Below are 54,548 nucleotides of genomic sequence, written 5' to 3' on the forward strand. Positions count from 1 at the left end.
TCAAGGGGGACCTCCCCGTACCTTGTTGCGATCAGTACGGGGGATCCTCTCGTTTGTGAGGTCCCTGACAACAGGGTCGGGCGGCCTTCTTTGCCAATCCGATAAACGGAGAGCCGATTCTGCTCTACGGACGGCTACGGTCGAGGAGTGAGGGACGCCAGGCTCTCGTCGAGCAGCCGCCGCAGCCGCAGGGCGTCCGGCGCCACCGCCGTCACCAGCGCGGCGGGCCCGGCGAGCGGCACCACCGAGGCCCCCTCCCCCAGCATCCTGGCCGTCACCGGCTCGGCGGCGAACTCCGGTCGCACCACGATCAGTTGACCGACCGCGCGATGTCCCGCCAGCACCGCCGGCCCGTCCCAGCCGCCCGGCGCGCCGGGACCGCAGGCCAGCTCCTGGTCGAGCACGGCCCGCCCGGCGACCCGCACGGTCAGACGGCTCGTGAGCCGCCCGGGTTCCTCTCCGGCCCGCCCGAGCACCTGCTCCTCACGCAGTACGAGCCGGGCCGTGGCGGCGAGCTCGACGCGGGTGCCCACATACAGGTCGCTGCCCCGGGCGGAGATCAACTGCTCGGGCAGCCAGTTCAGTTCGGCCTGGTCGGCGACCTCGATCCGCACGTCGTAGCGGGCGTCGCCCTTCGCCTGGCCGGGCAGTGCGATGGTGGCGGCGGCCGATCCGACGGACAGCCGCGCTCCCTCTTCCACCCGGGCCTGAACGGTGAAGTGGTCCCCGCCGAGCGGTCCGCTCATCGCACCGACCAGCATGACCCGCGCCTCGGAGCCGGTGGCCCGGGTGCGCCGCAGCGCCAGGGGCCCGTCGCTCTCCAGCACGGGCAGCGATGTTCCGCCCCGCCCGTCGTCACGGGCGACGATCCGCGCGAGGGACCGCACCCCGGCGCCGGCGCGCCCGCTCATGCCGTCCACGCGGCGAGCCGCGCACGCACCCACGCGGCGACGTCCGCCACCCCGGCCTCGCTCCGCAACGACTGGAAGACGACCGGCAGTTCGGCACGCTGTGCCTTGGCGTCGGCGGCCATCCGGGCCAGGTCGGAGCCGACGTACGGGGCGAGGTCGGTCTTGTTGACGACGAGCAGATCGGCGGTGGTCACGCCCGGTCCTCCCTTGCGCGGGATGTCGTCGCCCCCGGCCACGTCGATGACGAAGATCTGCGCGTCGACGAGCCCCTTGGAGAAGGTCGCGGTGAGGTTGTCCCCGCCGGACTCCACGAGGACCAGGTCCAGCGGCCCGATCGCGTCCTCCAGGTCCTCCACCGCCTCCAGGTTCGCGGAGATGTCGTCCCGGATCGCGGTGTGCGGGCAGGCCCCCGTCTCCACGGCGGTGATCCGCTCGGGCGGCAGCACGGCCTCACGGAGCAGGAACTCGGCGTCCTCGCGCGTGTAGATGTCGTTGGTGACGACGGCGAGCGACAGCTCGTCCCGCAGCGCCCGGCAGAGCGCGGCGACGGTGGCGGTCTTCCCGGACCCCACGGGGCCGCCGAGCCCGATGCGCAGGGCACGGCGGCGGCCGTCGGGGCGCAGGGCGTCGGCGCTGACGGCGGCGGGGCCCTGGTGGGTGTGGTCGAGGTGCATGGGAGCGACTCCTCCGTTGGTGTCCGACTGATGCGGGTGGGTGCTGAAGGGCCCGGTGGCCGTCTAGGAGGCGAACAGCCGCACGGCCCACCCCGCGTGGGCCTCAGCCCCGATCTCCAGCAGTGGCGCCGACCCCGCCGGCAACGCGTCGACTCCCTCGTCGACGACCCGGCGCGCCGCCTCCACCGCCCGGTCCACGACCTGGTCGACCTCCGGCGCCAGCCGGGCCAGGACGCCCGTCGCGTCGAACGGGTCCAGACTCAGCAGCCGCACCGTCGCCGACGCGGGCCCGCTCACGCTCTCGTACGCCGCGCAGTACGCCGCGTCCACCGGGCCCAGTCCCGCCGCCCGGGCGGCCAGCCCCAGCACCACCGGCTGGTGCGCGCCCTTGGGGAACTTCCTCCCGAGCGCGTCCAGTTCGGCGGACGGCCAGGTCGCCCGCGCGGCCCGCAGCAACTGCCGCCCCAGCTTCCGGGCGGCGGACCGCAGCGCGGGCGACGGCGTCCGCGCGTCCGCGGCACGGTCCAGCGCGACGGGATCGATCCCGAGCGCCGCGGCCGCGGACAGCCCCGCCGCCACCAGCCCCGCCGTGTGCAACCGGCCACGGCAGAACTCGCCCAGGCTCGCCGCCCCGCTGATCCGCCGGGCCTTGACCGCCGCCTCGGCACCCCCGGAGTGCGCGTGCCCTCCGGCGGGGAACCGCCCGTCGGCCAGGACGAGAAGCGCTGCTCGCGACATCAGACCACCCTCAGAACAGGAAGTACCGCTGAGCCATGGGCAGTTCGGCCGCCGGTGCCGCCTCGACCAGCTCCCCGTCGATGTGCACGGCGAAGCTGTCGGGGTCGACCCGCACCTCGGGCCGCGCGTCGTTCTCCCGCATGTCGGCCTTGGTGACCCCACGCGTCGACTCGATCGCCACGAACCGCTTCCCGAGCCCCAGCCGTTCCGGCAGCCCGGCCTCCACGGCCAGGGGCGCCACGAAGTTGACGGAGTTGGAGGCGGGCGCCCGTCCGATGGCCCCGTACATCGGCCGCGGCAGGATCGGCTGCGGCGTGGGGATCGAGGCGTTCGCGTCGCCCATTTGCGCGTACGCGATCTGCCCGCCCTTGATGACGAGCTGCGGCTTCACACCGAAGAACGCCGGCTCCCACAGCACCAGGTCGGCCAGCTTGCCGCTCTCCACCGATCCGATCTCACGGGCCAGGCCCTGGGCGAGCGCGGGGTTGATCGTGTACTTGGCGACATAGCGACGTACTCGGTGATTGTCGGCCCGTCCGTCGCCGGGCAGTGCGCCCCGCCGTCGCTTCATCACATGCGCGGTCTGCCAGGTCCGCATGACGACCTCTCCGACGCGCCCCATGGCCTGGGAGTCGGAGGAGATGATCGAGATCGCGCCCAGGTCGTGCAGCACGTCCTCCGCCCCGATCGTGGAGGGCCGGATCCGGGACTCGGCGAAGGCCAGGTCCTCCGGCACCGCGGGGTTGAGGTGGTGGCACACCATCAGCATGTCGAGGTGTTCCTCGGCGGTGTTGACGGTGAACGGCCGGGTGGGGTTCGTGGAGCTCGGCAGCACGTACGACTCGGAGACCACGGTCATGATGTCCGGCGCGTGACCGCCGCCCGCGCCCTCGGTGTGGTACGCGTGGATGCCGCGCCCGGCGATGGCCGCGAGGGTGTCGCCGACGAACCCGGCCTCGTTGAGGGTGTCCGTGTGAATGGCGACCTGGATGCCCGTCCGCTCGGCGACGGTCAGCGCGGCGTCGATGACGGCCGGTGTGGAGCCCCAGTCCTCGTGCAGCTTCAGGCCGAGCGCGCCGCCCCGGATCTGCGACAGCATCGCCTCGTGGGAGACGGTGTTGCCCTTGCCGAGCAGTCCGATGTTGAGCGGGTGAGCCTCCATCGCCTCCAGCATCCGTGCGAGATGCCAGGGGCCGGGCGTCACCGTGGTGGCCTTGGAGCCCTCGGCCGGCCCCGTGCCGCCGCCGACGAGGGTCGTGATGCCGGAGGAGAGCGCCTCGTCGGCGATCTGCGGGCAGATGAAGTGGACGTGCGCGTCGATCGCGCCCGCCGTGAGGATCCGCCCGTTGCCGGCGATGATCTCGGTCTCGGGGCCGATGACCAGGTCCGGGTGGACGCCGTCCATGGTGTCGGGGTTGCCGGCCTTGCCGATGCCGGTGATCCGGCCGTCGCGGATGCCGATGTCGGCCTTGACGATCCCCCAGTGGTCGATGATCACCGCGCCGGTGATGACGGTGTCGGGGGTCCCTTCCGCACGCGTGGCACGCGCCTGTCCCATGGACTCGCGGATGACCTTGCCGCCGCCGAACACCGCCTCGTCACCGGCGAGGCCGGGACCGCCGGAACGGTCCTCCTCGATCTCGACCAGCAGGTCGGTGTCGGCGAGGCGGATCCGGTCGCCGGTCGTCGGGCCGAACAGGTCCGCGTACGCGGCGCGCGAGATCTCAGGCATCGAGGGCACCTCCGGTCTCCCCGCGCAGACCGGGAACCACACGGGCGCCGGCCAGCGGGACGAGTTCGACGTCGACGGGGATCCCGGGCTCGAAGCGCACGGCCGTGCCGGCGGCGACGTTCAGCCGCTTGCCGCGCGCGGCGGAGCGGTCGAACTCCAGGCCCGGGTTGGCCTCGGCGAAGTGGTAATGGGAACCGACCTGCACGGGCCGGTCGGCGGCGTTGAGGACGGTGAGACGGGTGACCTCGCTGCCCTCGTTGTAGACGATCGGGTCCTCGGCGAACAGGATCTCTCCGGGAATCACGGCTGCCTCCCCGTCAGACGATCGGCTCGTGGACGGTGACGAGCTTGGTGCCGTCCGGGAAGGTGGCCTCCACCTGCACGTCGTGGATCATCTCCGGGATGCCTTCCATGACGTCGTCCCTGCTCAGGATCGTGCGTCCCGAGGCCATGAGTTCCGCGACGGTCCGGCCGTCCCGCGCGCCTTCGAGGATGTGCGAGGTGATGAGCGCGACCGCCTCGGGGTGATTCAGCTTCAGGCCACGGGCGCGGCGCTTCTCGGCCACGTCGGCCGCCACGTGGATCAGCAGTCGTTCTTGCTCGTGCGGGGTCAGTTGCACGTCCCACCTCACAGTCCTCGCTCCGGGCCGTGCGGGGCCCGGCTGCCGCAGCCACGGGGCAAACTGCCAGGTGGCGTGGATCGGCAGGCTAATTGGACCGCGTTTCGGGCACGTTAACCGCGCTGTGATCCACCGGTCGCGGTGCCCTCGTCCCGCATGCCCGTCAGCGCCCGCAGCCCGTCCCGGAGGACCTCGACCGGGGCGGGCCCGAACAGGGACTGCTGTGCGATGAACCCGAGCACGGCGGCGATCATCGTGCGGGCCACGTGGTCCGGCGCCACATCCGCCCGCATCATCCCGGCCTCCTGGTAGCCCTCGACGATCCTCCCCCAGGCCGCGCGGACCGAGCCGTAGCCCTCCCGCAGGAGGGCCGCCAGTTCCTCGTTGCGCAGTGTCTCCGTCCACACCTGGATGACGAGCCGCGGGAACGCCGGCCGGCCGTCGACGACCAGGGATTCGCGGGCGGCGAGAGTCGAGCCGAGGACGGAGGCGACGAGTTCGTCCGGGGGTGGGGGTGGGCTCAGCCGCGCCGCCTCCTCGAAGGCCGCGCGGACCGAACCGAGCACTTCGGCGACGATCGCGCCGATCAGTTCCTCCTTGCCGCTGAAGTAGCGGTACACCGCCCCCGCCGACAGGTCGACCTCCTTCAGGACGTCCTGCATGGACGTGGCGTGGAAGCCGTTGCGGGCGAAGCAGAGCGCGGCGCCGTCGAGGATCTGGCGGCGGCGGGCGTCGAGATGTTCCTGGGACACGCGGGCCATGGTCCACAACGTAAAACGAATATTCATTCTTGACAAGACGCCGTGAGCGGAGCACGGTGACGACAGAGCAAAACGAACGATCCTTCTTTTTAGCGTCAGGGTTCTTTCCGCTCCCTCCAGGAGACCGTCATGCCTTCCCGCAACCGCCGCGTGATCGCGGTCGTCGTCCTCGTGCCCGTTCTGGCCGCCATCGCCCTGTGGGCCTTCGCCTGGCCGGCCTCCCGCATATCGCCCCGCGACCTCCCGCTGGGCGTGGCCGGACCGCCCGCCGCGGTGACCCAGGTGGAGCGGCAACTGGAGCGGCACGAGGGCGCCTTCGAGATCCACCGCTACGCCGACGAAGCCGCAGCCCGGGACGCCATCGAGGACCGGAGCGTGTACGGCGCGGTCGTGGTCACGCCACAGGGACCCGAACTGCTCACCGCGTCCGCGGCCGGACCGGCCGTCGCCCAGTTCCTCCAGCAGGCCATGGCGCAACAGGCCGCCGCCGGGGACCCGCAGATCAGGACGGTCGATGTCGTGCCCACCCCGGCCGGTGATCCGCGTGGCGCGGTGCTGAACGCCGCCGTACTACCGCTCGCCCTGGCCGGCATCGCGGCGGGCGCGGTGGTCACACTGCTGGGGCTGCGCGGCATCCGGGCCGTGCTCGCGCTGCTCGGCGCCTCGGCCCTGGTGGGCGTGGCCGCGGCCGGGATCGCGCACAGCTGGCTCGGGGCGCTCGGCGGCGACTGGTGGGCGGAGGCGGCGGTGCTCGCTCTGTCCACGCTGGCCGTCGGCGGTGCCGTCGCCGGACTCGCCGCCCTGGTCGGCCCCGCCGGCACGGGCATCGCGGCCGCCACGGTGATGCTGCTGGGCAACCCCTTCTCCGGCGCCACCTCGGCCCCGCAGATGCTGCCGGAGCCGGCCGGCGCGATCGGCCAGTGGCTGCCGCCGGGCGCGGGGACGACTGTGCTGCGCTCGGTGTCGTACTTCGACGGGGCGGCGGCGACCGGACCCGCCCTGACCCTGACCTGGTGGGCGGCGCTGGGCCTGTGTGCCGTGCTGTTCGGCAACGCGCTCCGGGCACGGAAGGCGGGCGGTGACCCCGCGGCCGACCGACGGGAACTCTCAGCCGTCGGCTGACCGCCACACCGGCGCGTGCGAGCGACCCCCGGAAAGCGGCCGTGTGTCCCCGCCACAGCGGACGGGGACGCACGGTTCTCGCCTGTACGGACTAGGCCGGACCGGCCCTGCGGTGCTCCGCCGCGATGCCGAACCGCTGGGGTTCGCCAGGGGCGGACGCGACCTCGCGGACGGTGGAGACCGCGCTGACCACCTGCTCCTCCGCGGACTCGGCGAGCTCCTGGGTCCCTTCGAGTCGCCGCAGGTCATCGGCCGAGACGAGGGCGACGAGGGGCTTGCCGTGCCGCGTGACGACGACGCGTTCGCCGCCGTACACCACGCGGTTGATCAGGTCGGCGAGCTCAGCCCTGGCTTGCGTCACCGGAATCTCGTAGGCCATGACCCCATCATAACGTGACGTACGTCCTGTACATTTTTTACAGAGGCAGCTGCCGCCGGAGACAGCTGCGCCGCGAGGAGGGGTTCGCCATGACCCGACCGTCCGCCCGTCACGCGCTGCCCGAGTTCACCGAACGGACGGGGTCCGGGCAACGGACGATGGACCCGTACTCGAAGCTCATGGAAGAGCGGATCGTCTTCCTCGGGGCGCCCGTGGACGAGACCTCGGCGAACGACGTGATGGCCCAGTTCATGCACCTGGAGCACCAGGCCCCGGACCGCGACATCTCGCTCTACATCAACTCTCCCGGCGGCACCTTCCACGCCATGGCGGCGATCTACGACACGATGCAGTACGTCTCCTGCGACGTGGAGACGATCTGTCTGGGCCGGTCCGGCGCAGCCTCCTCGGTGCTGCTGGCGGGAGGCACGCCCGGCAAGCGATTCACCCTCCCCGACGCCCGCCTGGTGATCCATCAGCCCGCACTGCCCGAGCCGGTCCGGGGGCAGGCGAGCGATCTGGCCATCCAGGCGGACGAGTTGACGCGCACACGGCTCCGAACGGAGGAGCTGCTCGCCCGGCACACGGGCCGCAGCCGGGAGCAGATCGGCAGGGACATCGAGCGGGAGAGGATTCTCACCGCTCGGGAGGCGGTGGAGTACGGCCTGGTGGACGGGATCATTCCGCACCGCAAGGCCACCCCGGTCCCGCCGGCCGGACGGTGAGGTGAGGCCCCGATGCTCCCGCCCGAACTGCCGCCGCTGCCGGCCCTGACGCGGGCCGAGGCGGAACTGATCGACCGTTACCTCGAGGTCGTCGACCTGCTGGGCCGCATCAACCCGGCGCAGGACGGCGACACCTACCGCGGACTGCGTGCCGCCCAGGCCCTGGTCGGCAAGGCGGCCGCGCTGCGCGACGCGCTGGCCCTCATGCATCAGCGGGGCGAGACGGAGCTGCACGCCGGCACCCTGGCCCGTGCGCTGCGGGTGCTGGACGGCGAGCGGCGCACGGCCCGGCTCACCCTGCCCCCGGAGTCCGTCAGTTGACGCGGAGTCGTCGCCCCGGACGCCCGATCCGACCGTGGACCGTCCGGACCTGAGTCGAAACGGACCAAATGACGTACCCCTGTTCGGAGTAGGCGGGAGACCAGTTTTGGGGCCGTCCCGGTTGCGCAACGCGCGTAGCCACGGGACGGAATGGGGCATTCCGTCGCTGGTCCGGCGGTCCGCGAACCCGTGGACAGTGGCGCGAACGCACACGTGTCCACCCGAACGGGTGAGTGGTGAGTAACAACACAAATACGCGGTTCCGTTGGGAAATCCGGACAGTGATGAGCCAAGATCCCTGTCTGACGACAAGCCCCCGCCGCTGTGGCGGGGCGATCCGGGCGGACGCCGAGTCCTGCCGCCGCCCGGATGACCGGTCGACAGAAGTGGATCGGCAGGAGTGGAGGACCCAAGCACGACGGGTCGCCGGGACGGTCACGCCATGACCGAGCCCGAGCAGCCCTTGGGGTGAAGCCGCGTCAGCGGCCGGGCAACTTCGCCAGCCCGAATCCGACAGGTCATCCTTCACAGGCGGCTGACGAAGGGTTGCGCATGACTGCGCTCAATCGTGTCCCGTCGCTCATGGTTCGGGCCGGCACGGCCTCGGCTCTCACCATCGCCGCGGTGGGCGGCTCGATCGTGGCCCCCGGGTTCTCCTCGGAGGCCGCGGCAGCCACGCCGGCGACCAAGGCGCTCCAGATAGCGGCCTCGAAGAAGGGTGCGCCCTACAAGTACGGGGCCACGGGTCCGCACCGGTTCGACTGCTCCGGGCTCACGCTCTACTCGTTCAAGAAGGCCGGCAAGAAGCTCCCCCGCACGGCTGCCCAGCAGTACAACAAGACCCGCCACATCTCCAGCAAGAACCGCAAGGCCGGAGACCTGGTGTTCTTCCACTCGGGCAGCAACGTGTACCACGTCGGTATCTACGCGGGTAAGAACAAGCTCTGGCACTCCCCGAAGAGCGGGGACGTGGTGCGGCTCCAGAAGATCTGGACCAAGAGCGTCTGGTACGGGCGCGTGAAGTGATCCGCCCGGCGTGCGGCGGCGTCCTGACGCGCCGCCGCACGCCGGAGCGTGACACGGGCTTGTGTGGATACCCGTCGCTCCATGGCCGAGCACCGTCCCTGCACCGCGCGCAACGAGACTCCGCTGCAACGTGCCGACCGCAACTTCGTCGAGCTGCTCCAGGAACTGCGCGTCACCCAGACGGGCGTGCAGATCCTCTTCGCCTTCCTGTTGTCGCTCGCCTTCACCTCGCGCTTCGGGGACCTCGACACGGTCCAGCGCGTCACCTACGTCATCACCCTGCTGCTGGCGGTCCTCGCCGCCGCGCTCTTCACCGCGCCGGCCGCGCTGCACCGCTCCCTCTTCCAGCAGGGCGCCAAGCCCCGCATCGTGCAGGTCTCCTCGCGCCTGGCCACCACCGGCCTGTGTGTGCTGGTGTTCGCGTTCAGCGGTTCCGTGCTGCTGGTGGTCGATGTGACCACGGGCCGGACCGGCGGTGTCGCCGCGGGCGTCGCGACCTTCCTGGTCTGTGCCGGCCTGTGGGGGCTGCTCCCGCGGCTGGTGCGGCGCGCGGGTCTGCGTTCGGAGACGGACGGCACGGCGGGGACGACCGAGGGGAAGCCGGCCGGGGACGACGTCAGGATTCCCGCACCGCTGCGGCGCACCGTCAGGCAGCCGTCAGGGCTTCGGGGAGCGGCAGCGCACCGGGAGGCGTCGGCGCGGCACAGGTGAGGGCCGTCGCGGGCTCCGGTGCGTCGTGAGGCACGGGGAGCGGCGTCGCAGCCGCGCGCGGCCCGCAGAGGGCGGCGTATGCCTCGCAGGCGGCCAGGAGGGGGCGGCGTGGCTCGTGGGTGGCCCGGATGCCGCTCGCGCGGGCCCGGGTGCGCTCAGGGCACCCGCCGGGGAGGTCTTACGGTTCTGCTCCGAGCGGTCACGGCTCCTGCCGGACCACCGTGGTCACCGGCTGCACCGGAACGGCCCACGGGAGCTCGATCGAGATGGTCTTGCCGCCTTCACGGGTGGGGCGGATACGGAGCCGGCCGCCGCACTCGGCGGTCAGCCAGCGGATGATGACCAGTCCGCGGCCGTTGTCCTGCTGGACGGCGGCGGGCAGACGTCTGGGGAAGCGCGGGTGGCTGTCCGTGACACCGATACGCAGCCGCTCGTCGCGATCGAGCTCCAGGTCCACGGTGAACGTCGGTGACTGGCCGAAGGTGTGCTGGACGGCGTTGGTGGCGAGTTCGGAGACGATGAGCCGGACGGTGTCGGACACTTCCGTGTCCGCCGGCAGGCCCCACTCCGCCAGCGTGCCCACCACGTAGGTGCGCGCCGCGGAGACCGAGGCGGGATCGCTCGGCAGAGTGACGGATGCTTCCAAATGGTCTGCCATGGCGACGTCGTCCCTTTCCCACGGGACCGCAGTCCGACACGGAGCGGATGGTTCGAGTACGGTCCCGGACTGGTGCTTCGTCGCCAGACTGCCACCAGAACGCCCCCGAAGGACGGCGATCCACCAAGATATGCATATATCTGTCGCTCAAAGCGGTGAACTCTGCGACGCGAGACCGTATTTGGGTGGCTCGGAAGGAGTAAGGAGGAGCCCATGCAGCACGGTCCCGCGGTGCGCCGCCGGAAACTGGGCGCCGAACTGCGTGCGCTGCGCACCTCGGCGGGGCTCACGAGCGGTGAGGCGGCCAAGCTGGTGGGCTGGCACCAGTCCAAGGTCAGCCGGATCGAGACGGGCACCAGCGGGGTGAAACCGGCCGATGTGCGGTTACTCCTCGACGCCTACGCCGTGGCGGACTCCCAACTGCGCGAGCTGCTCATGGTGTTGGCGGGGTCCGACGAGAGCGGTGGACGTCATCACTGGTGGCACGCCTACCGCGGGGTGCTGCCGCCGACCTACCGGGACTTCATCAGCCTGGAGTCGCAGGCCGGCGTGATGCGCACGCTGGAGACCACGGTCGTCCCGGGCCTGCTCCAGACACCCGAGTACGCCCGCGCGGTGACGAAGGCCGCGGTGGAGGGGCTTCCTGAGGACCGGCTCGACACGCTGGTCGAGGTGCGGCTGGCCCGGCAGGACGTGCTGCGCGCGGATCCCCCGCTGGAACTGAGCGCCGTCCTGGACGAGGCGGTGCTGCGCCGGGAGGTGGGCGGACCCGGGGTCATGGCCCGCCAGCTGGAACGACTGGTCGAGGCCGCCCGGCTCCCCCAAGTGCGGCTCCAGGTGCTGCCGTTCGCCGCCGGGGCGCACATCGGCGTCACCGGCCCTTTCGTTATCTTCTCATTTTCGAGCACTTCTGATCTGGATGTGGTTGTTCTCGACCACTTGACGAGTAGCCTCTACCTCGAACGGAAAGAAGACCTCCAGGCCTACACGGAGGCCTTCAACGCCCTTCAGATCCACGCCCTTTCGCCCGAGGACTCGTTGGATTTCATCGCCGGGACAGCCGCCGGCGCGTAAGGAGGCACCATGCGTGCACTGCCTCGTCACGTCCCCTCAAGCATCGAACTGCACGGTGTGCGGTGGTTGCGCAGCAGCTACAGCACCGGCGCGAACAACTGCGTCGAGACCGCGTGTCCGGATGCCCCGCCCTGGGCCGGACTGCTCGCCGTGCGCGACTCCAAGGACCCGGCCGGACCCGCGCTGCTCTTCTCTCCGGGGAGCTGGGCGGCGTTCGCGGCCGGGGTGGACCGCATGTAGCCGCGTTCGGTCAGACCGACATCGTGCGACACACGGCCGTGTCACGCCGACTCATGGTCGTGTCTCGCCGATCAGCCGTACAGCGCGTGCGATCTGCTGACCGGTCAGGTCAGCGCGGGCGGTCAGCCTGAGCCGTGAGATGCCGTCGGGCACGGAGGGAGGACGGAAACAGCCCACGGCCAGGCCCGCCGCGCGGCACTCCGCCGCCCAGTTCACCGCGTCCTCGGCAGAGGGCGCGCGCACCGAGACCACCGCGGCGTCCGGACGTACCGCTTCCAGTCCCGCGGCGGTCAGGCGTGCGTGCAGTTCGCCCGCCACCGCGCGGGCCCGTGCGGCCCGTTCCGGCTCGCGGCGCAGCAGCCGGAGGGCCGACAGGGCCGCCCCCGCCGCGGCGGGGGCGAGTCCGGTGTCGAAGATGAACGTCCGGGCCGCGTTGACCAGGTGGTCGACGACCCGGGCGGGGCCGAGGACGGCTCCGCCCTGGCTGCCGAGCGACTTGGACAGCGTGACCGTCGCGACGACGTCGTCGGCGCCCGCGAGTCCCGCCGCGTACGGGGCGCCCCGGCCGCCGTCGCCCAGGACGCCCAGGCCGTGGGCGTCGTCGACGACCAGCCCGGCGCCGCGCTCCCGGCAGGCCTCGGCCAGCGCGGTGAGGGGGGCGGCGTCGCCGTCGACCGAGAACACCGTGTCGGACACGGCGATCGCCGTGCCCTCGTGTGCCGACAGTGCCTTGCGCACGGCGTCGGGCTCGGCGTGCGCCACGACCTGGGTGGTGCCGCGGGCCAGCCGGCAGCCGTCGATGAGCGAGGCGTGGTTGCCCGCGTCGGAGACGATCAGGGAGCCGTGCGGGGCCAGCGCGGTGACGGCGGCGAGGTTGGCGGCGTAGCCGGAGGAGAAGACGAGGGCCGCCTCAAAACCGCAGAAGTCGGCCAGTTCCCGCTCGAGCTCCGTGTGCAGTTCGGTCGTGCCGGTGACGAGCCGGGAGCCGGTCGAGCCGCCGCCCCAGGTCCGCGCGGCCCGGGCCGCGCCCTCGGTGATCTCGGGGTGACGGGCCAGCCCCAGGTAGTCGTTGCTCGCCAGGTCGAGGAGCGGCGAAGCGGCCGGACGGGGGCGCAGAGTCCGTACGAGTCCGGCGCGGCGGCGCCGCAGGGCCTGCTCGTCGATCCAGCCGAACGCCATGGGTGGTCCTCCGGGGAATTTGTAGGCAGTGCACAGACACTAGCGGGACGACCAGCAGGTCAGTGTGTGGCAATACCCACACCTCGAAGCGACTCTGTTGTACGAAGTCTCCTTGGCCCCGGGCACCTTCGTAGGACAGGATCGGCTTCCATGGACCTGCTGAACACGCTGGTGGACAAGGGGCTTCGGCGCGAGCTGCCGACCCGCGACGAGGCACTGGCCGTCCTCGCGACGTCCGACGACGACCTCCTCGATGTGGTGGCCGCGGCCGGAAAGGTGCGGCGGCACTGGTTCGGCCGACGGGTGAAACTGAACTATCTCGTCAACCTCAAGTCCGGCCTGTGCCCCGAGGACTGCTCGTACTGTTCGCAGCGGCTCGGCTCGACGGCCGGGATCCTGAAGTACACCTGGCTGAAGCCCGACCAGGCGTCCGACGCGGCGGCGGCCGGCGTGGCCGGAGGGGCCAAGCGGGTGTGCCTGGTGGCCAGCGGGCGCGGCCCGACCGACCGGGACGTGGACCGGGTCTCCGAGACGATCAGGACGATCAAGGAGAACAACGAGGGCGTCGAGGTGTGCGCCTGCCTCGGTCTGCTCTCCGACGGCCAGGCGGAGCGGCTGCGCGAGGCGGGCGCCGACGCCTACAACCACAACCTGAACACGTCCGAGGCGACGTACGGGGAGATCACCACCACGCACACGTACGAGGACCGTGTCGACACCGTGCACAAGGCGCACGCGGCCGGTCTGTCCGCCTGCTCCGGGCTGATCGCCGGCATGGGCGAGACGGACGAGGACCTCGTGGACGTCGTCTTCTCGCTGCGTGAGCTGGACCCGGACTCGGTTCCGGTCAACTTCCTGATCCCGTTCGAGGGCACTCCGCTCGGCAAGGAGTGGAACCTGACCCCGCAGCGATGCCTGCGGATCCTGGCGATGACGCGGTTCGTCTGCCCGGACGTCGAGGTGCGGATCGCCGGTGGACGGGAGGTCCATCTGCGCACGATGCAGCCGCTCGCCCTGCACCTGGCCAACTCGATCTTCCTCGGTGACTACCTCACCAGTGAGGGCCAGGCCGGCAAGGCCGACCTGGAGATGATCGCGGACGCCGGGTTCGAGGTGGAGGGCACCGACCAGGTGACGCTTCCCGAGCACCGGGCCGGAGGCTGCCACGACGGCGGCGGAGTCTGTGGTTCCGGCGGCGGGGCGTGCGGCTCCGGCGAAGAACCGCAGGTCGCCGACTCCCGTACCGGTGCCGAACCCCGGACCGACCTGGTCGCCGTGCGCCGCCGGGGCGCCGGGACCGACCTCGCGCCCAATGCCTGAGCGCACGGTCGCCGAGCTGCTGGAGCTCGACCGGCGGCACGTGTGGCATCCGTACGGCCCGATGCCCGGACGGCAGGAACCGCTCGTCGTGGAGTCGGCGAGCGGGGTGCGGCTGCGGCTCGCCGACGGCTCGGGAGAGCTGGTCGACGGGATGTCGTCCTGGTGGTCGGCGATCCACGGCTACAACCACCCGGTGCTCAACGAGGCCGCGCGCGAGCAGCTGGGACGGATGAGTCATGTGATGTTCGGGGGGCTCACCCACGAGCCCGCCGTGCGGCTGGCGAAGCTCCTTGTCGACATGTCGCCCGACGGCCTGGAGCACGTCTTCCTCGCCGACTCCGGGTCGGTGTCGGTCGAGGTCGCGGTCAAGATGTGCCTGCAGTACTGGCGTTCGCTGGGCCGCCCCGGCAAGCAGCGGCTGCTGACGTGGCGCGGCGGCTACCACGGCGACACCTGGCAGCCCATGTCGGTGTGCGATCCGGACGGCGGGATGCACGACCTGTGGACCGGGGTGCTGCCCCGCCAGGTGTTCGCCGACCCGCCCCCCGTGGAGTACGAGGAGGCGTACGCCGAGCACCTGCGGTCGCTGATCGAGCGGCACGCCGGTGAACTGGCCGCGGTGGTCGTCGAGCCGGTCGTGCAGGGCGCGGGCGGGATGCGGTTCCACTCCCCGGCGTACCTGCGGGTGCTGCGCGAGGCGTGCGACGCGCACGACGTGCTGCTGGTCTTCGACGAGATCGCGACCGGTTTCGGCCGTACGGGCGCGATGTTCGCGGCGGAACACGCGGACGTGACGCCCGACGTGATGTGCGTGGGCAAGGCCCTGACCGGCGGGTACCTGACGATGGCGGCGGCGCTGTGCACCGCGCGGGTGGCCGACGGCATCTCGCGGGGCGAGGTGCCGGTGCTCGCGCACGGCCCCACCTTCATGGGCAACCCGCTGGCGGCCGCCGTGGCCTGCGCCTCGATCGAGCTGCTGCTCGGGCAGGACTGGACCGCGGAGGTCAAGCGGATCGAGGCGGGGCTGCGGGACGGACTCTCGGCCGCCTCGGACCTGCCGGGGGTGAAGGACGTCCGGGTCCTCGGCGCGATCGGGGTCGTACAACTGGATCACGCCGTGGACATGCGGGCGGCGACCGAGGCGGCCGTGCGCGAGGGCGTGTGGCTGCGGCCGTTCCGCGATCTGATCTACACCATGCCGCCGTACGTGACGGGCGACGCGGACCTGGCGCGGATCGCGCGGGCCGTGTGCGCGGCGGCGCGGGAGGGATGACATGCCGGTACTGGTGATCACGGGCACGGGCACGGAGGTCGGCAAGACGGTCGTGACCGCCGCCGTCGCCGCGACGGCGCTGGCGGCCGGCCGGTCGGTGGCCGTGCTCAAGGCCGCCCAGACGGGCGTACAGCCGGACGAGCCGGGCGACGCCGCCGAGGTGGCGCGCCTGGCGGGGCCGGTGACGACGGCCGAACTCGCCCGGTATCCCGAGCCGTTGGCCCCGGCCACCGCCGCACGCCGGGCGGGCCGGGCGCCGGTGCATCCGCACGAGGTCGCGGAGGCCGCCGCCAAGCTGGCCACCGAGCACGACCTGGTGCTGGTCGAGGGGGCCGGCGGACTGCTCGTACGGTTCGACGCGGCCGGCGGGACCCTGGCGGACGCCGCCCGGCTGCTGTCGGCGCCGGTGCTGGTCGTGGCGCCGGCGGGCCTCGGCACCTTGAACACGACGGAGCTGACGGCGCGTGAGCTGCGCTCCCGGGGGCTGGACCTGGCCGGGATCGTGATCGGGAGCTGGCCGACCGCCCCGGACCTCGCCGCGCGCTGCAATCTCGCGGACCTGCCGGACGTGGCCGGAGCGCCGCTGCTGGGCTCCGTTCCGGCGGGGTCGGCCGCCCTCTCCCCCACCGCCTTCCGGGCGGCCGCGCCGCACTGGCTGGCCCCCCGGCTGGACGGCTCGTGGGACGCGGAGGCGTTCCGGGTACGGGAGGCACCCGAGGCGTGGTGAGGGTCCGGACGGGCACGCGGTGAAACCGGCCCGGACATGATCGCGTGTTGATCTGCGTACGTGATCGCCTCCGAAGGGACCACCTTGCACACGAACGGATCACGCCCGTCCCGCCGCACGGCTCTCGCACTCGGCACGGCCGCCGCTCTCTCGCTGGGCGGCGGCACGGCCCACGCCTCACCCGGTACCGGTGGTGTCACCGCGCGGCTGCGGGAACTGGAACGGGAGCACACCGCCCGGCTGGGCGTGTACGCCCGTAACCTGCGCACGGGCCGGACGGTGGTGTACCGGGCCGACGAACGCTTCCCGATGGCCTCGGTGTTCAAGACCCTGGCCGCCGCGGCCGTCCTGCGCGACCTCGACCGCGACGGCGAGTTCCTGGCGCGGCGCGTCCGCTACACCCGGGACTACGTCACGAAGTCCGGATACTCCCCGATCACCGAGAAGCACGTCGCGACCGGCATGACCGTCGGCGAACTGTGCGACGCCACCATCCGCTTCAGCGACAACACCGCGGGCAACCTGCTCCTGAAGGAGCTGGGCGGGCCGACGGCCGTCACGCGCTTCTGCCGCTCGATCGGTGACCGGGTCACCCGGCTCGACCGGTGGGAGCCCGAGCTCAACTCGGCGGAGCCGTGGCGCGTGACCGACACGACCTCCCCGCGTGCCGTCGGCACGACCTACGCCCGGCTCGTGCTCGGCACCGCGCTGGAGCCCCGGGACCGGGCACGGCTCACCGACTGGCTGCTGCGCAACACCACCAGCACCGAGAAGTTCCGCAAGGCCCTGCCCGCCGACTGGCTGGTCGCCGACAAGACCGGCGGCGGGCGGTACGGCACCAACAACGACGTGGGCGTCGTCTGGCCGCCGGACGGCCCGCCGATCGTGCTGTCCGTCCTGACCACCCAGCCGGAGGAGGACGCCGTGGCCGACAACCCGCTGGTGGCCAGGACGGCCGCGCTGCTGGCGGCGGAGCTCGCCTAGCGTGACCGTCGGCGGCAGGTCGTCGTGGGATGCCTGGCTGGTGAGCGGCGCGGCCGGTGTCGCCGCCGCGCGGGCGCTGCACTCCGCCGTACCCAACGGGGTCGGGCGGCTGGGAAGCCTGCTGGAGACGTTCCTGCCGTGGCTCGGGGTGGCCGTGCCCGTGCTCGGCTGCCTCGCCCTGCCCAAGCGGTCGCGGGCGGGGCTTCTCGCCTGCCTGGTGCCCCTGGCCGTGTGGCTCCCGGCCCGGGCCCGGGCCCGTACGACCTGACCGTCGTCCAGCACAACGTGGCCGACGGCAACGCCGACCCCTCCGGCACCGCACGGGCGCTGCTCGCGACCCGTGCGGGGCTGGAGGCCGTGCAGGAACCCACACCCGCCGCGCGACCCGTGTACCAGGACGTCCTGGGCGCCTCGCACCCGCACCGGGCCGTCCACGGCACGGTCGGACGTGCGGCCCGCGGACATCCGGCCCGAGGGCTTCCCGGCGAGCCGGCAGCGAGGTCTGCAGGCCACGGTGTCCGCGCCGGGCGGCGAGATCGTGGTGTACGTGGTCCATCTGCCGTCCGTCCGGCTCGGTGCGACCGGCCTCACCTCCGCGGCCCGCGACGAGAGCGCGGCCCTGCTAGGAACCCTTGCCGCCGACGACCCGGCCGGCCGGCTGCTGCTGGTGGGCGACCTCAACGGCACGGTGCGGGACCGCGGCCTCGGCCCGCTCACCTCCCGGCCGCACGCCCAGCCCTCAGGGTTCGCGTTCAGCCGGCCGGCCGCCCTGCCGGTGGTGAGGATCGGCCAGGGGCTGGGGAGAGGTGTCGCGGGTGTCGGCGCTGGAGGCGACCGGAAGCGACCACCGTCCGGTGCTCGGCCGCGTACGCCCGCGGTAGGCGGCAGGGGTGCGCCGGGCTCGTCGCGGGGAGAATCGCGGTAAGACCGGCATCGTCAGGGAGGTCCCCATGCCGCTCCGCTCCGGCAAGGTGCCACGGGACGCCGTGCACCATCCGCTGTTCGCCCGCTGCTACGCCCGGGCCAGTGTGGCCGCCGAGACCCGGATGGGCATGGGCCCGATGCGCGGGAGACTGCTCGGCGGGCTGTCCGGGCGGGTGATCGAGATCGGCGCGGGCAACGGACTGAACTTCGCCCACTACCCGGGCACCGTCGCGGAGGTCGTGGCCATCGAACCGGAGCGGCGGTTGCGGCAGCTGGCCGTGGAGGCCGCGCTGCGCGCCGAGGTGCCGGTGGACGTGGCGCCGGGCGTGGCCGAGGCGCTGCCGGTCAAGAGCGAGGGCTTCGACGCCGCCGTGGTGTCGCTGGTGCTGTGCAGCGTGCGGGACGTGCCCCGGGCGCTCGGGGAGCTGCGGCGGGTGCTGCGGCCGGGCGGCGAGGTGCGGTTCTTCGAGCACGGCCGGGGTGGTGGCCGGGCGATGACCTTCACCCAGCACGCGCTGGACCGGACGGTGTGGCCGGTGCTGAGCGGGGGCTGCCATGTGGCGCGGGAGCCGGTGCGGGCGCTGCGGGACGCCGGGTTCGAACTCGGCCCCTACCGGCGGGTGCTGATGCCGGCGGAGGGGCCGGCGCTGCCCACCTCGTACTGCGTGCTCGGGACGGCGTGGCGCCCGGTCAGCGGGTGATCACGACCCGCGGGTGATCACAGGCTCCCTGGGCGCAGCTCCTGCCCGATGTCCCGTACGGACGCCTCGCCGCTCTTGACCAGCCGGGCGAGGTCGCGGACCCGCTCGGGTGAGGTGACTACCTCGGCGCCGCCGGCGACGAGATACGCGTAGGCGACGGCGGCGGCGAACAGGGCGTCCAAGCGTCCAGCGCGGGGACGTGGAGGAGGAGCTGGAGCAGGGCGGCGGCGCGGGCGTGCGGGCTGTCGTAGACGGGACGGCGGACAAGGCGGCCCCGGCAGGGGCGGAGTCCGACCCGCGGAGGATACCGAGTGTGGGCCGGGTCACATTACGCTCGGGCAGGACCAGGAGGTCCTGACGTCCACCCAGAGGAGGCGGCCTTGTCCACACCTGCTGCGGAGCACGCTCCCGGCCTCGCGCCGGCTGACGGGATCGCGGCCCGCGCCCGCGGTCTGACCAAGGCGTACGGCTCGGGCGAGACGGCCGTGCTCGCGCTCGACTCGGTGGACGTGGACGTCGTCCGGGGCCGGTTCACCGCGGTCATGGGACCCTCGGGCTCCGGGAAGTCCACGCTGATGCACTGTCTGGCGGGGCTCGACACCGTCTCGGCCGGTCAGGTGTGGCTGGGCGACACGGAGATCACGGGGCTGCGGGAACGCGAGCTGACGCGGCTGCGCCGCGACCGGATCGGGTTCATGTTCCAGTCGTTCAACCTCATCCCGACCCTGAACGCGCTGGAGAACATCACCCTGCCCATGGACATCGCGGGCCGCAAGCCCGACGAGAAGTGGCTGGACCAGGTGATCGACACCCTCGGGCTGAGGGACCGGCTCGGGCACCGGCCGTCGCAGCTCTCCGGCGGGCAGCAGCAACGCGTGGCCTGCGCGCGGGCCCTGGCCTCCCGGCCCGAGCTGATCTTCGCGGACGAGCCGACCGGCAACCTGGACTCGCGCGCCGGCCTGGAGGTGCTCGCCTTCCTGCGCGAGGCGGTGGACCGGCTCGGGCAGACCGTCGTCATGGTCACCCACGACCCGGGCGCCGCCGCCCACTCCGACCTGGTGCTCTTCCTCGGGGACGGCCGGCTCGTCGACGAGATGCGGCGCCCGACGGCGGAGGCGGTCCTGGAGCGGATGAAGAGGTTCGACGTGATCCGCACCCGGTACGAGGACGCCCCGGCGTCGTCCGAGGAGAACTGAGCCCGTGCTCAAGGCGACCCTGAGGAGCTTCCTGGCGCACAAGGGGCGGCTGCTGCTCTCGGCGCTCGCCGTCCTGCTGTCCGTCGCGTTCGTCGCGGGGAGCCTGATCTTCTCGGACACCGTCAGCCGCACCTTCGACCGGCTGTTCGCCTCCACGGCGGCCGATGTGACGGTCAGTCCGAAGGAGGGCCTCGACGAGGCGGTGCCCTCCGGCCGGACGGCCACGCTGCCGGCCGCGCTCGCCGAACGGGTCCGGCAGGTGGACGGGGTCGCGGCGGCCCGCGCCGACGTGGAGGTGAGCGGCCTCACGGTCGTCGACGAGGAGAACCGGCCGGTGGGCCCGACCACCGGGGCGCCGACGCGCGGCAACGCCTGGAACCCGAACGAGCGCAGTCCCGTGAAGCTGACCTCGGGCCACGCCCCGCGCGGTCCCGCCCAGGCGCTGCTGGACTCCGAGACCGCCGGCCGCAGGGACGTGCGCATCGGCGACCGCCTCACCGTCATCGCGCCCCCGGGATCGTTCGAGGTCCGGGTGGTCGGCATCGTCACGTTCACGACCACCAACCCCGGCTCCGCACTGATCTACTTCGACACCCCCACCGCGCAGACCAGGCTCCTCGGCCGGCCGGGCACGGCCACCGCCATCTCGGTCGACGCGGCGGAGGGCATCGGCGACGACCGGCTCAAGCAGCGGGTGGCGGGCGCGCTCGGAGCGCACACCTACGACTTCCGGACGGCCGGCGAGCAGGCCGAGTCGGATGTCGAGCAGCTGGGCGGGTTCCTCGACGTCATCAAGTACGTGATGCTCGGCTTCGCCGGGATCGCCGTGCTGGTGGGCGTGTTCCTGATCGTCAACACCTTCTCCATGCTGATCGCCCAGCGCACCCGGGAGCTGGGGCTGCTGCGCGCGCTCGGCGCCGACCGGCGCCAGGTCCGGCGCTCGGTGCTCACCGAGGCCCTGCTGCTCGGCCTGGTCGGCTCCACGCTGGGGCTGGCCGCGGGCATCGGGCTCGCCGCCGGGCTGATCGCGCTGATGGGCCTGCTCGGCATGAACATCGACGCCGACGAGATGGAGATCCGCTGGGTGACACCGGTGGCGGCGTACGTCGTCGGGCTCGGCGTCACCTTCGTCGCCGCGTACCTCCCGGCGCGGCGGGCCGCGGGTGTCTCACCGATGGCCGCGCTCTCGGACGCCGAGGTCGCCGGGGTGGGCCGCCCGCTGCGGATGCGCGCCGTGGCGGGCGGGATCGTCGGTACGGCCGGTGCGGCGGCGCTGGTGGGCTGCGCGCTGGCCGAGCGGACGGCGTCGTCGGCGTCCCTGCTGGGGCTCGGCGTGGTGCTCACCCTGATCGCGACCGTGATCGCCGGGCCGCTGCTGGTGCGCCCGGTGATCCGGGTGCTCGGCGCGGCCTTTCCCGCGCTGTTCGGGTCGATCGGCCGGATGAGCCAGCGCAACGCCCTGCGCAATCCCCGCCGCACCGGCGCCACCGCCGCCGCCCTGATGGTGGGAATCGCCCTGGTCGGCGGCATGTCGGTGGCCAGCGAGTCGATGACCGCGTCGTTCGACCGGCAGATCGACAGGACGCTGGGCGCCGACTTCGTCATCCAGAACACCAACTTCCAGCCGTTCCCGCGGGAGGTCACCGACAAGGTGCGCGGCACCGGCGGCGTGGGCCTGGTGGTGCGCGGGCGGTTCACGCCCGTCGCGGTGCGGCTCCCGGACGGCGGCCGCGTGGAGACGACCGCCGCGGGCTACGATCCCCGGCTCGACGACGTCGCCAACATCACCTACGCGCGGGGAGACTCCGCGGCCGCGCTGGCGAACGGGCACATGGCCATGGACCGGGACTTCGCGCGCGACCACGGCGTGCGGGTGGGCAGCACCGTCCCGGTGGAGTTCCAGGGCGGGCGCTCGGCCGGCCTGACGGTCGGCGCGCTCACCGACCAGGACTCCGCCGAGGGGTTCGGCACCCAGGGCGGGCTGTACTTCGGGCTGGGCACCCTGGAGCGGTACGCGCCGGGCGGGCAGGACTCCGCGCTGTACGTCAACGCCTCGGGCGGTACGAGCGACGGCGACCTGCGCGCGCAGCTGGAGAAGACCCTGGACCCGTATCCGCAGGTGCAGGTGCGGGACCTGGCCGACTACAAGCAGCTGGTCCACGACCAGATCGCCGTCCTGCTGTACCTCGTGTACGCGCTGCTGGGGCTGGCGATCATCATCGCGGTGCTGGGCGTGGTCAACACCCTGGCGCTGTCGGTCGTCGAACGCACCCGGGAGATCGGACTGCTGCGGGCGATCGGGCTGGCCCGGCGTCAGCTGCGGCGGATGATCCGGCTGGAATCGGTGGTGATCGCCGTGTTCGGGGCGGTCCTCGGGCTCGTGCTGGGACTGGTGTGGGGTGTGTGCACGCAGCAGGTACTGGCCCTCCAGGGCATGACGGCCCTGGCGATCCCGTGGCTGACGATCGTGCTGGTGGTGGTCGGCTCGGCGGTGGTCGGGGTCGTGGCGGCGCTGCTGCCGGCGCTGCGCGCATCGCGCATGAACGTGCTGGCGGCCATCGCGCACGAGTGACGTCCGAATGGTGAAACGGTCTGACGCGGGCCGGCGCGAGTGGTGTGATCATGAGATGACCGACGTACACATCCGGGCCGCGACGCCCGAGGACCTCGACACCGTCCTGGCCTTCTGGAAGGTGGCCGCCGAGGGGACGAGCATCAGTGACGACCGCGGGGGCGTGGAGCGGCTGGTCGCACGCGACCCCGAGGCGCTGATCCTCGCGGAACGCGGCGGCGAGCCGGTGGGCACGGTGATCGCCGGGTTCGACGGCTGGCGCTGTCATCTGTACCGGCTGGCCGTGCACCCGGACCACCGCCGCCAGGGCATCGCGTCCGCGCTGCTCGCCGCCGCGGAGGAGCGGTTCGTGCGGCTCGGCGGGCGCCGCGCGGACGCGATGGTGCTCACCCGCAACGAGACCGCGCACCGGGCGTGGGGCGCCGCCGGGTACGGGCCCGAGGAGCAGTGGCGGCGCTGGGTGAAGCCGCTCACCGACCAGGCGCCGCCCCCGGCCTCGTGATCGGCCGAGGAAGGACTTTGCCCATCCTTTACCCTTGAATGGCCACTCGGTCTGCATGAAAGGTTGTGAGCGTCCGCCCATGGGCGAGCCTCCCCGTGCGCGACACCGCGCGTTCCGCCCCTTCCTGGAGAACCATGGAACGGGGGTGAACCGATGACCGAAGTGCTCCTCCTCCTGGCGGCGATCCTGCTCTCGCTCGCCTGCGGCGCGTTCGTGGCGGCCGAGTTCTCGCTCACCACGGTCGAGCGCGCCGAGCTGGAGCGGGCCGTCGAGCGCGGCGATCGGGGTGCGCAGGGCGCGCTGAAGGCCGTACGGAATCTGACGTTCCAGCTCTCCGGCGCGCAGCTCGGGATCACGGTCACGAACCTGGTGGTCGGCATGCTCGCCGAGCCGTCGATCGCCGCCCTGATCGCCGGGCCGCTGGAGGACCTCGGCCTCTCGCGTTCGGCGTCGCACAGCGTCGCGCTGGTGCTGGGCACGGCGGCGTCGACGGTGTTCCTGATGGTCGTCGGCGAGCTGGTGCCCAAGAACTGGGCGATCTCCTCGCCGCTGGCGGTCGCCAAGACCGTGGGCAACGCGCAGCGTTGGTTCAGCGCCGCGTTCCGGCCCTTCATCACGCATCTCAACAACACGGCGAACCGGGTCGTGCGGCGGATCGGCGTCGAGCCCGCCGAGGAGCTCGCCTCGGCGCGCGGGCCCCAGGAGCTGGCGGCCCTCGCCCGCCACTCCGCCAAGGAGGGGGCCCTGGAGGCCGACACCGCCGAGCTGTTCGTGCGGACCCTGAACCTCGCCGACCTGACCGCGGAGAACGTGATGACGCCCCGGGTGCAGGTCGTCGCACTGGAGGTGCAGGCGACCCTGGAGGACGTGGCGAACGCGACCCGCGCGACCGGCCTGTCCCGGTTCCCCGTCTACCGCGGGACGCTCGACTCGGTCGTCGGGACGGCGCACGTCAAGGACGTGCTGGCGGTGCCGGCCGCGCGCCGCACCCGGATCTACGTCTCCGAGCTGATGCGCGAGCCGCTGCTGGTCCCGGAGACACTCACCGTCGACCGGCTCCTGGACCGGCTCTCCGGCAAGCGCACGATGGCCGTCGTGATCGACGAGTACGGCGGCACGGCGGGCGTGGCCACGCTGGAGGACATCGTCGAGGAAGTCGTCGGCGAGGTGCGCGACGAACACGACCCGCACGAGACCCCGGACCTGGCCCCGGCCGGCACGGACGAGGCCGGACACCCGCTGTACTCGGCCGATGGCTCGTCGCGCGTGGACCACCTGGAACGCGTCGGGCTGCGGGCCCCGGAGGGTCCCTACGAGACGCTCGCCGGGCTGGTGGCCACGGTGCTCGGCCGGATACCGGCCGCCGGTGACACCCTCGAGGTGGCCGGCTGGCACCTGGAGGTCCTCGACGCCACGGGACGCCGGGCCGCCCGGGTCCGGTTGCGCGCGCCCCACGACGACCGGAAGCCCGACGAGAAGGGGGTGGAGCTGTGACCGCCGTCCAGCTGCTGATCGGACTGGCGACGCTGGTCGTCAACGCCTTCTTCGTCGGCGCCGAGTTCGCCCTGATCTCGGTGCGCCGCAGCCAGATCGAGCCCCATGTCGACCGGGGCGACCGGCGTGCGAAGAGCGTGCTGTGGGGCCTGGAGCACGTGTCCGCTCTGATGGCGGCGGCCCAGCTCGGCATCACCCTGTGCACGCTGGTCCTGGGCGTCGTGGCCGAACCGGCGATCGCGCATCTGCTGGAGCCGGTGTTCCACGCGGTGGGCGTGCCCGAGGGAGCGGGTCACGCGGTGTCCTTCGTGATCGCGCTGGCCCTGGCGACGTATCTGCACATGCTGCTCGGCGAGATGGTGCCGAAGAACATCGCGCTGGCCGAGCCGGTGCGCAGCGCGCTGGCGCTCGGACCGCCCCTGGTGGCGCTGTCCCGGGCGCTGCGCCCGGTGATCTTCACCGTGAACGCCTTCGCCAACGTGCTGCTGAAGCTGCTGCGCGTGGAGGCCCGGGAGGAGGTCTCCGCCTCCTACTCGGACGCGGAGATCGCGCAGATCGTGAAGGACTCCAGCGAGGCCGGCCTGATCGACGAGCGGGCCCAGGAGCGGCTGCGCGACGCGCTGGAGCTCGGCCGCCGTCCGGTGCGGGACGTGGTGCTGCCGCTGGAGCGCGTGGTGTACGCGAGCGTCGGCGTCACTCCGGAGGAGCTGGAGCGGCTGTCGGCGGAGTCCGGGTTCTCCCGCTTCCCGGTGGTGGACGACGGGCGGCGGATCGTGGGCTATCTCCATGTGAAGGACGCCCTGGAGGCCGTCGGGCGTGACGTGCCGTTCCGGCTGCGCGACATGCGGCCCATCGCGCGCGTGGTGGAGCGCACACCGCTGGACGACGTCCTGACGGCGATGCGGGGCAGCCGTACGCACCTCGCCGCCGTCGCCGGGGCGGACGGGCGGATGGCCGGGCTGGTGACCATGGAGGACGTGCTGCGGGAGCTGTTCGGCCAGCGGGCGTGAAACGGGTGGCCTCCGGAGCCCGCCACCCGGGCCCGGAGGCCGACCGACTGCTGGGTATGTGCACGGGATACCATTTCCGTCGCCATGCAGACGAACCCCACCTACAGCAGCCTGGTCGCGGTCGGCGACTCCTTCACCGAGGGCATGTCGGACCTGATGCCCGACGGCACCTACCGGGGCTGGGCCGACCTGCTCGCCGCACGGATGGCGGCCCGCACACCCGGCTTCCGGTACGCCAACCTCGCCGTGCGCGGCAAGCTGATCCGGCAGATCGTCGACGAGCAGGTCGACGTCGCGGCGGCCATGGGCGCCGACGTGATCACCCTGGTCGGCGGGCTCAACGACACGCTGCGGCCCAAGTGCGACATGGGCCGGGTGCGCGGGCTCCTGGAGGAGGCCGTGGAGAAACTGGCCCCCGCGTGCCGGCAGCTGGTCCTGATGCGCAGCCCGGGCCGGCAGGGCCCCGTCCTGGAGCGGTTCCGGCCGCGCATGGAGGAGCTGTTCGCCTGCGTCGACGAGCTGGCCGCCCGGCACGGCGCGATCGTCGTCGACCTGTACGGCGCTCCGTCCCTGAGCGACCCGCGGATGTGGGACGTGGACCGGCTGCACCTGACGTCCGAGGGCCACCGCCGGGTCGCGGAGGCGGTGTGGCAGACGCTGGGCTACGACCCCGAGGACGCCGAGTGGCACGCGCCGATGCCCGCGACGCTGCCGCCCGGCTGGGTCATGCGGCGCGTGGCGGACGCGCGCTTCGCCCGGCAGCACCTGCTGCCCTGGATAGGCCGCCGCCTGACGGGCCGCTCCTCGGGTGACGGCATGCCCCCGAAGCGGCCGGAGCTGCTGCCGTACGAGGACTTGGTGTAGCCGCAGGTGGAGAGGGCCGCGGCCCTCTCGTAGGTTCCGACAAGGACACCCGCGGCGCTGGCCTGCACGAATCGCCAGTAGAATCCGTGCACGTGACTTCCGCTCCCGCCAAGCCCCGCATCCCGAACGTCCTCGCCGGACGCTACGCCTCCGCCGAGCTCGCCACGCTCTGGTCGCCCGAGCAGAAGGTGAAGCTGGAGCGGCAGCTCTGGCTCGCCGTGCTGCGGGCCCAGAAGGACCTCGGGATCGAGGTGCCGGACGCGGCGCTCGCCGATTACGAGCGGGTCCTCGACACCGTCGACCTGGCCTCCGTCGCCGAGCGCGAGAAGGTCACCCGGCACGACGTGAAGGCACGGATCGAGGAGTTCAACGACCTCGCCGGGCACGAGCAGGTGCACAAGGGCATGACCTCCCGCGACCTCACCGAGAACGTGGAGCAGCTGCAGATCCGCCTCTCGCTGGAGCTGGTCCGCGACCGCACGGTCGCCGTCCTGGCCCGGCTCGGCAAGCTGGCCGGGGAGTACGGCGAGCTGGTCATGGCCGGCCGCTCCCACAACGTCGCCGCGCAGGCCACCACCCTCGGCAAGCGCTTCGCCACCGCCGCCGACGAGTTGCTCGTCGCCTACGGCCGCGTCGAGGAGCTGCTGGGCCGCTACCCGCTGCGCGGCATCAAGGGCCCGGTCGGCACCGCGCAGGACATGCTGGACCTGCTGGGCGGGGACGCCGCGAAGCTCGCGGACCTGGAGCAGCGGATCGCCACGCACCTGGGCTTCTCGCAGGCCTTCACCTCGGTCGGCCAGGTCTACCCGCGGTCGCTGGACTACGAGGTCGTGACGACGCTGGTGCAGCTGGCGTCGGCCCCGTCGTCGCTGGCGAAGACGATCCGGCTGATGGCCGGGCACGAGCTGGTCACCGAGGGCTTCAAGCCCGGCCAGGTCGGCTCCTCGGCGATGCCGCACAAGATGAACACCCGCTCCTGCGAGCGCGTCAACGGCCTGATGGTGATCCTGCGCGGCTACGCCTCGATGACCGGTGAGCTGGCGGGCGACCAGTGGAACGAGGGCGACGTGTCCTGCTCGGTGGTGCGCCGGGTCGCGCTGCCGGACGCGTTCTTCGCGCTGGACGGTCTGCTGGAGACGTTCCTGACGGTGCTCGACGAGTTCGGCGCGTTCCCGGCGGTCGTCGCCCGGGAGCTGGACCGCTACCTGCCGTTCCTCGCCACCACCAAGGTGCTGATGGGTGCCGTGCGCGCGGGCGTCGGCCGGGAGCTCGCGCACGAGGCGATCAAGGAGAACGCCGTCGCCTCCGCGCTCGCCATGCGCGAGCAGGGCGCCGAGCGCAACGAACTGCTCGACAAGCTGGCCGCCGACGCGCGCATCCCGCTGGACCGCGACCAGCTCGACGCGCTGATGGCCGACAAGCTGTCCTTCACCGGAGCCGCGGGCGACCAGGTCGCCGCCGTGGTCGCCCGGGTCGAGGAGATCGTGAAGCAGCACCCCCAGGCCGCGGGCTACACGCCCGGGGCGATCCTCTGACGCGCCGGCCGGGTAGCCGACGGTGCCGCGTTTCACGCCCGAGGAGCTTCAGGCCGCCCGCGACCGCGTCGTGCCCGACGTGGTCGCGGAGGGCCTGCGTGTCCTGTTCTGCGGCATCAACCCCGGTCTGATGACGGCCGCGACGGGTCATCACTTCGCCCGCCCCGGCAACCGCTTCTGGCCGGCGCTGCACCGGTCCGGGTTCACGCCGCGGCTGCTGAAGCCGTCGGAGCAGCAGGAGTTGGTGTCGTACGGGCTCGGCATCACCAACGTCGTGGCGCGGGCCTCGGCCCGGGCCGACGAGCTGAGCGCCGAGGAGTACCGGGAGGGCGGGCGGCTGCTCGCGACGAAGGTGGAACGGCTGCGGCCGCGCTGGCTGGCCGTCGTGGGGGTGACCGCGTACCGCGCCGCGTTCGACGACCGCAAGGCGCGGGTGGGGCCGCAGTCGCGGACGATCGGCGACACGCGCGTGTGGGTGTTGCCCAATCCGAGCGGGCTGAACGCGCACTGGACGCTGGAGACGATGGCGGAGGAGTTCGGACGGCTGCGGGAGGCCGCCCAGGACTGATCCGCTACGGCGGGTCCGTCTCCGTGATCAGGGCCAGCAGCTGCACCTCCCGTGAGGGGTCCCGGTCCCCGACCGCCACGGCGACCCAGCGGCCCGTGCCCTCCACCTCCCACAGGTGGGCCACGCTCGCCCGCGCGCTCAACTCGGCCCAGGGGCGGGGTACCTCCTCCCCCTCCGTGCGCAGCAGGACCGTCTGCAGGTTGTACGGGTCGGTGTCGCCCCAGCGGGAGGCGAGGAGCTCGTAGACGGCGTCCCGGTCCTTCTCGTACTGGTCCATCGTCACCGCGCGGGCCGCCGGGTCGCCGTCCGTCGCGGCTTCCAGCACCGCGATGTGGTGGCCGGGTCCCGAGACACCGACGTCCGACGGGCCGTGCTCCGCCGGAAAGGGGCGGTAGCACAGCTCGTCGATGAGGGCGATGTGCCGTGCGAGCTTCATGGCTCCAGTAAACCCGCCTCCACTGACACTTGGCGGGGCATCATCCGGCCCGCCGTCAGGCGTCCCTGCGCCGCAGGCTCCAGGCCCCGGCCAGCAGGGCGGCGGCCGTCCACAGCGCGGTCACCGCGAGCCCCGACCACGGCCCGAGGGTGCCGTCGTAGGTCTCCCTGAGGACGAGCTGCCCCGCCCTGTCGGGCAGGAAGTCGACCACGGTGCCCGTCGCGTCACCGATCACGAAGGACACGACGAGGATGAACGGCACCAGCAGGGAGAGGGTGGCCACGCCGCTGCGCAGCAGGGCGGCGATACCGGCGGCGAACAGGGCCATCAGCATGAGGTAGACACCGCAGCCCACGACACCGCGCGCCTGCTCACCGGCGCTGAGCCCGTCGGCCGCCGGGCCGAGGCCCGCCCGCGCCACGAGGAGGGCGGCGAGGGCCGTCACCAGCCCCACGAGGAGCGCCGGTACGGCGATGACGGCCGCCTTGGCCGCGAACCACCGGCCACGCCGCGGCACCGCGGCCAGGGACAGCCGGAGTGCCCCCGGGCGGAACTCCGACGCCACGGCCATGGCGCCGAAGGAAACGGCCGCGATCTGGCCCGGGATGACACCGGACAGTGCCGTGAACAGCGGATCGAACCCCGGGTCCGAGGCGTCGGAGACTCCGGCGAGCGCGGAGAACGCCGTGGTCGCGGCGAACAGGGCCAGCAGGGCGCCCGGCAGCGAGCGCAACGTGCGGATCTTCAGCCACTCGGAGCGGAGTACGGGTGCGAGTTCCATGGTCAGGCCTCCTGTGGCTGTGCGGCGAACTCGGTCTCGGCACCGGTGAGGTCGAAATAGGCCTGCTCCAACGTGCGTTCCTCGGCGGCCAGTTCCAGGACCGGCACGCCCGCGGCCGAGGCGATGCGGCCGATGTCGTCCACGCGCGCGTCGGGCACGGTCCAGTGCCCGTCCGCCTGTTCCTCGGCGGTGTGGCCGTGCCGGGCGAGGGCCGACCGGAGGGTGACGGGATCACTCGTGCGGATCCGTACGCGGGGCTGTACGCGCGCGTGGATGAAGTCCCGCATCGGGGTGTCGGCGAGGAGCCGGCCCCGGCCGAGCACGACGAGGTGGTCGGCGAAGGACGCGGTCTCGTTCATCAGATGGCTGGAGACCAGGACCGTGCGGCCCTCCCCCGCGAGCCGGCGCAGCAACGTCCGGATCCAGACGATGCCTTCGGGGTCGAGCCCGTTGGACGGCTCGTCCAGGATGACCACCTCGGGGTCACCCAGCAGGGCGGCGGCGATGCCGAGCCGCTGGCGCATGCCCAGGGAGTAGGTCCGCACGCGGCGCCGGGCCACCTGGGCCAGACCCGTCTCCTCCAGCACCTGGTCGACCCGCCGGTCCGGGATGCGGTTGCTCGCGGCCAGGACGCGCAGATGGTCGCGGGCGCGGCGGGAGCCGTGCGCGGCCTGCGCGTCGAGCAGGGCACCCACGTGGCGCAGGGGTTCGTGGAGCTCCGGGTAGGGCCGGCCGCCGATCACGGCGGAACCGGCGGTCGGCCGGTCGAGGCCGAGCACGAGCCGCATGGTGGTGGACTTCCCGGCGCCGTTCGGGCCGAGGAAGCCGGTGACGCGGCCGGGCCGCACGCGGAAGGTGAGCCGGTCCACGGCTCGCCGGCCGCCGAACTCCTTGGTGAGGTCTTGGACGTCGATGCTGGTCATGGCAGCAGCGTGGCCGTCGGACCCGGGTGCGGTCCTCCCCCGGCGGTGGAGATCGTCTCCCCCGTGCGGGGGAGGCTCGCCGTCGGTGCGGGCTGGCACGATGACGCCATGGTCCGCATGCTGCGCCCCTTCACCCGGGCGGTGACGTACACGCGGTGGCTGCATCTCTCCATGGCCATCGTGTGGCCGGCCCTGTGGCTGTTCATCGACGAGGCGTGGTGGACCGTGGGCACGGCGACCGTGCTGCTCGGCCTCGCGGGACTCGTCCCGGCGATGCGGGTCGTGGAAGGGCTGCAGGCCCGGCTGCTGCTGACCGGCCACCGCGACGGCGGCGAGAGCTCCGAGATCGTCGTCGTCCCCTCCGCCACCTGGGGCGACCGGGGGCGGATGGTGGTGTGGCTGGAGGCGCGGCTGTTCCTCGGCGCCCTGGTGTCCCATCTCTGCGTCCAGCTGTTCCTCCTCACGCTGGACCTGGTGTCGACGTCGTTCAGCGCTGAGCGCGCCGGCGGGGCCTGGGTGCACGTCGAGGGCCCCCATCGGTGGCACGCCCTGCTGGCGCCCCTGCCCCTGGTCCTGGCGGCCGCGGTCGTGGTCGGTTCGGGGCACCTCATCACCCGCATCGCCCTGCGCCTGCTCGGTCCCTCCCCCGCCGAGCGGCTCGCCGCACTGGAGGTGCGCACCGAACAGCTCCTGGAACGCACCCGTATCGCCCGTGAGTTGCACGACTCCATCGGACACGCCCTCACCGTCGCCGTCGTGCAGGCGGGGGCCGCCCGGGCGGCGGGCGATCCGGCCTTCACCGATCGCGCCCTGAGTGCCATCGAGGAGACCGGGCGGGCCGCCCTGGAGGACCTGGAGCGGGTGCTCGGCGTGCTGCGCGAGTCGGAGAAGCCGGTGAGCGGCAGACCGACCCTCGCCGACGCCGACCGCCTGCTGGAGTCGGCCCGGGCCTCGGGGGCGAAGGTCGACGCCGAGGTGACCGGCCCGGTGGAGAGCGTGCCCGGGCCGGTGTCCCGGGAGGGCTACCGGATCCTCCAGGAGGCGCTGACCAATGTGCTGCGGCACGCGGGGGCGGTCCCGGTCCGCGTCCGGGTGCACGTCGGGGACGGCACCGTCGTCCTCGCGATACGCAATCCGCTGCCGGCCGGGATGTCCGGCTCCGGGCGCGGCAGTGGCCTGCGCGGGATACGGGAGCGCGCGGCTCTGCTCGGCGGGCGGGCCCGGACCGGACCGGACGAAGGTGACTGGCAGGTCCATGCCGAGTTGCCGCTGAGTTGATCTACGCTGGTCCGATGCCGGTCACCGTACTCCTCGTCGACGACGAACCCCTCGTGCGCGCGGGTCTGCGGGCCGTGCTGGAGGCACAGCCCGACATCGAGGTCGTCGGGGAGGCCGCCGACGGTGCCGCGGTGATCCCGCTCGTGCGGCGGCTGCGGCCGGACGTGGTCGCCATGGACGTCCGGATGCCGCTGCTGGACGGCATCGAGGCCACCCGGGCGCTGCTGCGGACGGTCGACGAGCCGCCCCGGATCCTCGTGGTGACGACCTTCGAGAACGACGAGTACGTGTACGAGGCGCTGCGGGCGGGAGCCGACGGGTTCCTGCTGAAGCGTGCCCGGCCCGCCGAGATCGTGCACGCGGTGCGGTTGATCGCCGAGGGCGAGTCGCTGCTGTTCCCGGCCTCGGTGCGGCAGCTCGCCGCCGAGTACGGCGACACCGGGGGGAACCGTGCGGCCCGGGCCCTGCTGGAGCGGGCGCAGCTCACCGAGCGCGAGGCCGAGGTGTTGCGGCTGATGGCGCGGGGCCTGTCGAACGCGGAGATCGCCGCCCGGCTGATCGTGGGGACCGAGACCGTGAAGTCGCATGTCAGCTCGGTGCTGGCGAAATTGGGGGCGCGTGATCGCACCCAGGCGGTGATCGCGGCGTACGAGTCGGGCTTCGTGGCGCCGGGCTGATCGCGAGAGCCGGCGCCCGCCCCTCGCCGGGGTGTGCCGTACCGAAGTACGATCCGGCCAACACGCGCACGACCTGGGAGGACGGACGGTGGGGCGGCTGACCGGCGGGGACCCCTCGCTGCTGCGACGGATCAACTCCGCGGTGGTGCTGCACGCGTTGCGTGCCACGGACTGCGCGACGCTGACCGAGATCACCCGGGTGACGGGGCTGTCCCGGCCGACCGTCGAGGGCGTCGTCGAGGGGCTCGTCGAGGCCGGGCTCGTCGTCGAGAAGGCGGCCGAGGAGGGCGCTGCCCGGCGGCAGGGGCGTCCGGCGCGGCGGTTCCGCTTCCGAGCGGAGGCCGGGCATCTGCTGGGGCTGGAGATCGGGGCGCACCGGGTGGCCGCGCTGCTGTCCGACCTGGACGGCCGGGTGATCGGCGCCCAGGCCAAGGAGGTCTCCGAGACGGCGGGGGCCGACGAGCGGCTGGAGCGGCTGCGCGGGGCCGTCGCGGAGCTGCTGCGGCGGGCCGGGGTCGCACGCGGCTCGCTGCGGGCCGTGGGCGTGGCGACGCCCGGGATCGTCGAGGCCGACGGCACGGTGCGGCTGGGCACGGCGCTGCCGGGATGGACGGGGCTGCGGCTGGGCGAGCGGCTGAGCCGGTCGTTCAAGTGCCCGGTGCTGGTCGAGAACGACGCCAACGCCGCGGCCGTCGCCGAGCACTGGAAGGGCGCCGCCACCGAGTCGGACGACGTGGTGTTCGTGCTGGCGGGGCTCAGCCCGGGCGCCGGTTCGCTGATCGGGGGCCGGCTGCACCGGGGCTACGGCGGAGCGGCCGGCGAGATCGGCGCGCTGCATCTGCTGGGCCGGGGCGTGACGCCCGAGACGCTCCTGTCGACCACGGACGAGCCCCTGCACCCGCTCGACGAGCAGGCCGTCGCCGAGGTCTTCGCGCAGGCCCGGGGTGGTGACCAGCGGGCCCGCGCGGCCGTCGACCGCTTCATCCAGCGCCTGGTCCACGACGTGGCGGCCCTCGTCCTCGCCCTGGACCCGGAGCTGGTCGTCATCGGCGGCTGGGCGGCGGGCCTGGACGGCGTCCTGCCACCCCTGCGCCGGGAACTCGCCCGCTACTGCCTGCGCCCCCCGGAGGTGACCCTCTCCGGCCTGGGAGACGCGGCCGTGGCGACGGGCGCCCTGCGCCTGGCCCTGGACCACGTGGAGGAACAGCTCTTCACGGTCGAACGTCGCTGAGCGACAACGCCCCCAGGAGCGCGGGGAACTGGCGACGAGCCACGACGGCCCGGCAGCCCCCACGCGCCGCGCCCCACGGCGCCAGGGTCAGGACGCCTGCTTCTGCAGCCCGGCGCGGATCTCCACACCCCCCGAGTCACCGAAGGTGAGTCGGCACATGTCAGCGCGGTACGTCGCCACCGACAACGCGGCCGTCCGCCCCCCGGCGACGAACCGCGTGGTCACCACCAGGACGGGCGCACCGGGCAGGCGGTCCAGCTCCTTCGCCTCGTCGGCGCCGGCGGAGCCGAGCTCCACCGCGTTCTCCTGCCGCTCCAGCTCCAGCCGCTGCAGCTCGCGCAGCACCGCACGCGCGCGAGCCGCTGCGGACGGAGCGTCGATGCCGGAGAGGTCGGGTACCGAGGACTGCGGGATGTAGAGCAGTTCCGCGGCCACGGGCCGGCCGTGCGAGACGCGGGAGCGGCGCACGACGTGCACGGGCTCCTCCCCGCCGGTCTCCAGCGCCTCGGCGACGGCCGCGGGCGGCACCGCCGCCGTGCAGTCGACGGGCTGCCAGGCGTCCTCGGGGCCGCCCGGCCAGGTGTGCGGGCCGGTGCCGAGCGAGACGCCCATGCGGGGCGGCGCGACGGTCGTCCCGACACCGCGGCGGCGCTGGAGCCTGCCTTCGAGTTCGAGCTGCTCCAGGGCCTGGCGGAGCGTGGCGCGGGCGACGCCGAAGCGGGCGGCGAGGTCGCGCTCGTTGGGAAGGATCTCCCCCACCGAGAACTCCGAGTCGAGGGCTTGGCTGAGCACCGTCTTGAGATGCCAGTACTTCGGTTCCTGCACCGATTCCAGCTGCGTGGTCCCCACCCTGTCCTCCGCGATCGCCGTGGTCGGCGGCGTTTCAGCGCCCTTGTTTATTAAAGGTTGTTGCACTTCTCTGCGACCATAGGACGGCCCTGATCCTTGGTCAAGACCAATGGTCGGGAACGTTCACGGCCCGTGGGCGGAGGCCTCGGCGGGCTCGGTCCCGCCGGTCACGCGGCGGCCAGTGACCGCAGCTTGTCGGGGTTGCGGATGATGTAGACGGCCTGGACACGGCCGTCGGCGACGTCGACCTGGAAGACGGAGTCGGGCCTGCCGCCGGACAGGACGAGGACGGCCGGGCCGCCGTTGAGCTCCAGGAAACGGACGGAGAAGTCCGGGACGCCCTTGCGCGCCGCGCCGACGAGGAAGCGGCCCACCTTGTCGGCGGTCCGCAGGACCCGCAGCGGCGCCCGCGACTTGCCGCCGCTGTCGCCGACGAGCCGGACCTCCGGGGCGAGCAGCGCCATCAGGCCTTCGAGGTCGCCGTCGGCGGCGGCGGCGAGGAACCGCTCGGTGAGGTCGCGGCGCTGGGCGGGGTCGACCTCGTAGCGCGGGCGCCGCTCCTCGACGTGCTTGCGGGCCCGCCCGGCCAGCTGGCGCACCGCCGGTTCGCCGCGGTCGAGCATGGCGGCGATGTCGGCGTAGGGGAAGCCGAAGGCCTCGCGCAGGACGAACACGGCCCGCTCCAGCGGTGACAGCGACTCCAGTACGACGAGGACGGCGAGGGAGACGGAGTCGGCGAGCACGGCCCGCTCGGCGGTGTCCGGAACGGTGTCGCCGAAGTCGGTGACGTAGGGCTCGGGCAGCCAGGGGCCGACGTACGTCTCGCCGCGGGCCTTGATCTGGCGCAGCCGGTCGATGGCGAGCCGGGTGGTGATCCGCACGAGGTAGCCGCGTGGTTCGCGCACGTCGTCACGAGCGGCGCCGGACCAGCGCAGCCAGGCTTCCTGGACCACGTCCTCAGCGTCGGCCACGCGCCCCAGCATGCGGTAGGCGACGCCGAGCAGGACGGGACGGTGCGTTTCGAAGACGTCGGTCGCGGTCTCGGTGGTCACGGCTCCATCCCAGCCCACCGCTGCGGCCCTGTCCAGGCGGAACCGTCTTTTCCCGGACAGACTGGCCGATAGGACGCCGGTGAACGGCGGCACGGCTGCGGAGGTGGCGATGCGGTACGCGGTGCTGGGCACGGGACAGGTCGGGCGCACGCTCGGCGGACGGCTGGTGGAGCTGGGCCACGAGGTGTGGCTGGGCTCGCGCACGAGGGACAACACGGCCGCCGTGGGGTGGGCCGCCGCCGCGGGGGCCGGTGCGGGCGCGGGGACGTTCGCGCAGGCGGCGGAGTTCGGGGAGGTCGTGGTGAACGCGGTCGGAGGGCGGGTGGCGCTCGCCGCGCTGGAGGCGGCCGGGGCGGACAACGTCGGCGGGAAGGTCCTCGTGGACGTGTCCAATCCGCTGGCGTTCGAGGAGGGTGAGCTGCGGCTGTCCCCCGTCGGGTCGGACAGCGTGGGTGAGCAGATCCAGCGGGCGTTCCCGCGGGCGCGCGTGGTGAAGACGCTCAACACGGTCAACTGCAAGGTGATGGTGGAGCCGGACCGTGTGCCGGGCGAGCACAACGTCTTCGTCTGCGGGGACGACCCGGGCGCCAAGGAACAGGTGACGGCCCTGCTCGGGGAGTTCGGCTGGCCGGCCGGCCGCGTGCTCGACCTGGGGGGCATCCGGGCGGCCCGCGCCGTGGAGATGTGGCTGCCCCTGTGGGCCGGCCTGTTCCAGTCGTTCGGGCACGGCGACTTCAACCTGGAGGTGCGCCGGTCCCGCTGAGCGGCCGGCGGGAGTGATGTGGCGACACCATGGGGCTACCCGCGGGTAGCAATTGCTGACAAGCTGTCTACGGCGTCCGTCAGCGAGTACAGCCGAGGAGCACCCATGTCCGCCACCGTCTCCTTCAAAGTCGCCTCCGCGCAGGGCGAGCAGAGCGTGACCCTGTCCTACACGCGCCGGGGCAGCGGCGAGCCGCTCCTCCTGCTGCACGGCATCGGTCACCACCGTCAGGTGTGGGACCCGGTGATCCCCGCGCTGGCGGCCGAGCGCGATGTGATCGCCGTGGACCTGCCCGGCTGCGGCGAGTCGCCGGCGCTGCCGGAGGGCATGGCGCACGATCTGCCCACGATGAGCGCGGTCCTCACGGCGCTGTGCGAAGCGCTGGAGATCGAACGGCCGCACGTGGCCGGAAACTCGCTGGGCGGCCTGCTGGCCCTGGACCTGGCCCGGACGCGACTCGTCCGCTCGGTCACCGCCCTGTCCCCCGCCGGGTTCTGGAACGCGGCGGAGCGCCGCTACGCCTTCACGGTGCTGATGACGATGCGGCAGATCGCCCGGCGGATGCCGCCGCCGCTGGTCGAGCGGCTGGCCCGACCGGCCCTCGGCCGCACCCTGCTGACGAGCACCATCTACGCCCGCCCGGGCCGCCGCTCGCCCGAGGCCGTGGTCGCCGAGACGCTCGCGCTGGCCCGGGCCCAGGGGTTCTCCGAGACACTGCGCTCCGGCCGTACCGTGCAGTTCACCGACGACATCGTGGGCACGCCGGTCACCGTGGCGTGGGGCAACCGGGACCGGTTGCTCATCCCCCGCCAGGGCGTGCGCGCCAAGGGCGTCATCCCCGGGGCCCGGCTGGTGCGGCTGCCCGGCTGCGGCCACGTCCCGATGAACGACGACCCGGCGCTGGTGGCCCGGGTGGTGCTCGACGGCAGCCGCTGACCCCGCACCGGGAGGCGGCGGAGCCCTTAAGGTCTCCCCTCATGAGGCCAACGCAGAGCGACCCGGGCGAAGGTGCCGCGTCCGCCGCCTGGGAACTGCTGCTCCCCGCCGCGTCGGCACCGGCACGCACGCGAGGCCGTTCCCTGCAGGCGGCGCTGCGTGAGGCGGTCCGCTCGGGCCGGCTCGCGCCGGGCACCCGGCTGCCGTCGAGCCGGGACCTCGCGGCGGACCTCGGGGTGTCGCGCGGGCTGGTCACGGAGGCGTACGAGCAGCTGACGGCGGAGGGGTATCTGCGCAGCGGCCGGGGCGCCGGGACGTGGGTGGGCGCGGCCGTCCGGGGCGCGCAGCCGCGGGCGCACGACCTCGCTCCCCGGTCGCCCGGCTCCCGTGCGGGCTTCGTGCCCGGGACACCGGACCTGGCGCTGTTCCCGCGCGCGGCGTGGGCCGCCGCGCACCGCAGTGTGCTGGCGGAACTGCCGCACCAGGAGCTGGGCTACCCCGATCCGCGCGGGCTGCCGCGGTTGCGCACCGCGCTGGCCGAACTGCTTGCCCGGCGGCGGGGCGTGGTGGCCGACCCGGAACGGATCGTGATCGTCTCGGGGGTGGCCCAGGCGACGACCCTGCTCGGTTCCGCGCTGCACGCGCGCGGGGTGCGCGCGGTCGGCGTGGAGAACCCGGGCAGTCCCCAGCACGACGCGCTGTACGGCGCGGCCGGGGTCAGCGCCGTACCGCTGCCGGTGGACGAGGAGGGGATCGCCCCGGGGCCGCTGCGGGCGTCGGGCGTACGGGCCGTGGTGACCACTCCGGCCCACCAGTTCCCCACCGGCATCGCCTACTCGGCCCGGCGTCGCGCCGGGTTGCTGGACTGGGCGCGGTCCGTGGACGGCATCGTGCTGGAGGACGACTACGACGGCGACTTCCGCTACGACCGTGCTCCCGTAGGCGCGCTCCAGGGCCTCGACCCGGACCACGTGGCCTACACGGGCTCGGTCAGCAAGTCCCTCGCCCCGGGCCTGCGGCTGGGCTGGCTGCTGGTGCCGGAGTCCTGGGCGCAGGAGATCGTCGAGCGCAAGCGCACCATGGACCTCGGCCACCCGGCCCTCGACCAGGCGCTGTTCGCCCGCTTCCTGGAACGCGGCGACTACGACCGCCAGTTGCGCCGCTGCCAGCGTGCCTACCGCGAGCGGCGTGACGCGCTGGTCGCCGCCCTGGACGCGCACTTCCCCGGATCGCGGGTGTCCGGGATCGCCGCGGGCCTGCATGTGATCGCCACGCTGCCGGAACGGTACGGACCCGAGGAGCGCTTTCTCGCGCGTGTGGCGGAGGCGGGGGTGGCGGTACGCCCGCTGTCGGCGTACGCCCACACGCGGACCGAACCGGAGGGTGCCGAGGAGGTTCGGCTCGTCCTGGGTTACGCCCATGTGCCGCCCGCCAGGATCGCCGAGGGCGTACGCCTGATGGCTGAGGCCGCGACCGGGTGATCCGGCCGGTTCGCCGGTTCCCTCACCCTGCGGTCAGTTGTTCACTTGGGGTTCGTGTGTGCGCTGCGGCGTGCCAGTAGGTGTGGCTCTGCACACTTGGCCGGATCGAGTCCCTGGAGGCACATCCATGTCACACCGTCCGTTGCCCGGGCGCCGTAGCGTCCTGCGTGGCTCCCTCGCCGCGTCGGCGGCCCTGTCCCTGCCCACCGCTCTCGGCGCGGCACCCGCGTTCGCGCGCTCCGGGCGCCCGACGGCGGGGTGGGGTGTGCAGGCGGGAGACGTGACCTGCGACTCCGGGCTGGTGTGGGTGCGCTCCGACCGGCCGGCCCGGATGATCGTCGAGACGTCGGCGACCGAGTCGTTCCGCAACCCCCGCAGATGGCACGGCCCGCTGCTGGGTCCGGGCACCGACTTCACCGGCACGACCCGGCTGCGCGGCCTGCCGTCCGGCGAGCAGATCCACTACCGCGTGCTGCTCGCCGACCCGGACGACCCGCGCCGCACCGGCGAGCCGGTCACCGGCACCTTCCGCACGGCGTCGGCCAAGCGCCGCGACGGCGTGCGGTTCGTCTGGTCCGGCGACCTGGCCGGGCAGGGCTGGGGCATCAACCCGGAGTTCGGCGGCTACACGATCTACAACGCGATGGCCGCCCTCGACCCGGACTTCTTCCTGTGCAGCGGCGACAACATCTACGCCGACGGACCGATCACCGAGGCCGTGGCCCTGCCCGACGGCCGGACCTGGCGGAACATCACCACCGAGGAGAAGGCCAAGGTCGCCGAGACGCTCGGGGAGTTCCGCGGCAACTTCCGGTACAACCTGCTCGACGAGAACCTGCGGGCCTTCAACGCCCGGGTCCCGTCCATCGTCCAGTGGGACGACCACGAGGTCACCAACAACTGGTACCCGGGCGAGATCCTCACCGACGCCCGGTACACGGAGAAGCGCGTCGACGTGCTGGCCGCCCGTGCCCGCCAGGCCTTCTCGGAGTACTTCCCGATCTCCACGCTGCGCCGCCCCGACGGCCGTGTGTACCGCGTGCAGCACCACGGTCCGCTGCTGGACGTCTTCGTCCTGGACATGCGCACCCACCGCAACGCCAACTCGCCGGACGACCAGCCGGTGGACCCGCAGGGCATCCTCGGCCGCGAGCAGCTGGAGTGGCTCAAGCGCGAGCTGTCCCGCTCCCGGGCCGTGTGGAAGGTGATCGCGTCCGACATGCCGATCGGCCTGGTCGTCCCGGACGCGCCGAACATCGAGGCCGTCGCGCAGGGCGACCCCGGCAAGCCGCTCGGCCGCGAGCTGCAGTTCGCCGAACTGCTGCGGTTCGTCAAGCACCGGCGGATCACGGGCACGGTGTGGCTGACCGCCGATGTGCATCACACTTCGGCGCAGCACTACCAGCCGTCGCAGGCCGCCTTCAGCGACTTCGAGCCGTTCTGGGAGTTCGTCTCGGGTCCGCTCAACGCCGGCGCCTTCCCGGCGAACGCGCTGGACGCGACCTTCGGCCCGGACCGCGTGTTCGTGAAGGCACCGACGACCGCCAATGTCTCGCCCGCCGGCGGCTTCCAGTTCTTCGGCGAGGTGGACATCGACGGCCACAGCGGTGAGCTGACGGTCCGTCTGCGGGAGCAGGACGGCACGGTGTTGTTCACGCAGGTGCTCCAGCCGGGCCGGGTCGGCCAGTAGGCACGGAACGCAACGTTTGAAGCGTCGACAAAGGGGGGAAACTCGGCCCTTTACCCGCCAGTCACAAAGCGTTCTCGATCACGCAACACCGTTCCTTCACAGTGGGTGCATGACGCGAGAAGTGACTCAAGTGCCGCACCACGACGCCGACTGCCGCCCCGCCACACCGTGGCAGCGGATCACCGAGACGTTCCGGACCTGGCGAACACGACGCCACGAACACGCACCGCCGACGCGTGATACCGGGTCCCCGGCACCGGAGCCGGTGCCGGGGGCGAACACCCTGTGGCGGATGCGGACCACGGTTCAGGACGAACCGGGGTCTCTGGCGACCCTCTGCGCGGCCCTGGCCGGGCAGCGCGTCGACATCCTGAGCCTCCAGACGCACCCGCTGGCCGAGGGCACGGTCGACGAGTTCCTGCTGCGAGGCCCGGCCGGTCTGCCGGCGGCCGGGATCACCGCGGCCGTCGAGTCGGCCGGTGGCGCCGACACCTGGATCGAACGGGCCGACGCCCACGACCTGGTGGACGCGCCGACGCGCATCCTCGGGCTGGCCGCCCGCACGGCCCTGGACGCGGCGGAACTTCCGCTCGCCCTGCGGCAGTTGCTGGGCCGGTGCACGATCCGTTCCCAGCCCGCTCCGGCCGGCGCCGGCCGGGAGCCGGGCGGCCTTCCGGTGGAGGGGGCCCTCGACGACACGGTGATGCGGCTGCGCGCCCCCGAAGGCGGAGTGATCATCGTGGAGCGGCCGTACCTGCCGTTCACACCGACCGAGTTCGCCCGGGCCAGGGCCCTGGTGGAACTGGACGCCCGGCTCGGGCCGCGTCTCCCGCACGGCCGGGACGAGCTCACGCTCGCCGAGGGCAGCGACATCACCGTGCGGCGCGCCGACACACGCGACCTCGAAGCGGCCAGGGCGATGCACGAGCGGTGCTCCCCGCACACGCTGAAGCTGCGCTACCACGGGCCCGTGCGGGACGCCGACCGGTACCTCAACCACCTGCTCGGTCCGCGGCACGGCCGCACCCTCGCCGTGCAGACGGCCTCCGGACGGATCGTCGGGCTCGGTCACCTCCTGTGGGACGGGGACGAGACGGAGGTCGCGCTGCTCGTCGAGGACGCGTGGCAGCGGCGGGGCATCGGGGCGCAGCTGCTGGGGCGGCTGGTCGGGATGGCCGCCGAGGCCGGCTGCTCGAGTGTGTACGCCGTGACGCAGGCGTCCAACACGGGGATGGTGGCCGCGATGCGCGGCCTCGGGCTGCCTCTCGACTACCAGGTCGAGGAGGGGACGCTGGTCATCACGGCGCGGCTGGGTGAGGTCGTCGCGTCGGGCGCGGAGGGTCTGGGAAGCACCTCCGCGCCGTAGACGTCGTCGTCAGAGGGCGGGGGCGGGGGCGTTGCGGCTCGTCGCGCGGTTCCTCGCGCCCTCAGGGGGGCCGGAGAGGGCCTGGTCGAGATCCGACCACAGGTCCTCCACGTCCTCCAGGCCCACCGACATGCGCAGCAGGCGGTCGCTCACCCCCGCTTCCCTGCGGTCGTCCGCGTCGACGATGCGGTGGCTGATGGAGGCCGGGTGCTGGATGAGGGTGTCCACGCTGCCGAGGCTCACCGCCGGGGTGATCAGGCGGACGCCGGCGATGACCTCGTGCGGGTCGTCGTGCACCTCGAAGGCGACCATGGCGCCGCCGATGCGCGGGTAGTGCACCCGGGCGACCCGCGGGTCGGCGGCCAGGCGGCGGGCCAGTTCGGCGGCGGTGGCGGAGGCCGCCCGGACCCGGACGGGCAGGGTGGACAGGCCGCGCAGCAGCAGATACCCGGCCAGCGGGTGCAGGACGCCGCCCGTGGCGAAACGCACCTGGCGCAGCCGGCCGGCGAACTCCTCGTCACAGGCGACGACACCCGCGAGCACGTCTCCGTGCCCGCCGAGGTACTTGGTGGCGCTGTGCAGGATCAGCCGGGCGCCCTGCTCCGCGGGGCGCTGCAGAACGGGTGTGGCGAAGGTGTTGTCCACGAGCAGCGGCACCGAGCCGCAGGCGTGGGCGACGGCCCGCAGGTCGACCTCGGCGAGGGTGGGGTTGGCCGGGGACTCGACCAGGACCAGACCGGTGTCCGGGCGCAGCGCGTCCGCGACCCCGGCCGGGTCGGTCCAGGTCACCTCCGAGCCGAGCAGCCCGGCGGTCAGCAGATGGTCGCTGCATCCGTAGAGGGGACGGACGGCGACGACATGGCGCAGGCCCATCGAGCCACGGACGAGGAGGACGGCGCTCAGCGCCGCCATGCCGCTGGCGAACGCCACGGCCGCCTCGGTGCCCTCCAGGCGGGCCAGCGCCGTCTCGAAGCGGGCGACGGTCGGGTTGCCCAGCCGTCCGTAGACGGGCGGGCCGTCGGGCACGGCGCCGGTGGTCGCGAAGGCGTCGATGCGGGCCGCCTCGCCACGGCTGTCGTAGGACGGGTAGGTGGTGGACAGGTCGATCGGCGGGGCGTGCAGCCCCTGCCGGGCGAGGTCGTCCCGCCCGGCGTGCACGGCCTCGGTGGCGAGGGCTCGCGGTGCGGTGCGTACGTCGTCGTGGGCGCGCGTACTCGTTGTGTCCATGTCCATGGTGGGCAAGGGTGAACATCGGCCGGGCCGTCGGCGCGATGTCCCGTGCTACGTTCGGCGCATGGCTGAATCCGTCGTACTGGATCCGGTGGATCTCCATCTGTTGCGGCTGTTGCAGAACGACGCCCGGGCGACGTACCGGGATCTCGCCGCACAGGTCGGGGTGGCACCGTCGACCTGTCTGGACCGGGTGACGCGGCTGCGCCGCTCGGGCGTGATCCTCGGTCACCGGCTGGAGCTGGATCCGGCCAAGCTGGGGCGGGGCCTGGAAGCCCTGCTGTCGGTGCAGGTCAGACCGCACCGGCGGGAGCTGGTGGGGCCGTTCGTGGAGCGGATCCGGGCCCTGCCGGAGTCACGGACGGTCTTCCATCTGACCGGGCCCGACGACTATCTCGTGCACGTCGCGGTCGCCGACATGGCCGATCTCCAGCGGCTGGTGCTGGACGAGTTCACCTCGCGTCGGGAAGTGGCACGGGTGGAGACCCGGCTGATCTTCCAGCAGTGGGAGTGCGGGCCGCTGCTGCCGCCTTCGCCCTCGGCTCAATCCGCGTGACGTGTGCGGTCCGTCGTACGAGGATGGCCGCATGTCTGAGATCAAGAGCCCGCTGCCCCGTGAGGTCGCCGACGCGTACGTCGACGAGCTCGTCGCCCTCGATCCGATCACCGGTACGTTCCTCGGCGACAAGGAGAGTTCGAGCAGGTTGCCCGACACCTCGCCCGCGGGTCAGGAGGCGCTCGCGGAGCTGGCACGCCGGACGCTGGCCCGGCTGGACGAGGCCGAGCGGCTGCCCGGCGCGGACAGTGACATCGAACGACGTTGCGCGCGGCTGCTGCGCGAGCGGCTCAGCGCCGAACTCGCGGTGCACGAGGCCGACGAGAGCCTGCGTTCCGTCAGCAACCTGAGCTCCATCGCCCATGCGGTGCGGCAGGTGTTCACCGTGACGCCGGCGCAGTCGGAGGAGGACTGGGCGGCGATCGCCGAGCGGCTGCGCGCGGTCCCGGACGCGCTGGAGGGATACCGCCGTTCCCTCGCGCTCGGCCTGGAGCGGAAGCTGTACGGCGGGCCCCGCGCCACCGCCACCTTCGTGGGGCAGCTCGGCGAGTGGGCCGACGCCGACGGCGAGGGCCACGGCTGGTTCGAGCAGTACGCCGCCGCCGGCCCCGAGTCCCTGCGCTCGGAGCTGGACACCGCCGCCCGCTCGGCCACCGAGGCCGTCGTGCGCCTGCGCGACTGGATGCGGGACGTGTACGCGCCGGCGATCGAGGGCGCGCCGGACGTGGTGGGCCGGGAGCGGTACGCGCGCTGGGTGCGCTACTTCAACGGCACCGACCTCGACCTGGACGAGGCGTACGCCTACGGCTGGTCCGAGTACCACCGCCTCCTCGGCGAGATGAGGAGCGAGGCCGAGAAGATCCTGCCGGGCGCGGGCACGCCGTGGGAGGCGCTGGCCCACCTCGACGCGCAGGGCACGCACATCGAGGGCGTCGACGAGGTCCGCGACTGGCTCCAGAGCCTCATGGACGAGGCGATGGACGCGCTCGACGGCACCCACTTCGACCTCGCCGAGCGGGTGCGCCGGGTGGAGTCGCGCATCGCCCCTCCGGGCAGCGCCGCCGCCCCCTACTACACGCCGCCCTCGGACGACTTCTCGCGCCCGGGCTGCACCTGGCTGCCGACCATGGGCGAGACGCGCTTCCCGGTCTACGACCTGGTGTCGACCTGGTACCACGAGGGCGTTCCCGGCCACCACCTCCAGCTGGCCCAGTGGAAGCACGTGGCGCAGGACCTCTCCCGCTACCAGGCGAGCGTCGGCATGGTGAGCGCCAACGCCGAGGGCTGGGCGCTGTACGCGGAGCGGCTGATGGACGAACTGGGCTTCCTGACGGACCCGGAGCGCCGGCTCGGCTACCTGGACGCCCAGATGATGCGGGCGGTGCGCGTCATCATCGACATCGGCATGCACCTGGAGCTGACGATCCCGGACGACTCGCCCTTCCACCCCGGGGAGCGCTGGACGCCCGAGCTGGCGCAGGAGTTCTTCGGCTCGCACAGCAGCCGCCCGGCCGACTTCGTGGAGAGCGAGCTGACGCGCTACCTGTCCATGCCGGGCCAGGCGATCGGCTACAAGCTCGGCGAGCGGGCCTGGCTGCTGGGCCGCGACAACGCCCGCGAGCGGCACGGCGACGCCTTCGACCCGAAGGCGTGGCACATGGCGGCGCTGTCCCAGGGCTCGCTGGGGCTGGACGACCTGGTGGACGAACTGTCCCAGCTGTAGGCGCCGCTGCGGGGTGTCGCTACCGCGGCGCCAGGAGGCGCAGCTCGATCAGGTCCAGCCAGGTCTCCGGGCCCGGCTGGACCCTCGCCGCGCGGACCGCGTACCTCCCCGGTTCCAGGACCACCCGTACCTGGTCGGTGCCCGCGAGGTCCGTCCCGGGCCAGGCCGCGTCGAAGAGGCGGACGGGACCGGGCACCTTCCAGGTCGTCTCCGGTCCCCATTCCGCCGTGGCGGTCGCCGGCGGGACGCTCGCCAGGAGTTCGTCCTCGGAGTTGCCGGCGCACCACCGGACGAACATGCCGTGGTCGGGCAGATAGGCGGTCGAGGCGGGCTCGTCGCCCAGGACCAGGGCGGTGCAGTCGCCGACCGGGAGGAGACCGACGTGACCGTCCACCTCGCAGGCCCGGTCGTAGTCCGAGGCCGTCTCCTCGCCGTCGGCACCCGCCCAGAAGGGCAGGACGGTCTCCGGTACCGCTATCAGCGGCCCGCCGCCCGACTCCACCCATTCCACCGCGCCCGGTTCCGCGTATCGCACCATGGCGCAGAACCTACAGGGTCAACTCACCGCCGCCGACCGGGGGTTCAGCAGCCGCAGCGGCCGGTGTCCACGGGGGCCGTCAGGGGGTCCGGGGCCCGGCGCTCGCGCCCCTGCCAGGTGTCGAACGCGAGGCCCTCGCGCACCCAGTACTCGAAGCCGCCGAGCATCTCCTTGACCCGGTAGCCGAGTTCGGCGAAGGCGAGGGCCGCGCGGGCGGCGCCGTTGCAGCCGGGACCCCAGCAGTACGTCACGACCGGCACCGACCGGTCGAGGAGCTGCCCCGCCCGCTGGGGGACGAGCGCGGTCGGCAGGTGGAGCGCGCCGGGGATGTGTCCCTGGTCCCAGGCCTCGGTGGAGCGTGTGTCGACGAGGACGAAGCCGGGGTCACCGCCGGCGTCGAGGGCGGCGGCGACGTCGGAGACGTCGGTGTGGAAGGCGAGGCCGGCGCGGAAGTGGGCGGCGGCCTCGGCCGGAGCGGCGGGGGCGAGACGCAGCACGGGGTTCACGGTGGTGGTCATGCCGAAAACCTACGGCCACCGGTTCCGTCCCTGAAGTGATGATCCCCGGTGCTCCGCTTGATCCGCCGGGGATTCCCCTGCTATTCCTCGGGCATGACCGCGTATTCCCCGGACGCCACCGACTGGCGCATCCTCGACGTCCTCCAGCGGGAGGGCCGGGCCGGTTTCGCCGAGCTGGCTCGCGCCGTGTCCATGTCCGCGAGCGCGGTCACCGAGCGGGTGCGCCGCATGGAGGAGGCCGGGGTCATCCGGGGCTACACGGCGGTGGTCGATCCGGAAGCGCTGGGCCTGCCGATCCTGGCGTTCGTGCGTCTTCGGTATCCGAACGGCAACTACAAGCCCTTCCACGACCTGGTCGCCGTCACGCCCGAGATCCTGGAGGCGCACCACGTCACGGGGGACGACTGCTTCGTCATCAAGGTCACGGCCCGCTCGATGCGTCACCTGGAGGAGGTGTCCGGGAAGATCGGGGCGCTGGGCTCGGTGACCACGAGCGTGGTGTACTCCTCGCCCCTCCCCCGGCGCCCCCTGGGCCGCTGAACCCTAACCGGCGCCGCGCTGGCGCAGCGCCGACCCGGACCGGCCCTTGACCACTTCGAGCTGGGCGTGGATGCGGCGCCGCAGGTCGGGGACATGGCTGACGATGCCGACGCTGCGGTCGCGTTCGCGCAGCGAGTCGAGGACGTCGAGCACCTCGTCGAGGGTCTGGTCGTCGAGGCTGCCGAAGCCCTCGTCGATGAAGAGGGTGTCCAGCCGCACCCCGCCCGCCTCGTCCGTGACGACGTCCGCGAGGCCCAGGGCCAGGGCGAGCGAGGCGAAGAACGTCTCGCCGCCCGACAGCGTCGCCGTGTCCCGCTCCCGGCCGGTCCAGGCGTCGACGACGTGCAGCCCGAGCCCGCTGCGGCCGCGTCCGGTGCGGTCGTCGGAGTGGACGAGGGTGTAGCGGCCGGACGACATGCGGCGCAGCCGCACGGTCGCGGCGGCGGCGACCTGCTCCAGCCGGGCCGCCAGGACGTACGACTCCAGGCGCATCCGGCGTTCGTTGTCCGCCGAGGTACCCGCGGCGAGGCCGGCCATCCGGGCGACGCGGTCGTACTCCTCGCGCAGCGGCGCCAGCCGCCGCACGGCGGCCGCGGCCCGGGCGGACAGCCGGTCGAGTTCCGCGCAGCGCCGGCCGGCGGCGTCGTGGGCGGAGGCGGCGTCGCGCAGCCGCCGGGCCGCCTCGTCGGCGGCCCGTTGCGCCGCGGCCAGGTCGGCCTGCGGTGCGCGGGCCGCCGCGGCCGTGTCGGCCTCGGCGAGGACGGCCCGTACGGCGGCCTCCTCGTGCTGCCAGGCGTCCAGTCGGCGTTGCAGTGCGCGGTGGGCGGCGTTGTCGAGGAGGGCGTCGGCCGCGGCCTGCGGGGTTTCGAAGCCGGCCCGGAAGGCGGCGTCGGCGAGCCGGGCGTCGGCGTCCTTGAGCCGCTGGGCGGTGTCCTCGGCGACGCGGGCGGCGTCGGCGGCGTCGGTGAGCAGCGCGGTCCGCCGCTCCAGCTGTGCGGCTCGCGCGGCGACACTGTCCAGGGAACCCCTCGCCCGGTCCAGTTCCTCCTCCAGGGCGGCCCGTTCGCGGTCCAGCCGCTCCCGGTGACCGACGCGTGCGGCAGTCCGCACGGCGGCCTCCTGCCGGGCGGCGAGGCGCCGTTCGTGCTCCTGCCCGGCCTGCCGCAGCCGCTCCTGCGCAAAGTGCAGTTCGGCGGCGGCGGTGCGGGCCTGCGCGTACTGCTCCTCCACCTGTTCGAGTTCTTCGGCCAGTCGGTCGGTGGGGGTGTCACCGGCCTCGGCGGTGGCAGCGGCCAGTGCCTCCCGTACGGCGCCGAGGCGCCGTTCGGCCTCGGCGCGCTGTTCGTCGGCGCGCTGGTAGGCGGTGAGCGCGTGCTCCTCCGCCTCGCGGTCGACGTGCCCGGCGACCTTGCGGGCCGGGGCGGGGTGTTCGGTGGCGCCGCAGACGGCGCAGGGTTCGCCCTCCGTGAGGTGGGCGGCCAGTTCGGCGGCGATGCCGTTCAGGCGCTGTTCCTTGAGGTCGAGCCAGTGCTGCTTGGCCGCCAGCGTCTCGTCCCGCGCGGTGCGGACCCGGTCGACCGCCTGGTCCGTGTCCTGGGCGAGCCGGTCGCGCAGGCGCGCCGCCCGGAGCCGCTGCCGGGCGGGCTCGCGCCGCACGGCGAGCTGCTCGGCGAGGGCCGCGGCCTGTTGCGCGGCCTCCACCCGGTCCTGGAGTCGGGTGCGCGTCGACTCCCAGCCGTCGAGCCAGGCCTCCGCCTCCTGGAGGAGGTCCGTGTCGGCGCGCTCCTGCCGGCTCAGGCCGGCGCGTTCGTCGAGGAGTTCGGCCAGCCGCCGCTCGGCGCGGCGGGCCGAGTCGAGCCCGCCCAGTTCCTCGGCGGCCCGGCGGGCGGCGGCGGCGAGTCCGGCCGCGCCCGCGTCGGCGAAGGTCTCCGGGAGCAGGGCACGGGCACGCGCCTCGGCGGCCGCGGCCCGGCGGTGTTCGGCTTCGGCGGATTCCCGCAGGTCCAGGGCGGGCGCGACCGCTTCGGCCTTGCGGGCCCGCTCCATGAGCGCCTGCGCCTCCCGGTAGGCCTCGGCACCGTGCTCCAGGCGCGCCGCCCGGTCCCGCGCCTCCGCGAACCGCCGCTGGAGCCGGTCCAGTTCGCGGACGTCGTCCAGGGCACGGCCGGCGGCGGCCTGGGCGGACTCGGCCGCGGTGAGCGTGCACGCGGCGACGGTGAGTTGTTCGCGGGCGGTGCTGCGGGCGACGGCGGCGGCACTCAGTACGGCCTCGGCGAGTCCCGGTTCGCCGGGGGCGAGTTCGGGCAGCTCCATGGCGTCGCCCGCGGCCTGCTGCATGCGGTGGGCGTCGGCCAGCAGTTCCGCGTCCCCGTCGCGCACCTGGGCCTCGGTGACGCGGCGGCGCTCGGCGAGGCGCTTCTCGACGTCGGCGAAGCGGCGGGTGTCGAACAGCCGGCCCAGCAGTTTGCCGCGAGCCTCGGCGTCGGCGCGCAGGAACCGGGCGAAGTCGCCCTGCGGCAGCAGCACGACCTGGCAGAACTGCTCCCGGCTCATGCCGAGCAGCTGGGTGATCTCCTCACCGATCTCCTGGTGGGAGCGGCTCAGGTCCTTCCAGGCGCCTGCCGTCGGGTCGTACTCGCGCAGCCAGGTCTGGGCCTTGTCGAGTGTCGTGCCGGTGCCGCGCTTCTTGGGGCGCTCCCAGGGCGGCTGGCGGGTGACCTCCAGGCGGCGTCCGGCGACGGTGAGTTCGAGGGTGACCTCGGTGCGGGTCGCGGGCGCGGCGTGGTCGCTGCGCAGGGTGGTGCCCTGGCCGCCGCCCTGCCGGGCACCGGGCACCGAGCCGTAGAGGGCGTAGCAGACGGCGTCGAGGACGGACGTCTTGCCCGCGCCGGTGGGTCCGTGCAGCAGGAACAGCCCGGCCGTCGACAGTTCGTCGAAGTCGACCGTCTGGGTGCCTCCGAAGGGCCCGAAGGCGGTGAGAGCGAGCCGGTGGAGCCTCACCGGGCCACCTCCCGCACGGTCTCGTCGGCCCGCACCGCGTCGAACGCGTCCCGCAGCACGCCCTGTTCGTGCGGGTCGGGCCCGGCGCCGCGCACATGGGCGACGAAGTCCTCCGCGATCTCCTGGTCGCTGCGGCCGGCGAGCCGCCGGGCGTACGACACCTCGGACTCGTCCTCGTCGCGGTCGGGGTCGAAGACGAGGCTGAGCGTGTGCGGGAAACGCTCGGTGAGCCGGGCCATCGGGTCGGCCGGGCGGACGGGGTCGGTGAGGGTCGCCTCGACCCACGCCTCCTCGTGCCGTGCCAGGTCCGGGTCGGCGAGCAGGTCTTCCAGGGTGCCCCGGATCCGGGCCAGGGCGCGGGGCACGGGGCAGTCGACGCGCTCGGCGTCGACGGAGCCGTCCGCGGCCAGGTCGACCAGCCACATGCTCTTGCGGTGGGCGGCCTCCGAGAAGGAGTAGGGCAGCGGGGAACCGGAGTAGCGGACGCGGTCGGTGAGGGTCTGGCAGCCGTGCAGATGACCGAGCGCCACGTAGTCGACGCCGTCGAACACCCCGGCGGGCACCGCGGCGACGCCGCCGACGGTGATGTCCCGCTCGCTGTCACTGGGTTCGCCGCCGGTGACGAAGGCGTGCGCGAGGACCACGGAGCGGGTGCCGGGCGCGCGGGTGCCGAGGTCGGCACGGACCCGGTCCATGGCGGCGGCGAGCACGGCCTCGTGCCCGGCCTTCTCCACGCCGAACTCGTCCTTCACCAGAGCCGGTTCGAGGTAGGGCAGACCGTAGAAGGCGACGTCGCCGTGGGCGTCGGGCAGCACCACCGGGGTGCCGGCGGCCGACGGCTCGGTCCGCAGGTGGATGCCGGCCCGCCCGATCAGTCCGGCACCGACGCCGAGCCGGCGGGCCGAGTCGTGGTTGCCGGAGATCATCACCGTCGGCACGCCGAGGTCGGCGAGGCGGTGCAGGGCGTCGTCGAACAGTTCGACCGCGGCGAGCGGCGGCACCGCCCGGTCGTACACGTCCCCCGACACCACCAGCGCGTCCACAGCCCGCTCCCGGACGGTCGTGACGAGGTGGCCGATGAACTCGGTCTGGGCACCGAGCATGTTCACCCGGTGGAAGGCCCGGCCGAGGTGCCAGTCGGACGTGTGCAGCAGTCTCACGACCCCGCCCCGACCCGCATGTCTCCCCCTGCTTCCCGCACCACCAGCGCGAGCCGGTACGGCTCGCTGTCAGCACCCACCACGCTAACGCGTGCGGGCATCTGCTCCACCACGAACCTCGGCAAGCCACGCCTGTCCGGCGCCGATTCAGGAGACATGTCCGTATGTGTACCGAGAAAACGCCGCCGGGTGGAGCCGCGCGTCACGCGTCGCCGTACGCCTCCCCGCCCGGTTCGAAGCCGGCCGTCCCGGCGGTGGCGTCGGCGAGCCAGGACCGGAAGGCCTCCACGTCGGCGTCCGGAAGCGCGATCTCGATCGTGACGGCCTCCGCGTAGCGCACGTCGCGGACCTCGCGTCCGGTGGTGCGCAGGTCGTTCTCGAGTTTGCCGGCGCGCTGGTGGTCGACGGTGACCGTGGCCAGCCGGAACCTGCGGCGGGTGCGGGTGCCGAGGCTGTCCAGCGCCTCGCCGACCGCTCCTCCGTACGCCCGGATGAGCCCGCCGGCGCCGAGTTTGACCCCGCCGTAGTAGCGGGTGACGACGGCGACGACGTACCGCATGTCCCGGCGCAGCAGCATCTGGAGCATGGGGACGCCCGCCGTGCCGCCGGGTTCGCCGTCGTCGCTCGCCTTCTGGACGGAGGCGTCGGCGCCGATGACGTAGGCCCAGCAGTTGTGGCTGGCGTCGGCGTGCTCCTTGCGGACCGCGGCGATGAAGTCCTGGGCCTCCTGCTCGGTGGCCGCCGGGGCGAGGGCGCACAGGAAGCGGGAGCGGTTGACCTCGGTCTCGTGCACGCCGGCGGCGGTGACCGTGCGGTATTCGTCCTGCATCCGGCCAGCCTATGCGCGGCCCGGGGGCTGCTTCTTCGCGCCCCGGGGCACGATCACGGACGTGAGCAGCGCGGTGCCGGGGGCGAGGGCCCGCCAGGCGGTGCCGCGCCAGGACAGCACGGCGATCGCCGAGGTGGGGAACTTCGTACGGACCTGCTCCAGGGTGTCGTCGAGGCCGTCACCGGCGAGGGCCAGGACCAGTTCCTCCAAGCCCGGGTTGTGCCCGATCAGGAGCAGGGTCTCCACCTCGGCGGGCACCTCGTGCACGACAGCCAGCAGGCCGGACGGGCCGGCGGCGTAGATGCGGCGGTCGTGCCGGACCGGCGGGGGCGTGCCCCACTCGGCCGCGGCCAGGTCCCAGGTCCGGCGGGCGCGGACGGCGGTGGAGCACAGAGCGAGGTCCGGCAGGAGGTCGGCGTCGGCCAGGACCCGCCCGGCCGCGGGGGCGTCCCGGCGGCCCCGCGGGGCGAGGGGACGTTCGTGGTCGGCGACGTCCAGGGGCCAGGAGGACTTGGCGTGCCGCAGCACGATCAGGCGGCGCAGCGGACCCGCTCCGGCGCGTTCGATCATGACGGTGACCCCAGGTCGCGGGTGAGTTCGAGGCCGAGGAGCCGGTCGGCGTAGGCGTACGTCTCGAAGCGTGCGCCGTCGGCGAGGTCCGGCTCGGTCTCGACGTGGCGCAGGACGTCCAGCACCCCGGGCACGTCCAGGTCGTCCTCCCAGGCGTCGCGCAGCCGCCCCCGCACGTCGTCGGGGATCGGCCGCGAGGGCTGCCGCGCCCAGCGGGCGACCGCGCTGCGCCAGCGGGCGAGGGTGGCGCGGGCGTCGTCGAGGGAGGCCCTTTCCAGCCGGACGGGCGCGCTGTGGTGCCGGGTGAGCAGGGCCAGGCGCAGGGCGGCGGGATCGGAGTGGTCGGGCGGGTCCACCTCCACCGGCGCGACGGCGATCCGCACCCCGTCGGGCAGCGGCCCGTCCTCGGCGGCGACGACGTGGACGACCTGGGCCTCGCCCAGTCCGGCGCCGACGTCGGGGCTGTCCTCGAAGGGGTGCATGCCGAGGCTCGCGGCATCCGCACGCAGTTCCGCCTGCCTGCGGCCGCCGGTCAGCAGCGCCCACACCGGTGTGCCGCCGAGTTCCAGGGCCCGGACGAGGAGGTCCCCGACGAGCAGCACCCGCAGGTTCGTCGTGTCGGAGCCGGGCGCGTGCACCACGACACGGGTCAGGCCCCGGCGGGCCGGGGCGGCGTCGACCGGCTCATGGCTTCGGGCGTCGATGATGCGCAGCACGGGGTGAGCGTAGGCGGGCGGACACGCACACGCGGGCAGGTTCGCCGTTTTCGGGCCACCGTGGCGCGATCGCCCCAACCGGTGGCCTGTCCGGCTCCTCTCAGGCAAGCGTCCCCAGGAACCGCACGTGCGGCCGCCCCTCGTGCCCTTCACGGCTGACATCGGCCCGTACCCCGTACACCTCGGCGATGAGCTCCTCCGTGAGGACGTCCCCCGGAGTGCCCCCGGCCACGACCCGCCCCGCGCACAGCACGACGACCTGATCGCAGTACATCGCCGCGAGGTTGAGGTCGTGCAGGGCGACCACGGTGGTGACCGGAAGACCCGTGACGAGGGTGAGCAGGTCGAGCTGGTGGTGGATGTCGAGGTGGTTGGTGGGCTCGTCGAGGAGGAGTTCGCGGGGTTCCTGGGCGAGCGCGCGGGCGATCTGCACCCGCTGGCGTTCGCCGCCCGAGAGGGTGTGCCAGGGCTGGGCGCAACGGCCGGTGAGGCCCGTGCGCTCCAGGGCGGCGCGCACGGCCCGCTCGTCGTCCGCGGAGGCGGGCGCCCAGGCCCGCCGGTGCGGGACGCGGCCCAGCCGTACGACGTCCTCCACCGTCAATTCGATCTGGGTGTCCGACTGTTGCTCGACGACGGCGAGGCGGCGTGCGACCGTGCGCCGGGGCAGCTCACCGAGTGGTGCGCCGTCGAGCGTGACGACTCCGGAGGTCGGCGTGAGCAGTCCGGCCAGCAGCCGCAGCAGCGTGGACTTGCCGGAGCCGTTGGGGCCGAGGACGCCGACGGTGGAGCCGGGCTCGGGCGCGAGGGCCACGCCGTCCAGGATGAGGCGTCCGTCGGCACGGCGACCGACCCGGTCGGCCCGCAGCCCCTCACCCTTCGAACGCCCGGTGCCGCTCACCGCACCCTCCGCGTCCGGTACAGCACCGCCACGAACGCCGGCACTCCGATCAGCGACGTCACGACCCCCACCGGAACCTCCTGCGGATCGAGGACGGTACGGGCCAGGGTGTCGACCCACACCAGGAACACCGCCCCCGCGAGAGCGGTGACCGGCAGAAGCCGTGCGTGCCCGGGACCGGTCAGGGCCCGGGCGGCGTGCGGCAGGACCAGCCCCACGAAGCCGATCGCCCCGGCCGAACTGACCAGGGCGGCCGTGAGCAGGGC

59 protein-coding genes, 1 pseudogene and 1 riboswitch (2 of these 61 running past the window's edge) are annotated in these 54,548 nt (G+C 73.3%); of the genes and pseudogenes, 33 read left to right on the forward strand and 27 right to left on the reverse strand.

Annotated features, from left to right (window positions below; genetic code table 11):
- The 8 genes from ACFY9E_RS21365 to ACFY9E_RS21400 all read right to left on the reverse strand — a co-directional run.
- On the reverse strand, positions 1-4 hold the 5' end (the start) of the coding sequence (locus tag ACFY9E_RS21365; protein WP_390986241.1) for an alpha/beta fold hydrolase. Its footprint begins 1,598 nt before the window's first position; only the first 4 of its 1,602 coding nucleotides appear in the window; its start codon is at positions 2-4; its stop codon lies off the left edge, out of view.
- Positions 5-134: 130 nt separating this feature from the next.
- Entirely contained in the window at positions 135-911 is a 777-nt protein-coding gene (locus tag ACFY9E_RS21370) for an urease accessory protein UreD (RefSeq protein WP_390986244.1), read from the reverse strand.
- Complete coding sequence (gene ureG / locus ACFY9E_RS21375) at positions 908-1,585, reverse strand: urease accessory protein UreG (RefSeq protein WP_390986247.1); 678 nt, start codon at positions 1,583-1,585, stop codon at positions 908-910. The genes ACFY9E_RS21370 and ureG overlap by 4 nt, the downstream gene beginning before the upstream one ends.
- Positions 1,586-1,648: 63 nt before the next feature.
- Positions 1,649-2,323, reverse strand: a complete 675-nt coding sequence (locus ACFY9E_RS21380) for an urease accessory UreF family protein (RefSeq protein ID WP_390986249.1) — start codon at positions 2,321-2,323, stop codon at positions 1,649-1,651.
- Positions 2,324-2,333: 10 nt separating this feature from the next.
- Positions 2,334-4,055, reverse strand: coding sequence for an urease subunit alpha (locus ACFY9E_RS21385; RefSeq protein ID WP_390986251.1), 1,722 nt, complete (start codon positions 4,053-4,055; stop codon positions 2,334-2,336).
- Complete coding sequence (locus tag ACFY9E_RS21390) at positions 4,048-4,359, reverse strand: urease subunit beta (protein ID WP_390986254.1); 312 nt, start codon at positions 4,357-4,359, stop codon at positions 4,048-4,050. Before ACFY9E_RS21390 ends, ACFY9E_RS21385 begins: the two co-directional genes overlap by 8 nt.
- A gap of 13 nt (positions 4,360-4,372) precedes the next feature.
- The gene (locus tag ACFY9E_RS21395) at positions 4,373-4,675 is read right to left on the reverse strand and encodes an urease subunit gamma (RefSeq protein ID WP_390986257.1); all 303 of its coding nucleotides are present in this window, start codon (positions 4,673-4,675) and stop codon (positions 4,373-4,375) included.
- 113 nt (positions 4,676-4,788) lie between these two features.
- A complete protein-coding gene (locus tag ACFY9E_RS21400) occupies positions 4,789-5,436 on the reverse strand; it encodes a TetR family transcriptional regulator (RefSeq protein ID WP_390986260.1) in 648 nt (215 codons plus the stop codon).
- A 129-nt stretch (positions 5,437-5,565) separates the two neighbouring features.
- Between ACFY9E_RS21400 and ACFY9E_RS21405 the strand changes: the two genes are divergently transcribed.
- The gene (locus tag ACFY9E_RS21405) at positions 5,566-6,558 is read left to right on the forward strand and encodes an ABC transporter permease (protein WP_390986262.1); all 993 of its coding nucleotides are present in this window, start codon (positions 5,566-5,568) and stop codon (positions 6,556-6,558) included.
- Positions 6,559-6,649: 91 nt separating this feature from the next.
- Here ACFY9E_RS21405 and ACFY9E_RS21410 read toward each other — a convergent pair whose 3' ends face one another.
- On the reverse strand, positions 6,650-6,937 hold the full coding sequence (locus tag ACFY9E_RS21410) for a type II toxin-antitoxin system prevent-host-death family antitoxin (RefSeq protein WP_390986265.1): 288 nt from the start codon (positions 6,935-6,937) through the stop codon (positions 6,650-6,652).
- An 89-nt stretch (positions 6,938-7,026) separates the two neighbouring features.
- On the opposite strand from ACFY9E_RS21410, the gene ACFY9E_RS21415 reads away from it, so the two are divergent.
- From ACFY9E_RS21415 to ACFY9E_RS21430, 4 genes are all read left to right on the forward strand, one after another.
- Entirely contained in the window at positions 7,027-7,662 is a 636-nt protein-coding gene (locus tag ACFY9E_RS21415; RefSeq protein ID WP_390986268.1) for an ATP-dependent Clp protease proteolytic subunit, read from the forward strand.
- 12 nt (positions 7,663-7,674) lie between these two features.
- Complete coding sequence (locus tag ACFY9E_RS21420; RefSeq protein WP_390986270.1) at positions 7,675-7,983, forward strand: hypothetical protein; 309 nt, start codon at positions 7,675-7,677, stop codon at positions 7,981-7,983.
- A gap of 336 nt (positions 7,984-8,319) precedes the next feature.
- A riboswitch (cyclic di-AMP (ydaO/yuaA leader) is annotated at positions 8,320-8,532 on the forward strand.
- 3 nt (positions 8,533-8,535) lie between these two features.
- Positions 8,536-9,009 (forward strand): NlpC/P60 family protein, encoded by a 474-nt coding sequence (locus ACFY9E_RS21425; RefSeq protein WP_390986272.1) that lies wholly within the window; start codon positions 8,536-8,538, stop codon positions 9,007-9,009.
- An 81-nt stretch (positions 9,010-9,090) separates the two neighbouring features.
- Positions 9,091-9,720, forward strand: coding sequence for a DUF6328 family protein (locus ACFY9E_RS21430; protein WP_390986275.1), 630 nt, complete (start codon positions 9,091-9,093; stop codon positions 9,718-9,720).
- Between the two features lie 199 nt (positions 9,721-9,919).
- Here ACFY9E_RS21430 and ACFY9E_RS21435 read toward each other — a convergent pair whose 3' ends face one another.
- Complete coding sequence (locus ACFY9E_RS21435) at positions 9,920-10,378, reverse strand: ATP-binding protein (RefSeq protein WP_390986278.1); 459 nt, start codon at positions 10,376-10,378, stop codon at positions 9,920-9,922.
- A gap of 213 nt (positions 10,379-10,591) precedes the next feature.
- Between ACFY9E_RS21435 and ACFY9E_RS21440 the strand changes: the two genes are divergently transcribed.
- Together ACFY9E_RS21440 and ACFY9E_RS21445 are read left to right on the forward strand one after the other, a co-directional pair.
- Positions 10,592-11,452: a Scr1 family TA system antitoxin-like transcriptional regulator gene (locus ACFY9E_RS21440; protein WP_390986281.1), complete on the forward strand. Its 861-nt coding sequence runs from the start codon at positions 10,592-10,594 to the stop codon at positions 11,450-11,452.
- Between the two features lie 9 nt (positions 11,453-11,461).
- Positions 11,462-11,692 carry a DUF397 domain-containing protein gene (locus tag ACFY9E_RS21445; protein WP_175431248.1) on the forward strand — a complete coding sequence of 77 codons (231 nt, stop codon included), beginning with the start codon at positions 11,462-11,464 and terminating at the stop codon, positions 11,690-11,692.
- A 51-nt stretch (positions 11,693-11,743) separates the two neighbouring features.
- On the opposite strand, the gene ACFY9E_RS21450 is transcribed toward ACFY9E_RS21445, so the two are convergent.
- Positions 11,744-12,871, reverse strand: a complete 1,128-nt coding sequence (locus tag ACFY9E_RS21450; protein ID WP_390986284.1) for an aminotransferase class I/II-fold pyridoxal phosphate-dependent enzyme — start codon at positions 12,869-12,871, stop codon at positions 11,744-11,746.
- Between the two features lie 150 nt (positions 12,872-13,021).
- Between ACFY9E_RS21450 and bioB the strand changes: the two genes are divergently transcribed.
- From bioB to ACFY9E_RS21485, 7 genes are all read left to right on the forward strand, one after another.
- A complete protein-coding gene (gene bioB / locus ACFY9E_RS21455; protein ID WP_390986286.1) occupies positions 13,022-14,191 on the forward strand; it encodes a biotin synthase BioB in 1,170 nt (389 codons plus the stop codon).
- On the forward strand, positions 14,184-15,464 hold the full coding sequence (locus ACFY9E_RS21460; RefSeq protein WP_390986289.1) for an adenosylmethionine--8-amino-7-oxononanoate transaminase: 1,281 nt from the start codon (positions 14,184-14,186) through the stop codon (positions 15,462-15,464). Before bioB ends, ACFY9E_RS21460 begins: the two co-directional genes overlap by 8 nt.
- 1 nt (position 15,465) lies before the next feature.
- On the forward strand, positions 15,466-16,191 hold the full coding sequence (bioD, locus tag ACFY9E_RS21465) for a dethiobiotin synthase (RefSeq protein WP_390986292.1): 726 nt from the start codon (positions 15,466-15,468) through the stop codon (positions 16,189-16,191).
- Between the two features lie 84 nt (positions 16,192-16,275).
- Positions 16,276-17,175 (forward strand): class A beta-lactamase, encoded by a 900-nt coding sequence (gene bla, locus ACFY9E_RS21470; protein WP_390986295.1) that lies wholly within the window; start codon positions 16,276-16,278, stop codon positions 17,173-17,175.
- A 1-nt stretch (position 17,176) separates the two neighbouring features.
- Positions 17,177-17,443 (forward strand): hypothetical protein, encoded by a 267-nt coding sequence (locus tag ACFY9E_RS21475; protein WP_390986298.1) that lies wholly within the window; start codon positions 17,177-17,179, stop codon positions 17,441-17,443.
- Between the two features lie 180 nt (positions 17,444-17,623).
- On the forward strand, positions 17,624-18,100 hold the full coding sequence (locus tag ACFY9E_RS21480) for an endonuclease/exonuclease/phosphatase family protein (protein ID WP_390986301.1): 477 nt from the start codon (positions 17,624-17,626) through the stop codon (positions 18,098-18,100).
- Between the two features lie 25 nt (positions 18,101-18,125).
- Positions 18,126-18,800 (forward strand): methyltransferase domain-containing protein, encoded by a 675-nt coding sequence (locus ACFY9E_RS21485; protein ID WP_390986304.1) that lies wholly within the window; start codon positions 18,126-18,128, stop codon positions 18,798-18,800.
- A 17-nt stretch (positions 18,801-18,817) separates the two neighbouring features.
- Here ACFY9E_RS21485 and ACFY9E_RS21490 read toward each other — a convergent pair.
- A pseudogene (locus tag ACFY9E_RS21490) lies at positions 18,818-19,056 on the reverse strand (fic family toxin-antitoxin system, toxin component); the annotation flags it as partial.
- Between the two features lie 124 nt (positions 19,057-19,180).
- On the opposite strand from ACFY9E_RS21490, the gene ACFY9E_RS21495 reads away from it, so the two are divergent.
- The 8 genes from ACFY9E_RS21495 (at position 19,181) to mug (ending at position 28,541) form a co-directional block, all read left to right on the forward strand.
- On the forward strand, positions 19,181-19,996 hold the full coding sequence (locus ACFY9E_RS21495) for an ATP-binding cassette domain-containing protein (protein ID WP_390986307.1): 816 nt from the start codon (positions 19,181-19,183) through the stop codon (positions 19,994-19,996).
- A 4-nt stretch (positions 19,997-20,000) separates the two neighbouring features.
- Entirely contained in the window at positions 20,001-22,568 is a 2,568-nt protein-coding gene (locus tag ACFY9E_RS21500; RefSeq protein WP_390986309.1) for an FtsX-like permease family protein, read from the forward strand.
- 55 nt (positions 22,569-22,623) lie between these two features.
- Positions 22,624-23,070 carry a GNAT family N-acetyltransferase gene (locus tag ACFY9E_RS21505; protein ID WP_390986311.1) on the forward strand — a complete coding sequence of 149 codons (447 nt, stop codon included), beginning with the start codon at positions 22,624-22,626 and terminating at the stop codon, positions 23,068-23,070.
- A gap of 153 nt (positions 23,071-23,223) precedes the next feature.
- Entirely contained in the window at positions 23,224-24,564 is a 1,341-nt protein-coding gene (locus ACFY9E_RS21510; protein ID WP_390986314.1) for a CNNM domain-containing protein, read from the forward strand.
- The gene (locus ACFY9E_RS21515; protein WP_390986317.1) at positions 24,561-25,574 is read left to right on the forward strand and encodes a CNNM domain-containing protein; all 1,014 of its coding nucleotides are present in this window, start codon (positions 24,561-24,563) and stop codon (positions 25,572-25,574) included. Before ACFY9E_RS21510 ends, ACFY9E_RS21515 begins: the two co-directional genes overlap by 4 nt.
- A gap of 84 nt (positions 25,575-25,658) precedes the next feature.
- Positions 25,659-26,438, forward strand: a complete 780-nt coding sequence (locus ACFY9E_RS21520; protein WP_390986319.1) for an SGNH/GDSL hydrolase family protein — start codon at positions 25,659-25,661, stop codon at positions 26,436-26,438.
- Between the two features lie 92 nt (positions 26,439-26,530).
- Positions 26,531-27,973 (forward strand): adenylosuccinate lyase, encoded by a 1,443-nt coding sequence (gene purB / locus ACFY9E_RS21525; RefSeq protein ID WP_390986322.1) that lies wholly within the window; start codon positions 26,531-26,533, stop codon positions 27,971-27,973.
- Between the two features lie 22 nt (positions 27,974-27,995).
- Positions 27,996-28,541 carry a G/U mismatch-specific DNA glycosylase gene (gene mug / locus ACFY9E_RS21530; RefSeq protein WP_390986325.1) on the forward strand — a complete coding sequence of 182 codons (546 nt, stop codon included), beginning with the start codon at positions 27,996-27,998 and terminating at the stop codon, positions 28,539-28,541.
- A gap of 4 nt (positions 28,542-28,545) precedes the next feature.
- Here mug and ACFY9E_RS21535 read toward each other — a convergent pair whose 3' ends face one another.
- The 3 genes from ACFY9E_RS21535 to ACFY9E_RS21545 are packed head-to-tail and all read right to left on the reverse strand — an operon-like array spanning position 28,546 to position 30,681.
- Positions 28,546-28,977: a hypothetical protein gene (locus ACFY9E_RS21535; protein WP_390986327.1), complete on the reverse strand. Its 432-nt coding sequence runs from the start codon at positions 28,975-28,977 to the stop codon at positions 28,546-28,548.
- Between the two features lie 55 nt (positions 28,978-29,032).
- Entirely contained in the window at positions 29,033-29,758 is a 726-nt protein-coding gene (locus tag ACFY9E_RS21540) for an ABC transporter permease (protein ID WP_390986329.1), read from the reverse strand.
- Between the two features lie 2 nt (positions 29,759-29,760).
- A complete protein-coding gene (locus ACFY9E_RS21545) occupies positions 29,761-30,681 on the reverse strand; it encodes an ATP-binding cassette domain-containing protein (protein ID WP_390986332.1) in 921 nt (306 codons plus the stop codon).
- A gap of 108 nt (positions 30,682-30,789) precedes the next feature.
- Between ACFY9E_RS21545 and ACFY9E_RS21550 the strand changes: the two genes are divergently transcribed.
- The 3 genes from ACFY9E_RS21550 to ACFY9E_RS21560 all read left to right on the forward strand — a co-directional run bounded on the left by ACFY9E_RS21550 (position 30,790) and on the right by ACFY9E_RS21560 (position 33,867).
- Positions 30,790-31,959 carry a histidine kinase gene (locus ACFY9E_RS21550; protein WP_390986644.1) on the forward strand — a complete coding sequence of 390 codons (1,170 nt, stop codon included), beginning with the start codon at positions 30,790-30,792 and terminating at the stop codon, positions 31,957-31,959.
- A gap of 14 nt (positions 31,960-31,973) precedes the next feature.
- Positions 31,974-32,636 (forward strand): response regulator, encoded by a 663-nt coding sequence (locus ACFY9E_RS21555; RefSeq protein ID WP_390986334.1) that lies wholly within the window; start codon positions 31,974-31,976, stop codon positions 32,634-32,636.
- 88 nt (positions 32,637-32,724) lie between these two features.
- On the forward strand, positions 32,725-33,867 hold the full coding sequence (locus tag ACFY9E_RS21560) for an ROK family protein (RefSeq protein WP_390986337.1): 1,143 nt from the start codon (positions 32,725-32,727) through the stop codon (positions 33,865-33,867).
- An 87-nt stretch (positions 33,868-33,954) separates the two neighbouring features.
- On the opposite strand, the gene ACFY9E_RS21565 is transcribed toward ACFY9E_RS21560, so the two are convergent.
- Positions 33,955-34,716, reverse strand: a complete 762-nt coding sequence (locus ACFY9E_RS21565) for a UTRA domain-containing protein (protein WP_390986340.1) — start codon at positions 34,714-34,716, stop codon at positions 33,955-33,957.
- A 167-nt stretch (positions 34,717-34,883) separates the two neighbouring features.
- Positions 34,884-35,768, reverse strand: a complete 885-nt coding sequence (locus tag ACFY9E_RS21570; protein WP_390986342.1) for an RNA polymerase sigma-70 factor — start codon at positions 35,766-35,768, stop codon at positions 34,884-34,886.
- 109 nt (positions 35,769-35,877) lie between these two features.
- Here ACFY9E_RS21570 and ACFY9E_RS21575 point away from each other — a divergent pair, with 109 nt between their 5' ends.
- From ACFY9E_RS21575 to ACFY9E_RS21595, 5 genes are all read left to right on the forward strand, one after another.
- Positions 35,878-36,531: an NAD(P)-binding domain-containing protein gene (locus ACFY9E_RS21575; RefSeq protein WP_390986646.1), complete on the forward strand. Its 654-nt coding sequence runs from the start codon at positions 35,878-35,880 to the stop codon at positions 36,529-36,531.
- A gap of 105 nt (positions 36,532-36,636) precedes the next feature.
- Complete coding sequence (locus ACFY9E_RS21580; RefSeq protein WP_390986345.1) at positions 36,637-37,467, forward strand: alpha/beta fold hydrolase; 831 nt, start codon at positions 36,637-36,639, stop codon at positions 37,465-37,467.
- A gap of 41 nt (positions 37,468-37,508) precedes the next feature.
- On the forward strand, positions 37,509-38,948 hold the full coding sequence (locus ACFY9E_RS21585; protein WP_390986348.1) for an aminotransferase class I/II-fold pyridoxal phosphate-dependent enzyme: 1,440 nt from the start codon (positions 37,509-37,511) through the stop codon (positions 38,946-38,948).
- 127 nt (positions 38,949-39,075) lie between these two features.
- Positions 39,076-40,638, forward strand: a complete 1,563-nt coding sequence (locus ACFY9E_RS21590; protein ID WP_390986350.1) for an alkaline phosphatase D family protein — start codon at positions 39,076-39,078, stop codon at positions 40,636-40,638.
- 109 nt (positions 40,639-40,747) lie between these two features.
- Positions 40,748-42,004, forward strand: coding sequence for a GNAT family N-acetyltransferase (locus ACFY9E_RS21595; protein ID WP_390986352.1), 1,257 nt, complete (start codon positions 40,748-40,750; stop codon positions 42,002-42,004).
- A gap of 9 nt (positions 42,005-42,013) precedes the next feature.
- Here the strand turns inward: ACFY9E_RS21595 and ACFY9E_RS21600 are convergent, their stop codons facing one another.
- Positions 42,014-43,231, reverse strand: coding sequence for a PLP-dependent transferase (locus tag ACFY9E_RS21600; protein ID WP_390986649.1), 1,218 nt, complete (start codon positions 43,229-43,231; stop codon positions 42,014-42,016).
- Between the two features lie 67 nt (positions 43,232-43,298).
- Between ACFY9E_RS21600 and ACFY9E_RS21605 the strand changes: the two genes are divergently transcribed.
- Together ACFY9E_RS21605 and ACFY9E_RS21610 are read left to right on the forward strand one after the other, a co-directional pair.
- Positions 43,299-43,790: an Lrp/AsnC family transcriptional regulator gene (locus ACFY9E_RS21605; protein WP_283970851.1), complete on the forward strand. Its 492-nt coding sequence runs from the start codon at positions 43,299-43,301 to the stop codon at positions 43,788-43,790.
- 31 nt (positions 43,791-43,821) lie between these two features.
- Positions 43,822-45,513 carry a DUF885 family protein gene (locus tag ACFY9E_RS21610; protein ID WP_390986355.1) on the forward strand — a complete coding sequence of 564 codons (1,692 nt, stop codon included), beginning with the start codon at positions 43,822-43,824 and terminating at the stop codon, positions 45,511-45,513.
- 19 nt (positions 45,514-45,532) lie between these two features.
- Here ACFY9E_RS21610 and ACFY9E_RS21615 read toward each other — a convergent pair whose 3' ends face one another.
- Both ACFY9E_RS21615 and ACFY9E_RS21620 read right to left on the reverse strand, forming a co-directional pair.
- Positions 45,533-46,051 (reverse strand): Imm21 family immunity protein, encoded by a 519-nt coding sequence (locus tag ACFY9E_RS21615; protein ID WP_390986357.1) that lies wholly within the window; start codon positions 46,049-46,051, stop codon positions 45,533-45,535.
- 44 nt (positions 46,052-46,095) lie between these two features.
- A complete protein-coding gene (locus ACFY9E_RS21620) occupies positions 46,096-46,569 on the reverse strand; it encodes a rhodanese-like domain-containing protein (protein ID WP_390986360.1) in 474 nt (157 codons plus the stop codon).
- A gap of 93 nt (positions 46,570-46,662) precedes the next feature.
- On the opposite strand from ACFY9E_RS21620, the gene ACFY9E_RS21625 reads away from it, so the two are divergent.
- Entirely contained in the window at positions 46,663-47,109 is a 447-nt protein-coding gene (locus ACFY9E_RS21625) for an AsnC family transcriptional regulator (protein WP_390986363.1), read from the forward strand.
- A 3-nt stretch (positions 47,110-47,112) separates the two neighbouring features.
- Here the strand turns inward: ACFY9E_RS21625 and ACFY9E_RS21630 are convergent, their stop codons facing one another.
- The 7 genes from ACFY9E_RS21630 to ACFY9E_RS21660 all read right to left on the reverse strand — a co-directional run.
- Positions 47,113-50,109 carry an AAA family ATPase gene (locus ACFY9E_RS21630; protein WP_390986365.1) on the reverse strand — a complete coding sequence of 999 codons (2,997 nt, stop codon included), beginning with the start codon at positions 50,107-50,109 and terminating at the stop codon, positions 47,113-47,115.
- Positions 50,106-51,269, reverse strand: coding sequence for an exonuclease SbcCD subunit D C-terminal domain-containing protein (locus ACFY9E_RS21635; protein WP_390986368.1), 1,164 nt, complete (start codon positions 51,267-51,269; stop codon positions 50,106-50,108). The genes ACFY9E_RS21630 and ACFY9E_RS21635 overlap by 4 nt, the downstream gene beginning before the upstream one ends.
- A 202-nt stretch (positions 51,270-51,471) precedes the next feature.
- Positions 51,472-52,098, reverse strand: coding sequence for a YigZ family protein (locus tag ACFY9E_RS21640; protein WP_390986371.1), 627 nt, complete (start codon positions 52,096-52,098; stop codon positions 51,472-51,474).
- 9 nt (positions 52,099-52,107) lie between these two features.
- On the reverse strand, positions 52,108-52,668 hold the full coding sequence (locus ACFY9E_RS21645) for a histidine phosphatase family protein (protein ID WP_390986373.1): 561 nt from the start codon (positions 52,666-52,668) through the stop codon (positions 52,108-52,110).
- Complete coding sequence (locus ACFY9E_RS21650) at positions 52,665-53,384, reverse strand: hypothetical protein (RefSeq protein WP_390986375.1); 720 nt, start codon at positions 53,382-53,384, stop codon at positions 52,665-52,667. Before ACFY9E_RS21650 ends, ACFY9E_RS21645 begins: the two co-directional genes overlap by 4 nt.
- Before the next feature lie 100 nt (positions 53,385-53,484).
- A complete protein-coding gene (locus ACFY9E_RS21655) occupies positions 53,485-54,282 on the reverse strand; it encodes an ATP-binding cassette domain-containing protein (protein ID WP_390986378.1) in 798 nt (265 codons plus the stop codon).
- On the reverse strand, positions 54,279-54,548 hold the 3' end of the coding sequence (locus tag ACFY9E_RS21660) for an iron chelate uptake ABC transporter family permease subunit (protein ID WP_390986652.1). It continues 729 nt past the right edge of the window; only the last 270 of its 999 coding nucleotides appear in the window; its start codon lies off the right edge, out of view; the stop codon is at positions 54,279-54,281. The genes ACFY9E_RS21655 and ACFY9E_RS21660 overlap by 4 nt, the downstream gene beginning before the upstream one ends.

It is taken from the genome of Streptomyces sp. NPDC012466, from assembly GCF_042955215.1.
Taxonomy (GTDB): Bacteria; Actinomycetota; Actinomycetes; order Streptomycetales; family Streptomycetaceae; genus Streptomyces.

Excerpts from the sequence above, each read along its gene's own strand:
- ACFY9E_RS21585 (WP_390986348.1), top strand. The coding sequence starts at position 37,509 with ATGAGGCCAACGCAGAGCGACCCGGGCGAAGGTGCCGCGTCCGCCGCC.
- ACFY9E_RS21425 (WP_390986272.1), top strand. The coding sequence starts at position 8,536 with ATGACTGCGCTCAATCGTGTCCCGTCGCTCATGGTTCGGGCCGGCACG.
- ACFY9E_RS21625 (WP_390986363.1), top strand. The coding sequence starts at position 46,663 with ATGACCGCGTATTCCCCGGACGCCACCGACTGGCGCATCCTCGACGTC.
- ACFY9E_RS21610 (WP_390986355.1), top strand. The coding sequence starts at position 43,822 with ATGTCTGAGATCAAGAGCCCGCTGCCCCGTGAGGTCGCCGACGCGTAC.
- ACFY9E_RS21385 (WP_390986251.1), bottom strand. The coding sequence starts at position 4,055 with ATGCCTGAGATCTCGCGCGCCGCGTACGCGGACCTGTTCGGCCCGACG.
- ACFY9E_RS21505 (WP_390986311.1), top strand. The coding sequence starts at position 22,624 with ATGACCGACGTACACATCCGGGCCGCGACGCCCGAGGACCTCGACACC.
- ACFY9E_RS21510 (WP_390986314.1), top strand. The coding sequence starts at position 23,224 with ATGACCGAAGTGCTCCTCCTCCTGGCGGCGATCCTGCTCTCGCTCGCC.
- ACFY9E_RS21400 (WP_390986260.1), bottom strand. The coding sequence starts at position 5,436 with ATGGCCCGCGTGTCCCAGGAACATCTCGACGCCCGCCGCCGCCAGATC.
- ACFY9E_RS21545 (WP_390986332.1), bottom strand. The coding sequence starts at position 30,681 with ATGACCAGCATCGACGTCCAAGACCTCACCAAGGAGTTCGGCGGCCGG.
- ACFY9E_RS21645 (WP_390986373.1), bottom strand. The coding sequence starts at position 52,668 with ATGATCGAACGCGCCGGAGCGGGTCCGCTGCGCCGCCTGATCGTGCTG.
- ACFY9E_RS21620 (WP_390986360.1), bottom strand. The coding sequence starts at position 46,569 with ATGACCACCACCGTGAACCCCGTGCTGCGTCTCGCCCCCGCCGCTCCG.
- ACFY9E_RS21575 (WP_390986646.1), top strand. The coding sequence starts at position 35,878 with ATGCGGTACGCGGTGCTGGGCACGGGACAGGTCGGGCGCACGCTCGGC.
- ACFY9E_RS21420 (WP_390986270.1), top strand. The coding sequence starts at position 7,675 with ATGCTCCCGCCCGAACTGCCGCCGCTGCCGGCCCTGACGCGGGCCGAG.
- ACFY9E_RS21605 (WP_283970851.1), top strand. The coding sequence starts at position 43,299 with ATGGCTGAATCCGTCGTACTGGATCCGGTGGATCTCCATCTGTTGCGG.
- ACFY9E_RS21600 (WP_390986649.1), bottom strand. The coding sequence starts at position 43,231 with ATGGACACAACGAGTACGCGCGCCCACGACGACGTACGCACCGCACCG.
- ACFY9E_RS21430 (WP_390986275.1), top strand. The coding sequence starts at position 9,091 with ATGGCCGAGCACCGTCCCTGCACCGCGCGCAACGAGACTCCGCTGCAA.
- ACFY9E_RS21410 (WP_390986265.1), bottom strand. The coding sequence starts at position 6,937 with ATGGCCTACGAGATTCCGGTGACGCAAGCCAGGGCTGAGCTCGCCGAC.
- ACFY9E_RS21555 (WP_390986334.1), top strand. The coding sequence starts at position 31,974 with ATGCCGGTCACCGTACTCCTCGTCGACGACGAACCCCTCGTGCGCGCG.
- ACFY9E_RS21580 (WP_390986345.1), top strand. The coding sequence starts at position 36,637 with ATGTCCGCCACCGTCTCCTTCAAAGTCGCCTCCGCGCAGGGCGAGCAG.
- ureG (WP_390986247.1), bottom strand. The coding sequence starts at position 1,585 with ATGCACCTCGACCACACCCACCAGGGCCCCGCCGCCGTCAGCGCCGAC.
- ACFY9E_RS21550 (WP_390986644.1), top strand. The coding sequence starts at position 30,790 with ATGGTCCGCATGCTGCGCCCCTTCACCCGGGCGGTGACGTACACGCGG.
- ACFY9E_RS21535 (WP_390986327.1), bottom strand. The coding sequence starts at position 28,977 with ATGAAGCTCGCACGGCACATCGCCCTCATCGACGAGCTGTGCTACCGC.
- ACFY9E_RS21405 (WP_390986262.1), top strand. The coding sequence starts at position 5,566 with ATGCCTTCCCGCAACCGCCGCGTGATCGCGGTCGTCGTCCTCGTGCCC.
- ACFY9E_RS21460 (WP_390986289.1), top strand. The coding sequence starts at position 14,184 with ATGCCTGAGCGCACGGTCGCCGAGCTGCTGGAGCTCGACCGGCGGCAC.
- ACFY9E_RS21435 (WP_390986278.1), bottom strand. The coding sequence starts at position 10,378 with ATGGCAGACCATTTGGAAGCATCCGTCACTCTGCCGAGCGATCCCGCC.
- ACFY9E_RS21370 (WP_390986244.1), bottom strand. The coding sequence starts at position 911 with ATGAGCGGGCGCGCCGGCGCCGGGGTGCGGTCCCTCGCGCGGATCGTC.
- ACFY9E_RS21520 (WP_390986319.1), top strand. The coding sequence starts at position 25,659 with ATGCAGACGAACCCCACCTACAGCAGCCTGGTCGCGGTCGGCGACTCC.
- bioD (WP_390986292.1), top strand. The coding sequence starts at position 15,466 with ATGCCGGTACTGGTGATCACGGGCACGGGCACGGAGGTCGGCAAGACG.
- ACFY9E_RS21450 (WP_390986284.1), bottom strand. The coding sequence starts at position 12,871 with ATGGCGTTCGGCTGGATCGACGAGCAGGCCCTGCGGCGCCGCCGCGCC.
- ACFY9E_RS21640 (WP_390986371.1), bottom strand. The coding sequence starts at position 52,098 with ATGCAGGACGAATACCGCACGGTCACCGCCGCCGGCGTGCACGAGACC.
- ACFY9E_RS21590 (WP_390986350.1), top strand. The coding sequence starts at position 39,076 with ATGTCACACCGTCCGTTGCCCGGGCGCCGTAGCGTCCTGCGTGGCTCC.
- ACFY9E_RS21415 (WP_390986268.1), top strand. The coding sequence starts at position 7,027 with ATGACCCGACCGTCCGCCCGTCACGCGCTGCCCGAGTTCACCGAACGG.
- bioB (WP_390986286.1), top strand. The coding sequence starts at position 13,022 with ATGGACCTGCTGAACACGCTGGTGGACAAGGGGCTTCGGCGCGAGCTG.
- ACFY9E_RS21380 (WP_390986249.1), bottom strand. The coding sequence starts at position 2,323 with ATGTCGCGAGCAGCGCTTCTCGTCCTGGCCGACGGGCGGTTCCCCGCC.
- ACFY9E_RS21485 (WP_390986304.1), top strand. The coding sequence starts at position 18,126 with ATGCCGCTCCGCTCCGGCAAGGTGCCACGGGACGCCGTGCACCATCCG.
- ACFY9E_RS21615 (WP_390986357.1), bottom strand. The coding sequence starts at position 46,051 with ATGGTGCGATACGCGGAACCGGGCGCGGTGGAATGGGTGGAGTCGGGC.
- ACFY9E_RS21440 (WP_390986281.1), top strand. The coding sequence starts at position 10,592 with ATGCAGCACGGTCCCGCGGTGCGCCGCCGGAAACTGGGCGCCGAACTG.
- ACFY9E_RS21595 (WP_390986352.1), top strand. The coding sequence starts at position 40,748 with ATGACGCGAGAAGTGACTCAAGTGCCGCACCACGACGCCGACTGCCGC.
- ACFY9E_RS21540 (WP_390986329.1), bottom strand. The coding sequence starts at position 29,758 with ATGGAACTCGCACCCGTACTCCGCTCCGAGTGGCTGAAGATCCGCACG.
- ACFY9E_RS21445 (WP_175431248.1), top strand. The coding sequence starts at position 11,462 with ATGCGTGCACTGCCTCGTCACGTCCCCTCAAGCATCGAACTGCACGGT.